This window comes from Pararhizobium capsulatum DSM 1112, from assembly GCF_030814475.1.
Lineage (GTDB): Bacteria > Pseudomonadota > Alphaproteobacteria > Rhizobiales > Rhizobiaceae > Pararhizobium > Pararhizobium capsulatum.
In genome coordinates, this window is sequence record NZ_JAUSVF010000001.1 from 1,020,388 (window position 1) to 1,075,875 (window position 55,488).

Annotated in this window: 56 protein-coding genes, 2 tRNA genes, 1 pseudogene and 1 riboswitch (1 of these 60 only partly in view); of the genes and pseudogenes, 30 read left to right on the plus strand and 29 right to left on the minus strand. The window is 60.1% G+C overall.

Annotated elements, in window-relative coordinates:
• Both QO002_RS04820 and phoR read right to left on the minus strand, forming a co-directional pair.
• Window positions 1-405, minus strand: partial view of a substrate-binding domain-containing protein gene (locus QO002_RS04820; RefSeq protein WP_307227231.1) — the 5' end (the start) only. Its footprint begins 630 nt before the window's first position; only the first 405 of its 1,035 coding nucleotides appear in the window; it begins with the start codon at window positions 403-405; its stop codon lies beyond the left edge, outside the window.
• A gap of 196 nt (window positions 406-601) precedes the next feature.
• Window positions 602-1,840, minus strand: a complete 1,239-nt coding sequence (gene phoR / locus QO002_RS04825) for a phosphate regulon sensor histidine kinase PhoR (RefSeq protein WP_307233158.1) — start codon at window positions 1,838-1,840, stop codon at window positions 602-604.
• Window positions 1,841-1,988: 148 nt separating this feature from the next.
• Here phoR and ppk2 point away from each other — a divergent pair, with 148 nt between their 5' ends.
• A complete protein-coding gene (gene ppk2, locus QO002_RS04830; RefSeq protein ID WP_307227233.1) occupies window positions 1,989-2,882 on the plus strand; it encodes a polyphosphate kinase 2 in 894 nt (297 codons plus the stop codon).
• A gap of 8 nt (window positions 2,883-2,890) precedes the next feature.
• Here ppk2 and QO002_RS04835 read toward each other — a convergent pair whose 3' ends face one another.
• On the minus strand, window positions 2,891-4,090 hold the full coding sequence (locus QO002_RS04835) for a biotin transporter BioY (RefSeq protein ID WP_307227235.1): 1,200 nt from the start codon (window positions 4,088-4,090) through the stop codon (window positions 2,891-2,893).
• A gap of 318 nt (window positions 4,091-4,408) precedes the next feature.
• Between QO002_RS04835 and QO002_RS04840 the strand changes: the two genes are divergently transcribed.
• The 5 genes from QO002_RS04840 (at window position 4,409) to QO002_RS04860 (ending at window position 7,536) form a co-directional block, all read left to right on the plus strand.
• A complete protein-coding gene (locus QO002_RS04840) occupies window positions 4,409-5,368 on the plus strand; it encodes an NAD(P)H-dependent flavin oxidoreductase (RefSeq protein WP_307227237.1) in 960 nt (319 codons plus the stop codon).
• A 122-nt stretch (window positions 5,369-5,490) separates the two neighbouring features.
• Window positions 5,491-5,566: transfer RNA gene (locus QO002_RS04845), tRNA-Thr, on the plus strand.
• A 394-nt stretch (window positions 5,567-5,960) separates the two neighbouring features.
• Window positions 5,961-6,479 carry a hypothetical protein gene (locus QO002_RS04850; RefSeq protein WP_307227239.1) on the plus strand — a complete coding sequence of 173 codons (519 nt, stop codon included), beginning with the start codon at window positions 5,961-5,963 and terminating at the stop codon, window positions 6,477-6,479.
• 379 nt (window positions 6,480-6,858) lie between these two features.
• Window positions 6,859-7,290: a GFA family protein gene (locus QO002_RS04855; RefSeq protein WP_307227241.1), complete on the plus strand. Its 432-nt coding sequence runs from the start codon at window positions 6,859-6,861 to the stop codon at window positions 7,288-7,290.
• A gap of 120 nt (window positions 7,291-7,410) precedes the next feature.
• A complete protein-coding gene (locus QO002_RS04860) occupies window positions 7,411-7,536 on the plus strand; it encodes a hypothetical protein (protein ID WP_307227243.1) in 126 nt (41 codons plus the stop codon).
• 210 nt (window positions 7,537-7,746) lie between these two features.
• Here QO002_RS04860 and QO002_RS04865 read toward each other — a convergent pair whose 3' ends face one another.
• Both QO002_RS04865 and QO002_RS04870 read right to left on the minus strand, forming a co-directional pair.
• A complete protein-coding gene (locus QO002_RS04865) occupies window positions 7,747-8,106 on the minus strand; it encodes a hypothetical protein (RefSeq protein WP_307227245.1) in 360 nt (119 codons plus the stop codon).
• A gap of 152 nt (window positions 8,107-8,258) precedes the next feature.
• Window positions 8,259-9,443 (minus strand): O-succinylhomoserine sulfhydrylase, encoded by a 1,185-nt coding sequence (locus QO002_RS04870; RefSeq protein WP_307233160.1) that lies wholly within the window; start codon window positions 9,441-9,443, stop codon window positions 8,259-8,261.
• A gap of 43 nt (window positions 9,444-9,486) precedes the next feature.
• Window positions 9,487-9,565, minus strand: a riboswitch (SAM riboswitch).
• A gap of 75 nt (window positions 9,566-9,640) precedes the next feature.
• Between QO002_RS04870 and QO002_RS04875 the strand changes: the two genes are divergently transcribed.
• From QO002_RS04875 to QO002_RS04890, 4 genes are all read left to right on the plus strand, one after another.
• On the plus strand, window positions 9,641-10,738 hold the full coding sequence (locus tag QO002_RS04875) for a 2'-deoxycytidine 5'-triphosphate deaminase (protein WP_307227247.1): 1,098 nt from the start codon (window positions 9,641-9,643) through the stop codon (window positions 10,736-10,738).
• Window positions 10,739-10,813: 75 nt separating this feature from the next.
• Window positions 10,814-10,884 (plus strand) — tRNA-Gly (locus QO002_RS04880).
• A 131-nt stretch (window positions 10,885-11,015) separates the two neighbouring features.
• Window positions 11,016-11,342 carry a hypothetical protein gene (locus QO002_RS04885; protein ID WP_307227249.1) on the plus strand — a complete coding sequence of 109 codons (327 nt, stop codon included), beginning with the start codon at window positions 11,016-11,018 and terminating at the stop codon, window positions 11,340-11,342.
• A 131-nt stretch (window positions 11,343-11,473) separates the two neighbouring features.
• Window positions 11,474-11,740, plus strand: coding sequence for a DUF1488 family protein (locus QO002_RS04890; RefSeq protein WP_307227251.1), 267 nt, complete (start codon window positions 11,474-11,476; stop codon window positions 11,738-11,740).
• Window positions 11,741-11,780: 40 nt separating this feature from the next.
• On the opposite strand, the gene QO002_RS04895 is transcribed toward QO002_RS04890, so the two are convergent.
• From QO002_RS04895 to QO002_RS04915, 5 genes are all read right to left on the minus strand, one after another.
• Complete coding sequence (locus tag QO002_RS04895) at window positions 11,781-11,957, minus strand: hypothetical protein (protein WP_307227253.1); 177 nt, start codon at window positions 11,955-11,957, stop codon at window positions 11,781-11,783.
• 3 nt (window positions 11,958-11,960) lie between these two features.
• Entirely contained in the window at window positions 11,961-12,251 is a 291-nt protein-coding gene (locus tag QO002_RS04900; RefSeq protein WP_307227255.1) for a hypothetical protein, read from the minus strand.
• Window positions 12,252-12,390: 139 nt separating this feature from the next.
• Window positions 12,391-12,672, minus strand: coding sequence for a hypothetical protein (locus QO002_RS04905; RefSeq protein ID WP_307227257.1), 282 nt, complete (start codon window positions 12,670-12,672; stop codon window positions 12,391-12,393).
• A 262-nt stretch (window positions 12,673-12,934) separates the two neighbouring features.
• A complete protein-coding gene (locus QO002_RS04910) occupies window positions 12,935-14,443 on the minus strand; it encodes a glycosyltransferase family 2 protein (RefSeq protein WP_307227259.1) in 1,509 nt (502 codons plus the stop codon).
• The gene (locus QO002_RS04915; RefSeq protein WP_307227261.1) at window positions 14,440-14,871 is read right to left on the minus strand and encodes a hypothetical protein; all 432 of its coding nucleotides are present in this window, start codon (window positions 14,869-14,871) and stop codon (window positions 14,440-14,442) included. The genes QO002_RS04910 and QO002_RS04915 overlap by 4 nt, the downstream gene beginning before the upstream one ends.
• 66 nt (window positions 14,872-14,937) lie before the next feature.
• Here QO002_RS04915 and QO002_RS04920 point away from each other — a divergent pair, with 66 nt between their 5' ends.
• Entirely contained in the window at window positions 14,938-15,843 is a 906-nt protein-coding gene (locus QO002_RS04920; RefSeq protein WP_307227263.1) for a transporter substrate-binding domain-containing protein, read from the plus strand.
• A gap of 21 nt (window positions 15,844-15,864) precedes the next feature.
• On the opposite strand, the gene QO002_RS04925 is transcribed toward QO002_RS04920, so the two are convergent.
• The 3 genes from QO002_RS04925 to QO002_RS04935 all read right to left on the minus strand — a co-directional run bounded on the left by QO002_RS04925 (window position 15,865) and on the right by QO002_RS04935 (window position 17,850).
• The gene (locus QO002_RS04925) at window positions 15,865-16,275 is read right to left on the minus strand and encodes a tellurite resistance TerB family protein (protein WP_307227265.1); all 411 of its coding nucleotides are present in this window, start codon (window positions 16,273-16,275) and stop codon (window positions 15,865-15,867) included.
• Window positions 16,276-16,378: 103 nt separating this feature from the next.
• Window positions 16,379-17,158: a thermonuclease family protein gene (locus QO002_RS04930; protein ID WP_307227267.1), complete on the minus strand. Its 780-nt coding sequence runs from the start codon at window positions 17,156-17,158 to the stop codon at window positions 16,379-16,381.
• A gap of 14 nt (window positions 17,159-17,172) precedes the next feature.
• Window positions 17,173-17,850 carry a S24 family peptidase gene (locus QO002_RS04935; protein ID WP_307227270.1) on the minus strand — a complete coding sequence of 226 codons (678 nt, stop codon included), beginning with the start codon at window positions 17,848-17,850 and terminating at the stop codon, window positions 17,173-17,175.
• A gap of 199 nt (window positions 17,851-18,049) precedes the next feature.
• Here QO002_RS04935 and QO002_RS04940 point away from each other — a divergent pair, with 199 nt between their 5' ends.
• Both QO002_RS04940 and QO002_RS04945 read left to right on the plus strand, forming a co-directional pair.
• Entirely contained in the window at window positions 18,050-19,141 is a 1,092-nt protein-coding gene (locus QO002_RS04940; RefSeq protein WP_307227272.1) for a calcium:cation antiporter, read from the plus strand.
• A gap of 99 nt (window positions 19,142-19,240) precedes the next feature.
• Entirely contained in the window at window positions 19,241-20,119 is an 879-nt protein-coding gene (locus QO002_RS04945; RefSeq protein ID WP_307227274.1) for a DMT family transporter, read from the plus strand.
• A gap of 12 nt (window positions 20,120-20,131) precedes the next feature.
• On the opposite strand, the gene mntR is transcribed toward QO002_RS04945, so the two are convergent.
• Entirely contained in the window at window positions 20,132-20,575 is a 444-nt protein-coding gene (gene mntR, locus QO002_RS04950; RefSeq protein WP_307227277.1) for a manganese-binding transcriptional regulator MntR, read from the minus strand.
• A gap of 203 nt (window positions 20,576-20,778) precedes the next feature.
• Between mntR and QO002_RS04955 the strand changes: the two genes are divergently transcribed.
• Window positions 20,779-22,137, plus strand: a complete 1,359-nt coding sequence (locus QO002_RS04955) for an Nramp family divalent metal transporter (protein ID WP_307227280.1) — start codon at window positions 20,779-20,781, stop codon at window positions 22,135-22,137.
• 7 nt (window positions 22,138-22,144) lie between these two features.
• On the opposite strand, the gene QO002_RS04960 is transcribed toward QO002_RS04955, so the two are convergent.
• Window positions 22,145-24,694, minus strand: coding sequence for an HWE histidine kinase domain-containing protein (locus QO002_RS04960; protein ID WP_370878452.1), 2,550 nt, complete (start codon window positions 24,692-24,694; stop codon window positions 22,145-22,147).
• The gene (locus tag QO002_RS04965; protein WP_307227285.1) at window positions 24,691-25,209 is read right to left on the minus strand and encodes a biliverdin-producing heme oxygenase; all 519 of its coding nucleotides are present in this window, start codon (window positions 25,207-25,209) and stop codon (window positions 24,691-24,693) included. The genes QO002_RS04960 and QO002_RS04965 overlap by 4 nt, the downstream gene beginning before the upstream one ends.
• Window positions 25,210-25,386: 177 nt before the next feature.
• Here QO002_RS04965 and QO002_RS04970 point away from each other — a divergent pair.
• Together QO002_RS04970 and QO002_RS04975 are read left to right on the plus strand one after the other, a co-directional pair.
• Window positions 25,387-25,659 (plus strand): annotated as a pseudogene (locus tag QO002_RS04970) (class I SAM-dependent methyltransferase); the annotation flags it as partial.
• 256 nt (window positions 25,660-25,915) lie between these two features.
• A complete protein-coding gene (locus tag QO002_RS04975; RefSeq protein ID WP_307233162.1) occupies window positions 25,916-26,971 on the plus strand; it encodes a Tim44 domain-containing protein in 1,056 nt (351 codons plus the stop codon).
• A 295-nt stretch (window positions 26,972-27,266) separates the two neighbouring features.
• On the opposite strand, the gene QO002_RS04980 is transcribed toward QO002_RS04975, so the two are convergent.
• The 6 genes from QO002_RS04980 to QO002_RS05005 all read right to left on the minus strand — a co-directional run bounded on the left by QO002_RS04980 (window position 27,267) and on the right by QO002_RS05005 (window position 34,450).
• Window positions 27,267-28,328, minus strand: coding sequence for a glycoside hydrolase family 25 protein (locus tag QO002_RS04980; RefSeq protein ID WP_307227287.1), 1,062 nt, complete (start codon window positions 28,326-28,328; stop codon window positions 27,267-27,269).
• A gap of 201 nt (window positions 28,329-28,529) precedes the next feature.
• Window positions 28,530-30,740, minus strand: coding sequence for a 3-hydroxyacyl-CoA dehydrogenase NAD-binding domain-containing protein (locus tag QO002_RS04985; RefSeq protein ID WP_307227289.1), 2,211 nt, complete (start codon window positions 30,738-30,740; stop codon window positions 28,530-28,532).
• Between the two features lie 17 nt (window positions 30,741-30,757).
• Window positions 30,758-31,966, minus strand: coding sequence for an acetyl-CoA C-acetyltransferase (locus tag QO002_RS04990; RefSeq protein ID WP_307227291.1), 1,209 nt, complete (start codon window positions 31,964-31,966; stop codon window positions 30,758-30,760).
• 42 nt (window positions 31,967-32,008) lie between these two features.
• The gene (locus tag QO002_RS04995) at window positions 32,009-32,338 is read right to left on the minus strand and encodes a type II toxin-antitoxin system PemK/MazF family toxin (RefSeq protein WP_307227293.1); all 330 of its coding nucleotides are present in this window, start codon (window positions 32,336-32,338) and stop codon (window positions 32,009-32,011) included.
• Window positions 32,338-32,595, minus strand: a complete 258-nt coding sequence (locus QO002_RS05000; RefSeq protein ID WP_307227295.1) for an AbrB/MazE/SpoVT family DNA-binding domain-containing protein — start codon at window positions 32,593-32,595, stop codon at window positions 32,338-32,340. Before QO002_RS05000 ends, QO002_RS04995 begins: the two co-directional genes overlap by 1 nt.
• A gap of 58 nt (window positions 32,596-32,653) precedes the next feature.
• On the minus strand, window positions 32,654-34,450 hold the full coding sequence (locus QO002_RS05005; RefSeq protein ID WP_307227297.1) for an acyl-CoA dehydrogenase C-terminal domain-containing protein: 1,797 nt from the start codon (window positions 34,448-34,450) through the stop codon (window positions 32,654-32,656).
• Between the two features lie 379 nt (window positions 34,451-34,829).
• On the opposite strand from QO002_RS05005, the gene QO002_RS05010 reads away from it, so the two are divergent.
• The 6 genes from QO002_RS05010 to QO002_RS05035 all read left to right on the plus strand — a co-directional run bounded on the left by QO002_RS05010 (window position 34,830) and on the right by QO002_RS05035 (window position 41,944).
• Complete coding sequence (locus QO002_RS05010) at window positions 34,830-38,720, plus strand: peptidoglycan-binding protein (RefSeq protein WP_307227299.1); 3,891 nt, start codon at window positions 34,830-34,832, stop codon at window positions 38,718-38,720.
• Between the two features lie 415 nt (window positions 38,721-39,135).
• A complete protein-coding gene (locus QO002_RS05015) occupies window positions 39,136-40,062 on the plus strand; it encodes a sulfite exporter TauE/SafE family protein (protein WP_307233165.1) in 927 nt (308 codons plus the stop codon).
• Window positions 40,062-40,844 carry a TIGR02186 family protein gene (locus QO002_RS05020; RefSeq protein ID WP_307227301.1) on the plus strand — a complete coding sequence of 261 codons (783 nt, stop codon included), beginning with the start codon at window positions 40,062-40,064 and terminating at the stop codon, window positions 40,842-40,844. Before QO002_RS05015 ends, QO002_RS05020 begins: the two co-directional genes overlap by 1 nt.
• Window positions 40,845-40,904: 60 nt before the next feature.
• Window positions 40,905-41,141 (plus strand): Lrp/AsnC ligand binding domain-containing protein, encoded by a 237-nt coding sequence (locus QO002_RS05025; protein WP_307227303.1) that lies wholly within the window; start codon window positions 40,905-40,907, stop codon window positions 41,139-41,141.
• Window positions 41,142-41,264: 123 nt separating this feature from the next.
• The gene (locus QO002_RS05030) at window positions 41,265-41,510 is read left to right on the plus strand and encodes a type II toxin-antitoxin system Phd/YefM family antitoxin (RefSeq protein WP_307227305.1); all 246 of its coding nucleotides are present in this window, start codon (window positions 41,265-41,267) and stop codon (window positions 41,508-41,510) included.
• Window positions 41,507-41,944 (plus strand): type II toxin-antitoxin system VapC family toxin, encoded by a 438-nt coding sequence (locus QO002_RS05035; protein ID WP_307227307.1) that lies wholly within the window; start codon window positions 41,507-41,509, stop codon window positions 41,942-41,944. Before QO002_RS05030 ends, QO002_RS05035 begins: the two co-directional genes overlap by 4 nt.
• A gap of 5 nt (window positions 41,945-41,949) precedes the next feature.
• Here QO002_RS05035 and pdeM read toward each other — a convergent pair whose 3' ends face one another.
• Together pdeM and QO002_RS05045 are read right to left on the minus strand one after the other, a co-directional pair.
• On the minus strand, window positions 41,950-42,675 hold the full coding sequence (pdeM, locus tag QO002_RS05040; RefSeq protein ID WP_307227312.1) for a ligase-associated DNA damage response endonuclease PdeM: 726 nt from the start codon (window positions 42,673-42,675) through the stop codon (window positions 41,950-41,952).
• A 34-nt stretch (window positions 42,676-42,709) separates the two neighbouring features.
• Window positions 42,710-45,238: a ligase-associated DNA damage response DEXH box helicase gene (locus QO002_RS05045; RefSeq protein WP_307227314.1), complete on the minus strand. Its 2,529-nt coding sequence runs from the start codon at window positions 45,236-45,238 to the stop codon at window positions 42,710-42,712.
• A 103-nt stretch (window positions 45,239-45,341) separates the two neighbouring features.
• Between QO002_RS05045 and QO002_RS05050 the strand changes: the two genes are divergently transcribed.
• Complete coding sequence (locus QO002_RS05050) at window positions 45,342-46,751, plus strand: adenylate/guanylate cyclase domain-containing protein (RefSeq protein WP_307227316.1); 1,410 nt, start codon at window positions 45,342-45,344, stop codon at window positions 46,749-46,751.
• A 2-nt stretch (window positions 46,752-46,753) separates the two neighbouring features.
• On the opposite strand, the gene QO002_RS05055 is transcribed toward QO002_RS05050, so the two are convergent.
• Entirely contained in the window at window positions 46,754-47,389 is a 636-nt protein-coding gene (locus QO002_RS05055; protein ID WP_307227317.1) for a YitT family protein, read from the minus strand.
• Between the two features lie 239 nt (window positions 47,390-47,628).
• Here QO002_RS05055 and QO002_RS05060 point away from each other — a divergent pair, with 239 nt between their 5' ends.
• Window positions 47,629-48,129, plus strand: coding sequence for an RrF2 family transcriptional regulator (locus tag QO002_RS05060; protein ID WP_307227319.1), 501 nt, complete (start codon window positions 47,629-47,631; stop codon window positions 48,127-48,129).
• A gap of 23 nt (window positions 48,130-48,152) precedes the next feature.
• Entirely contained in the window at window positions 48,153-48,614 is a 462-nt protein-coding gene (locus tag QO002_RS05065) for a carboxymuconolactone decarboxylase family protein (RefSeq protein WP_307227321.1), read from the plus strand.
• 21 nt (window positions 48,615-48,635) lie between these two features.
• Here the strand turns inward: QO002_RS05065 and QO002_RS05070 are convergent, their stop codons facing one another.
• Both QO002_RS05070 and QO002_RS05075 read right to left on the minus strand, forming a co-directional pair.
• Window positions 48,636-49,271, minus strand: coding sequence for a YitT family protein (locus QO002_RS05070; protein ID WP_307227323.1), 636 nt, complete (start codon window positions 49,269-49,271; stop codon window positions 48,636-48,638).
• Window positions 49,272-49,469: 198 nt separating this feature from the next.
• Window positions 49,470-50,450, minus strand: coding sequence for a class I SAM-dependent methyltransferase (locus tag QO002_RS05075; RefSeq protein ID WP_307227325.1), 981 nt, complete (start codon window positions 50,448-50,450; stop codon window positions 49,470-49,472).
• A 146-nt stretch (window positions 50,451-50,596) separates the two neighbouring features.
• Here QO002_RS05075 and QO002_RS05080 point away from each other — a divergent pair, with 146 nt between their 5' ends.
• The 3 genes from QO002_RS05080 to QO002_RS05090 are packed head-to-tail and all read left to right on the plus strand — an operon-like array spanning window position 50,597 to window position 52,775.
• On the plus strand, window positions 50,597-50,863 hold the full coding sequence (locus tag QO002_RS05080; protein ID WP_307227327.1) for a DUF6460 domain-containing protein: 267 nt from the start codon (window positions 50,597-50,599) through the stop codon (window positions 50,861-50,863).
• Window position 50,864: 1 nt separating this feature from the next.
• Window positions 50,865-51,365, plus strand: a complete 501-nt coding sequence (locus QO002_RS05085) for a CAP domain-containing protein (RefSeq protein ID WP_307227329.1) — start codon at window positions 50,865-50,867, stop codon at window positions 51,363-51,365.
• A gap of 48 nt (window positions 51,366-51,413) precedes the next feature.
• Window positions 51,414-52,775 carry an MATE family efflux transporter gene (locus QO002_RS05090; protein ID WP_307227331.1) on the plus strand — a complete coding sequence of 454 codons (1,362 nt, stop codon included), beginning with the start codon at window positions 51,414-51,416 and terminating at the stop codon, window positions 52,773-52,775.
• 3 nt (window positions 52,776-52,778) lie between these two features.
• On the opposite strand, the gene QO002_RS05095 is transcribed toward QO002_RS05090, so the two are convergent.
• Entirely contained in the window at window positions 52,779-53,864 is a 1,086-nt protein-coding gene (locus tag QO002_RS05095; protein WP_307227333.1) for a quinone-dependent dihydroorotate dehydrogenase, read from the minus strand.
• The gene (locus QO002_RS05100; RefSeq protein ID WP_307227334.1) at window positions 53,864-54,208 is read right to left on the minus strand and encodes a DUF952 domain-containing protein; all 345 of its coding nucleotides are present in this window, start codon (window positions 54,206-54,208) and stop codon (window positions 53,864-53,866) included. Before QO002_RS05100 ends, QO002_RS05095 begins: the two co-directional genes overlap by 1 nt.
• A 106-nt stretch (window positions 54,209-54,314) precedes the next feature.
• On the opposite strand from QO002_RS05100, the gene QO002_RS05105 reads away from it, so the two are divergent.
• Window positions 54,315-54,761: a hypothetical protein gene (locus QO002_RS05105; protein ID WP_370878453.1), complete on the plus strand. Its 447-nt coding sequence runs from the start codon at window positions 54,315-54,317 to the stop codon at window positions 54,759-54,761.
• Window positions 54,762-54,834: 73 nt separating this feature from the next.
• Window positions 54,835-55,479 (plus strand): response regulator transcription factor, encoded by a 645-nt coding sequence (locus QO002_RS05110; RefSeq protein WP_307233168.1) that lies wholly within the window; start codon window positions 54,835-54,837, stop codon window positions 55,477-55,479.
• Window positions 55,480-55,488 lie beyond the last annotated feature (9 nt).

Sequence of the window (55,488 nt, forward strand, 5' to 3'; positions counted from 1 at the left end):
CGCAAGGTACAGGTCCTTCGGAACCAGCTTCAGGTCGGCATTGCTGGCGTCGGTTGCGAAAACGATGCCGTCATAGCCGAACTTGATTTCCTGAACTTCGGTTACGCCGTTCGACTTGCAGGTTTCCAGCTCGCTGTCCTTGATCTTGCGCGAAGCATTGGCAACGTCGATGGTGTCCGGGCCGACGCCCTTGCAGAATTCCTTCAGACCCGCGCCGGTGCCGCCGGATTCAACGACCGGGGTCTTGAAGTCCGGGAAGGTTTCGCCGAAAGTTTCGGCAACGATCTTGGCATAAGGAAGAACGGTGGAGGAGCCGGCGACCTGGATCTGGTCACGGGCAGCAGCGGCGCCGGCAAAGGCAACCGATGCAACCAGGGCTGCAGCAGTAAGTTTCAGAACGTTCATCGAAATTCTCCCGGAATTGGGCTTGTGTTGGTGCGCATTTTTGCGAGCGCTCGCTTGGCCGTCTTGATCGGCTGCCTTTAACTAGCTCCCGATGCCACTATCTTTTATGTCAGTTCGATGAAACATTTGTGACAGATTATCTATATGAAAAATAATGATTATTTTCCAAAGCGCTGTCGACATCCGAAGCTTTGTGTCAAAACCGCACGGTGAAGACCGTACCCTTGCCGACTTCTGATTGAACAATCATCCGGGCGCGATGGCGCGTGAGGATGTGCTTGACGATTGCAAGCCCGAGGCCGGTGCCTTTTTTCGTGCGGCTCGCCTCGACATTGACGCGGTAGAAACGCTCTGTGATGCGGGGCACATGCTCAGCCGGGATTCCAGGTCCATAATCGCGGACCGATACCTCCACGGAATTTTCGCCCTCGCCACCGGACAGCTTCACATCGACCTTCTTGCCCTCTTGCCCGTATTTGCAGGCGTTTTCGATGAGATTCTCGAAGACTTCGGTCAGCTCATCGCGGTCACCCCGGACCGTCGCCTTATGCTCGGGAAGATCCAGTGTGATTTCGACGCCGAGATCCCGCGCCAGAGGTGCCAGGCTATCGCGCACATGGCCGAGCAGCGGCGCCAGATCGATCGTCTCGTCGGGAGCGATATGCGATTTCAGCTCCAGCCGGGAGAGCGACAGCAAATCATCGACAAGCCGGCTCATTCGCGTCGCCTGCTCGTGCATGATCATCAGGAACTTTTCGTGTGCCTTGGCGTCGCCACGGGCAGGACCTTGCAGCGTCTCGATGAAGCCGCGCAGCGAGGCAAGCGGCGTTCGCAGTTCATGGCTGGCATTGGCGACGAAGTCGGAGCGCATGCGGTCGATCCGGCGTGCCTGAGAAATGTCGCGGAAGGACAGGATGAACAGTCGGTCGCCTTCGGCCGCGGTCGTATCAGCGGGGGCTATGCGCACAATATAGACCGCGTCCGAAGGAAGTCGCTCGGAATGCTCGATCTGGTTCGGTTTTCCGGTGGCGATCGTTTCACGCACCATATCGAGGATGCCGGGTGAACGGATGCGAGCCGAAAGGTCCGTATCGACCGGGATCGCACCGAAGGCTTTCTCGGCAGCGTGATTCTGCAGCCGGACGATTTCTTCTGACGAAATGACCAGGATCGGCATATCGAGCGCGTTGAATGCAGCGAGCAGCACACCAAGGTCGGAGGTGGCCGAAGCCGTTGCAAAGACAACCGGCGGTCCGGGCGGCGCCGTTTCGACCTGCTGGTTGAGAAGTGCGATCATCAGCACCAGCCAGAACAAGACGACGGCCACAACATGAACGCCGGCAAATATCAGGCCAGCGCCGACGACAAGCGACAGAAGGGCCGCCCAACGTCTGTCCCTCAGCGTCTTCCTGACTCTGATCGCAATCGTCTTCATGGTGTTCAAGGGCGTATCTTCCGATTCCATATCGACCGCTGATATCCCGGTTTCATGACATGGATTTCACGACGTGCTTGAATTCGCAATGCGTTTATGGCCTGCTCCCCGAAAATCGCAGGCATGGCGTAGCGTGGTGGAGGCAGGCATGGGTGATATCAGCATTGCGGTGGCGAAGAACGCGCCGGTCGAACTTGAGATCGATGGCAAACGCCGCGTGTTCGACGTCGATGACCCGAAATTGCCTGACTGGATCGAAGATGAGGCGCTGGCGTCCGGTGGCTTTCCCTATGACAAGAAGCTGAAAGGCGAGGAGTTCGACAGGGATCTGGAGAAGCTGCAGATCGAACTCGTCAAGGTCCAGTTCTGGCTGCAGGCCAAGGGAAAACGGGTGCTTGCGCTTTTCGAGGGCAGGGACGCCGCCGGCAAGGGGGGCACGATCTATGCCACCCATTCCTACATGAACCCGCGCAGTTCAAGGGTTGTGGCGCTCACCAAGCCGACGGAAACGGAAAGCGGCCAATGGTACTATCAGCGCTACATCACCCACTTCCCGACGAAGGGCGAGTTCGTCATGTTCGACCGCTCCTGGTATAACCGGGCGGGCGTCGAGCCCGTCATGGGCTTTTGCACGCCGGAGCAATACGAGACCTTCTTCCGCCAGACGCCCCGCTTCGAGGAACTGATCGTCGATGATGGCATCTTCTTCTTCAAGTTCTGGCTCGATATCGGCCGCAAGATGCAGCTGAAGCGCTTTCATGACCGGCGCCATGATCTCCTGAAGGTCTGGAAGCTCTCGCCGATGGACATCGCGGCGCTCGACAAGTGGGACGACTATTCGAAGAAGCGCGACCGGATGCTGAAGGAAACCCACAGCAAGGACGCGCCCTGGACTGTGGTTCTTGCCAACGACAAGCGCCGCGCCCGTTTGAACGTCATCCGCCATATCCTGAACGCGCTGGATTATGACGGCAAGGACAAGGAAGCGATCGGCAAGATCGATGACAGGATCCTCGGTTCTGGCCGCGATTTTCTGAAGTAATCCGCGGCTTATTGGCCCGGCAGGATGCGAACGGCAAAAAGATTGAGGCTTGCGCCCGAGCCGGTGACATCGCTGCTGATGACGATGCTGCCAGGCTCCTTCGGTGCAAGACTGCGATCGAACGTTACCTTGAACAGCATATCGATCTTTTCGTCGTTCAGCGTGAAGCGGTGGCGGCCACATTCGCCCAGCGTGCTGAAATCACATTCCACGGAAAACTGGGTGGTTTTGCCCATATCGGCCTGTACCGTGAGCGCCAGCGTCGAGGTCTTGCCGGAAAGCTGTTCGAGGATGGTCGCAGGAATCTGAATGTGCACATCGCCGCCCGCATCGACATTGCTGGAGATGATCCGCAGGTGTTGGCCGGCTTCATCGCTGACGAGATCGGCGGATGCCTGCGGCCCTGTGGTCGGAGCTTCCCCGTCACCCGGTTTGTAAACATCGATCCAGTCGCTGGTGAAACCGGATTGTGTTCCAAGTGTCGGCAGGCCGGGCGCGCCGCTGAAATCCTCGGAACTCACCCTTGCCGGCGGGTTGGCAACGCTGGTGTCGCGTTCCGCGGCGGTTTGCAGCAATCCGCTCGACACGACCCACCAGCCTGCGGTCCCGAAGGCTGCGACCAGGACCGTCAATACCATCAGGAAAGAAAGCAGCCTGCTACGCCGGCGCCGCTTCCTGGGTGGTTCCTGTACCCCGGCTGCCTGTCCGCGTTTCTCTTTATGAAGTGCTGGGTCGGCCTGCGGTGACCGGGCAACGATTTCGTCGGCTCCCAGCTGCGGTTCCGCGCTCACCGGTGCATCGGTGCTGCGAGCCGTCGAGCGGCGGTCGGCACGCAAGTCGCCAAAGCTTGCTTCGTTGCGGTTGGCGGCCACCATCCCGTCATGACGACCGGGGGCAATATCCAGGCTGTCATCGATCGGTGGGGCGGAATCTTCTGCCGGTGATGTTTTGGCTGCCGGTGCCTCGACCGTCACTTCGGTCGACACCTGCATTTTCAAATTGGCGCGTTCTTCGTTTTCGATGGCATGGATCAGGACTTCCAGCCGATGGCGCTGCTGAGCGATCACCTCGGCGTCGTGGACATCCTGTTTGCGAAGGCCGGCTTCCAGGGCGTTGCGCGCGGACTGGTAGATGCGCGCGCGCATTTCCGGGCTTGTCCGGTCGGAGCGCTCCAGCGCTTGCCGTATGGCCGTTTCCAGTCCGCTCACTTTCGTCCTTTCACCGCCGGCCCATGCCGAAGTCTTCAAAATAGCCCCGCCTGCACTCCCGTTGGGTCTGCGGCAGCTATCCGTAAACGCCTGCCAGCCGCAAATGTGCCCGCCAGCAGCTACCTGATATTAACGATTGGGTAACGGTTGCCGACCCAATCCGCAAGTCTCGACGGCGCCAACCCTCGTGGAGGGTTTCGATAATCCCCGGCATTTGACGATCCATTTGCCCTTGGGCATCTAGGCAAAAGCCTGTCGCGCTGCTACAAAATCTTACGTTTACGCAAACGTCAAAATTGATGAAGGAGGAAAAATTCGATGTCCCTGCCAGCCATTCTCAGCGGAACGACACGCCTGCCGGTCGTTGCTGCCCCTCTCTTCATCATCTCGCATCCTGCCCTGACGCTCGCACAATGCAAGGCCGGCGTCGTGGGTTCCTTTCCCGCTCTGAATGCTCGTCCACACTCTCAGCTGGATGAGTGGCTGGCGGAGATTACGGAAGATCTTGGCGCCTACAACACGAAGAACCCCACCCGCCCTGCGGCACCGTTTGCCGTCAACCAGATCGTGCACAAGTCGAATGCGCGGCTGGAACAGGATCTGATGCTGTGCGTCAAATACAAGGTGCCGATCGTGATCTCGTCGCTGGGTGCTGTTCCGGAGGTCAATGCCGCGATCCATTCCTATGGTGGGATCGTGCTGCATGACGTGATCAACAATCGCCACGCCAACTCCGCCATTCGCAAGGGGGCTGACGGCCTTATCGCCGTTGCCGCCGGCGCAGGCGGTCATGCCGGCACGCTTTCTCCGTTTGCCCTCATCCAGGAAATCCGCAGCTGGTTCGACGGGCCGCTTCTGCTTTCGGGCGCAATCGCAACCGGGGGCGCGGTCCTTGCGGCGCAAGCGATGGGCGCCGACATGGCCTATATAGGCTCGCCCTTCATTGCCACCAACGAAGCCCGCGCCAGTGATGCCTACAAGCAGATGATTGTGGATAGCAGTGCTGCCGATATCGTCTATTCCAACTTCTTTACCGGAATTCACGGCAACTATCTGAAGGGCTCCATCGAGGCCGCTGGAATGGACCCCGTAGCGTTGCCGGAAGCAGATCCGTCGAAAATGGATTTTGAAACCGCCACTAGCGGTGCAAAGGCCTGGAAGGATATCTGGGGCAGCGGCCAGGGCATCGGCGCCGTCAAGGCCATAACGCCTGTCGCCACGCTCGTCGAACGGCTGGAAAGCGAATACACGGCCGCCCGCAGGCGCCTTGCCCTTTAAGGCTTGCGGTTCTTTTTCCACGCTACAGAGGGCACTGATCAAAATCCGGGCTTGAATTCCGGAAAGTTTGCTTGTATCAGCGCCTCACATTCGTTCGCAGGACGTGTCCGCGAACGCTTTGAGCCGCTTTAGCTCAGGTGGTAGAGCACATCATTCGTAATGATGGGGTCGCAGGTTCGAGTCCTGCAAGCGGCACCATAATTTTTCAACAAAATGAACACGTTACGGCGGGTGTCTTTTTCAGCACCACGACGCTGCTAGCTGGCGATCGGGGCGGGCGGGGTAGTTTCGGGATTGTGGATACCCTTGGATTGGGTGTATTTTCTTTTTTGAAATCGCCATCAATTCCGTTTTTCTTATTTAGAAAGTGTATATATGATCCCGTTCGATATCGATCGGGGTGATTGGGATGGAGGTTCCAGGCACCCAATCCGGTATCGGGGTACGCCAATCCAACAGAGCAGTGCCCATAGGCTTTCACGACCACCTCGCATTTGGATATTTTTCTGACGCTGATTTTTCGGGCTATCGCGGTGGATCGCGCCACCATGGCCACGGAGCAATTCAGCCAGCACACCAAAAGGGGATATCAATGAAAAACTTCGTGACACTCATCGCTGCGACGTCGGTAGTGCTTCTGTCTGCGACGGCAGCCTACGCAGAAAATCCGGTCCCCAAGGCGAGTGATGTGCTTGTCAAATATGGGGAGGTCGAAGGCTGGACCGTCTATGCAAATCAAACCCGCGGGGATTGCTTGATCGTGAGGGACTTCGGCCTGGGGTCGGTGCAAATGGGCGTTACCGCCAACCAGGAGGTGGGATATCTTGGTGTGTTCACAAAAGTGGATATCGGCTTTCAGGATAATGCCAAGTCGGAAATCTTCGTCTCCATGGGCGGCCACCTCTATGCTGGTGTTGCCACCAGCACTCACGGCGAACTCAAGGGCGGATATTCTGGCGGTTACATCTTGACGGATGACCCGAATTTCAAGCGCGACGTGGCGAAGAAATACGAGATGATCGTGTTTCCAGAAACCAAGGGAACCTTTGTCGTCGACCTGAAGGGGACTTACAAGGCAATGGCAATGGGCACCAAGTGCCTCAAGAAATGACTGGCCGCTGATATCGCCGTCGAGCGACGTTCGTTCACCGTCTGTGGATCTCATGATCCCGCAGAACTGGCGACTGAGTAACACGTTCGCCGGCGTCACCCATTGCGGCTGCTCAATCTGAAAGATCTGCGACGTCACGGACATTCAGATGGTTCGGGGCCTCCAAGCGATACCGCTATCTGCTGCAAAGAATTGGCATGCCGATCGCACCTCAACGGTCGTTTCGTCCGTAAGCGGCGCCATTCGCGTCACTTCTGCGCGGAGTTATTCGTCGCCCGCCAGCGAATTCCCCTCGGCTACAAATCTATGAGCCCTTGAGCCTTGTCGTTGTGGTCTCTATGGAAACAGAACATCGCCATGAACAATCGGATGGTCTGCCATGAATCTCGACGTCCAGGAACTCAACGGAGCCTGCCACTGCGGCACCGTTATGTTCAATGTAAAACTGAAGGATGGTCTGCGTACGGCTCGGCGCTGCACCTGCTCCTATTGTCAGCTGAAAGGCGCCGTGGCGGTCTCCGCGGCAAAGGACGGAATTACCGTGCTCGCAGGTGGCGAGACGCTCACCAGGTACCAGTTCAACACCAGGGCCGCAGAGCATTATTTTTGCTCGACATGCGGCATCTACACGTTCCACAAACCGCGCTCCAACCCGGATTTCTATGGGGTCAATGCTGCGTGTCTTGAGGGAGTGAGCCCTTTCGACTTCGGAGAGCTACCCGTCAATGACGGTATCAATCATCCAATGGATACCCAGGGCTCGGCAGGTCCCCGACGCGCGGGAACCCTGCGCTACATTCCTGCGAAATGAGGAAACGCGACGCGAACCCGGCAGTGGCAAAACGTGCCGTACCGGGTTTTGTCTCGAACGCGATGGGGGAACCTTAGGGTAGGGCCAACCGTTGTCACCTTGATTAACAAGGTTTTAAACATGCGCCCGATTTTCATCGTCCTGCTTGGATCGATCCTCAGTATTCTCGTCGTAAAATATGCCAACAATTCGCTGGCAAACGACGTTCCGCTGGCCACGCCTGAAAATGCCGCAACGACGCTCTGATGCGGCTCCGCTGAGCAATACCTCACATCCCGGATCTGTAAGCCCGGCTTCCTTAAGATTGCAAAAAGGCCCTCGCCGAGATCGGCAAGGGCCTTAAAATTACTCGGAGCGTTCGAATTCCACGAGCATATGCAGCATGCCTGCTTTCTGCTCGGGATCAACGGACTTACCGTAAAATCAGCTCATTTCCGCATGCCAATGGTGGTTCGGTCAGTGTGTCCGGTCCGTCGGAATTGTCGAGGCCGTTATCGAGACAGGATCGCTGGCTGGAAAAGTGCCTTCGAGCCCCTCGTCGAGTTGCTCCTCCATGGTGCCGGTATCGCCTGCAGCGCGTGCGCTGCGACGAGCTTTCATGGCTTCTTCTGCGCCACCTTCCTTGTCGCCGCCGGAATTGGCGGTGTCCATCAGGACGGATTTGGCCTTTTCGATCGCATTCAGCCGATTGAGACTATCATCAGCGCCGGTGGGCATGGTGACGGATACGACCTCGCCATGATCGCCGACGAATTCAACCGTAAATCCCATCTTGCCACCCTGTTCGGGAATGACCTGTGTGCCGACAACGTGCATGTGAGCCTCCTGTTTGAAATATCTCCTCTCATCAAACGAGAAGCTGGTCTCAATGGTTCCGCGGCAAAGCAGAACGTCGGTAAGACGCACATGAAAACGCCCGCAAGAATGCGGGCGTTTCACGAATCCCTCGAAGGAGCAGCTGTATCTGCTTACGCCTTGACTGACCGCAAGGCCTGCGCGAAGTCTTCAAGCAGATCGGCGCTATCTTCGATGCCAGCGGAGAAGCGGACTGTGCCTGGGGAAATTCCAAGCTCGGTGCGCGCCTCGTCAGAAAGGTTCTTGTGCGTCGTGGTTGCCGGATGGGTGATCAGGCTCTTGGAGTCGCCAAGGTTGTTGGAAATCACGGTGATATCGAGCGCGTTTTGAAGCGCGAAGGCTGCTTCCTTGCCACCCTTCATCTCGAAGCAGACGAGCGTTGAGCCGCCGGTCATCTGGCGCGCGATGATATCAGCCTGCGGATGGTCCTTGCGGCCCGGATAGATCACCTTCGCTATCTGCGGCTGCTCGGCAAGGAAATCGGCGATGCGGGCTGCATTCTCCGTCTGCTGGCGAACGCGCAGCGGCAGCGTCTCGATGCCCTTCAGGAGCGTCCAGGCGTTGAACGGCGAGAGTGCCGGGCCGGTGTGGCGGAAGTAGTCGTGCAGGTTCTCGTTGATCCAGTCTTTGCTCGACAACACGACCCCGCCGAGGCAGCGGCCCTGGCCATCGATATGCTTGGTGGCCGAATAGACGACGACATGGGCGCCGAGTTCCAGTGGTTTCTGAAAAAGCGGTGTCGCAAACACGTTGTCGACGACGACCGTCGCGCCGATCGCATTGGCGATCTTGGCAACACCTTCGATATCGACGACTTCGAGCGTCGGGTTGGTCGGGCTTTCCAGGAATAAGACCTTGGTATTCGGGCGAACGGCAGCTTCCCAGTTGGCGAGATCGCGGCCATCGACCAGCGTGCATTCAACGCCATATCTGGGCGCCAGCGTCTCAACGACATAGCGGCAGGAGCCGAAGAGGGCGCGAGCCGCGACGATATGATCACCGGCCTTGACCTGGCAGAGGATTGCGGCAGAGACAGCGGCCATGCCGGACGCCGTGGCGCGGGCGTCCTCGGCGCCTTCCAGCATGCACATGCGCTTTTCGAACATGTCGTTGGTCGGGCTGCCGTAGCGGGCGTAGATGAACCCGTCGGTCTCGCCCTTGAAGCGTGCCTCAGCCGCTTCCGAGCTGTCGTACACGAAGCCTTGGGTCAGGAAGATGGCTTCAGAGGTTTCGCCGTGGTTCGACCGGGTGGTTCCACCATGAACGAGCTGCGTTGCCGGGCGCCAGTTTTTGCTCATCATTCGTCTCTTTCAAAACAAAAAAACCGGCCGCAAAAGCAAGCCGGTCCGAGACCCGGCCTTTTTAGCTACTTATTTAACGTGGCTGCAAGCCGACCGGCCAAATCACCACGGGATAAAGCTGCAATACTGCCGTTCCCGGCTTGCGTCAATTCCCCAGGTTTGGTTTCTCTGAAGGGAAACCTAATGGAATGTTCATGGCGCGCGAAACAGGAATATTGGCGGACCGGGCGATCGCCGCTCTCTTCGACGAGGGGCGGCTTGCAAGCGAGGCCGCGCTCGATACGGATCAGATCCAGCCCGCCAGTCTCGACCTGCGTCTCGGCTCGAAAGCCTTTCGCGTGCGCGCCAGCTTCATGCCAGGCCCTGGCCATCTCGTCGCCGACAAGCTCGACCGGCTGAAACTTCATGTGATCGATCTTTCGGAAGGCGCGGTGCTGGAGACGGGCTGTGTCTATATCGTTCCCCTAATAGAAAGCCTCGATCTGCCGGCCGTGATGTCTGCCTCGGCCAATCCGAAGAGCTCGACCGGTCGTCTGGATATTTTTACCCGCGTCATCACCGATCGCGCCCAGGAATTCGACAAGATTCCCGCCGGCTACAAGGGGCCGCTTTACCTCGAAATCAGCCCGCGGACCTTTCCGGTCATTGTGCGCCGTGGCTCGCGTCTGTCGCAGATCCGCTTCCGTATCGGCCATGCGCTGTTGACGGAGACCGAGGTGATGGCGCTGCATGAGAGCGATATTCTTGTCGCCAGCGAAACGCCGAATGTCTCGGGTGCCGGCATCGCGCTTTCGATCGATCTGAAGGGTACGGGCGTCGATGGTCTGATCGGCTATCGCGGCAAACACCACACCGCCGTCGTCGATGTCGACAAGAAGGCGGAGCATGGGATCTTCGATTTCTGGGAGCCGCTCTACAGCCGCGGTCGTGACGAGTTGATCCTCGATCCTGACGAGTTCTACATCCTCGTATCGCGCGAAGCAGTCCACGTGCCGCCGCTTTACGCTGCGGAGATGACGCCGTTCGATCCGCTCGTCGGCGAGTTCCGCGTCCATTACGCCGGCTTCTTCGACCCCGGTTTCGGTCATGCCTCTGCTGGTGGGACGGGAAGCCGCGCCGTGCTGGAGGTGCGCAGCCACGAGGTTCCCTTCATTCTCGAGCACGGCCAGATCGTCGGCCGTCTGGTCTATGAGCATATGATGGAGCGCCCGGAGGGTCTTTATGGCCTGCTCGGCACGTCCAACTATCAGGCGCAGGGTCTGAAACTCTCCAAGCATTTTCGCTCGGAATAGGTGTCGGGTCAGACGGTTCCTGAGTGCCCATCACTCTTGACAGCCAGCCGCTGTTGGTGGAAACCTCAAGGTGTTGCGGGTATGATGTAATGGTAGCTTGTCAGCTTCCCAAGCTGATCGCGCGGGTTCGATTCCCGCTACCCGCTCTAGTGAACGCCGTCCCACATACCGCTTGCTAAAGGTTGAACCGAAGCGCATTGTCGCGCCTTCGGCAGCAAATTATACAGGCGCTGCCGCTTGAGGGTCAGATGCCCTCGCCTCAACAAAGGAGGACGATATGTCTTCCAGCCATCACCAAAACTTTCTGAAAACCATGCAGCTCAGATCAATCAGCCGCTCCGCGCCGGCGTTGACCGATGCTGCGGCAGAATTGCATGGCGCGCCCTTGCCTTTTCTTTCGGGTCGGTTTCAGCTCGGTGCCGAAAATGAGCCGATTGTTGTCGGTCTGTCGGTAGGCTCTCAAAACGCGCCTTTGCCTGCCGCTCGCGTGACGTCTTACCCGCCGGCCGGGATAGCAGTTTATAACTGGGCTGATGGGCCTGGGGCCTGGTGGCGGTTTCTTCAACCTTCGCCACCGATGTCACCCACGGAAGAGGGTGTATGAGATGCACAAGGGAACTGCACTTTCCGGGACATTGATGCTCATCATGATCAAGTCATCGCTGGTTTTGTCTCTTATCTTCGTCGCCTATTTCGCATTGAAGTAGGCGCTGCCGCCCAATATCTGGAGCCCCGATGTCACTTTCATTTCCCAATACTGCCCGCAGCTATGATGAAACCCACATGCGCGTTCGCTTTACAGGCTACGACGGCATGTTCGAGGTTAAATGCTTCGTCTCCGTAGACGTGTTTGCCGGAGAACTGGCGCCGCGCACCACGACCGAAAACGCTTATCTGGCGGCATTCGATGGAATGCGTGCGAGGATCATGGAAATTGCAAAATCCGTCTACAGGTCCAAGCGACAGGCGACTATTCTGCTGGACAGGTCGCATTTCCGCTGAAACGCGTGAAACTGTACGGCTGTCACCAAAGGCTCGTCTTTCAAGCGTTCCTGTCGCGTGTTTCGCGCAGTTCCCTCAGGCGGGTTGTTTTTGCCACTTCAGCGGCCTTCTGCGTGCTGATCACGCGGAATGCAACGGCTTTCACCTGATCAAAGTCGCCGATCGCCGACGGACCTTTCGGTCTGCGGGTTTTGTCGAGGATCGCTTTCTGTTCCATGTCTCAATCCTGTCTCTTGATCTGCTTCTTATCCCTGAGGAGCGCGAATTCAATTTCGGACGACGTTACCTGCAACATCTGACGTGTCGCGGAGCGGGTTTCCAGCGACGGAATTTCGAGTTGGGCTCTCACCGTCTTGTAAGCGACAAACGACAAGCCGGAAATCTGCTCTTCATCAATGGTAAAGCGATAGGATCCCGCCGCCAGCGGGGCAGCCTGCGCCTCGACAAGGAAGGTATGATGGAAAGTTATCTTTGTCTCGGTGGTGCGCTCAGGATTTAATTGCGCGATCATAACGGATCTCTTTCGTTGCTTATGGGGACTTAGAGTTTGTTAGGGAAAAGTGGAAACCGGTTTTCCCGAAAAGACAAACGAAAACAAAAGAATACAGAGGATGTCTGGTTCAATCTGAACCAGACATCCTCTGGAGAACTCATCGAGGCGGTTTTGCTGCGCCGCCTTCGTTTTCCCAGTTTGCCAGGGCGGCCTTTGCCTCGCGTCTTAGTCGTGCCTTCGCGGCGAAACGGTCTGCCGACGGAATCGTGCCAGCTATGATCCGTCGGATGACAGTATCCTGCTCATCCCTATCCACGCCGATATCGGCTTTCAGGTGGGAGGTAGCGTAGTCCGCACGTTTGAGTATCGACAGCAGGCGAACGCGATGACGCTCCAGACGCTTCAATCCTTCTACGGCGAGGTCTTTTACCAAAGCCATCGCTCCAGAATGAGAAAGAGGACGAAGGCAAAACTTACGCCGACGACGGCCAGAGAGGCCGCGTCCTGATAACCGTATATCTGCTTGAGGTTGGAAGACATGACGTCCTCCTTTATTGGGGCGAAGGCATCTCGGCCTCTAAGCGACAGCGCCCGCACAAATTGCTGTCGAGGTGATGACAGTGCGCTTTAGGCAGTCCATTAGCAACTCAAATTTGGAAACGATGACAGCTGAGTATTTGGCTTCAGTTCTGCCTTCCTCCCTATTTCCTGGCCGTCGGCACATGCGGCGTCTTGTTCCAGACGAAGGGCTTGAAGCGCAGCTCGAACACGGCCCGCCATGCAGCGAGCGACAGCGCCAGCCAGTAGACAGGCGTGAGCATCCAGCGCCATCCAACCGAGCGGCGTTCTTCCCTGCTCATTCGCACGCGGCCAAGGGCTATGAAGATGACATAGCTGCCGAAGATGTTGACGATATCGGCGACAAACAGCCAGAAGGAGAGAGCACCCTCCGTGTGGCTACTCTGCTCCATCATCAGCCAGCCGAGATAGACAATGAAGGCGAGCACGACGGGGTGGCACAGCGATGAAAACAGCATGCCGCCGATCAGCACGTGAAAGGCGAGGAAGCCCGTCCAGCCCATTTCCTGTCTGAGCTGCCGGGGCTTGCGCATCTGCACCAGCCAGGTCTGCAGCCACCCCTTGAACCATCGGGTACGTTGCTTCAGCCAGATGTCGATGTCGGTCGGGGCATCCTCGAAGGTCGGCAGCGAGATGACTCTCGACCGGTAGCCCATCCGGTAGAGCCGCATGCCGAGATCGGCGTCTTCCGTGACATTGTAAGGATCCCAGCCGCCGAGCTGCTTCAGCGGGGCAGTTCGGAAATGGTTGGACGTGCCGCCGAGCGGTAGCGGCAGCCTTGCAGATGAGAGCATGGGCAAAAGGCTACGGAAAAGCGCGGAATATTCGAGCGCGAACAAGCCGCTCAGCCAGGATTGCTCCGCATTGGTGATCACGAGCGGCGCCTGGATGCAGATCGTTCGGCGGCTCATCCGGCAGAATGCAGCATGTGCCTCCTTCAGTTGTCCCGGCGCAGGGCGATCCTCGGCGTCATAAACCGCAAGCAGGCTGCCGCGGACGCCATTGAGCGCGTAAGTCAATGCTTTCGGTTTGGTCCGCGGGTTGCGAACCGGAACCCGGATGATTTCATATTCCGGCGGTAGGTTCATTGCCTCAAGAAGCGTGATCGTACCGGCATCGAATTCTTCGCAGACGAGTTTGATGTCGAGCCGCGAGCGCGGCCAGTCCAGGCGGTTCAATGCTTCGATAAGCTGGGGGACAACCGCTTCCTCACGATAGAGAGCCACGAGCACGGAATAGATCGGCAGAGAATGCTCTTTGGGAAGGCTTCGTAGCCGCCGGGTGCGATGCCGGCGTTCGCGCGCCTGCGCGGAAAAGAGTGCAACGACACGCAGAAGGAAGTTGGACAGGAACAGCAGGCTGAAGAGGATGTGAGCAATCAACATCGACGCGGAGGGTGCCGTGAGAATGCCGGAAATGATTCCGGCTGCAGCAATGCCCGAATAGAAGCCCTGCCTTCCCCAGAAGATGATGCGGGCGCTGTGCAGCGGCATCGTTTCGGACAATCGCCGCGCAGCCTCTCCGACCCGGCGCGTTCGACCGGCATGCCAGGCAGCGCGGCGGATTTCCGAGCGGGTCGAGATCGCCAGCCGGGATCGAAGCTCCGGACTGCGTTGCAGCCGCTGTTTCAACTCTTCAACCTGTGAAAGCCGTGGTGCCATGACCTGAAGCGGCCGGGCGAGGGGCGGCTGGAGCAGCAGGGTTTCCGGTTGGCTGAGTTGCGTGTCCAGCCCAGGCGCCCATCATTCACCGTTGTAAGGTCTACGTTCTTCAGGAAGGTAAGGCCCAGCTGCTCGGACAGGGCTTCGAAATAACTCGCCTCATCCAGCGCCCCGCTGGCCAGCAGTTCATCCTCGATCGTTGTGCCGTGGGAGATCGCGAGCTGCAAGGCGCGTGCGATTGTCGGCTTGCCGATCCCCATTTTCAGCAGAAGCCGGCCTTCCTCCTTCAGCGCCGGGGATGCCTCACGGCCGATCATGCTTTCGGTCGCAATAGTGGGAGTACCGCTGTCCTTTGCGGTAGCCATTCCCGAATTGTGCGGATATTCTGCGAAGCGCATGAAACTCCGTGGCCGAACCCGGCGCGTTTCTTGTCTCTGAAAGATTGTGACCCCGGAAAGAAATTAATGCGGCGCGCCCGTTACGCATCCTTAAAATTTTATGGGTTTTTCGCCTGTTGCGTGCTTTTGGTTGCATCTTTTGCACAGGCGCAATCCCTTTCGGTTGCGAAATCCGCCCGGGCGTCAGGCGCCGAAAATTCGACGGCCGATCTGCCGCTGCTGTTTGATAGTCGTGAACGCATCGCTAAGCCGGATTTGAGCGCTCTGGCGCGGCTGCGCTTTCTGACGACGGTCGATTTTCCGCCCTTCAATTTCATCGATCAGTCCGGGCGTCTCTCGGGTTTCCATGTCGATCTCGTGCGTGAAATCTGCCGCGATCTCGAGATTGAAGACAAATGCCAGATCCAGGCTGTGGCCTATGGCGATCTTCTGTCCGCCCTTGAAGGTGATCAGGGGGAAGCGGTCATTGCAGGCCTTGGCATTACGCCGGAGTTGCGCCAACGCTTCTCGTTCTCCCGTGTCTATATGCCTTTGCCGGCGCGCTTTGCCGGCAACCGCCGCCTGGTCGGGGCGGATACCACGCTTACGACCCTCGCCAGCAAGGCGGTCGGCGTCGTTGCAGGCACCAGCCATGACGCCATGGCCCATTCATTCTTTCCTGAGATGGCAATCAAACCGTTCGAAACCCGCCAGGCCATGCTCGATGCCCTTAAGAAGGGCGAGGTCGCAGGCGTCTTCTCCGACGGAATGCAACTGTCCTTCTGGACGACAGGGACTGAGGCTGCCGGCTGCTGCGTCCTGATGGAGGGCGCTTATTTCTCGCAGCGGTTTCTTGGCGAGGGGCTGGCGATCCTGAACCGCAAGGCCGATCCCGCCTTGACCCAGGCGCTCAATCACGCACTGCTCAATCTGTCCCGCAGCGGCCGGCTGAACGAGATTTACACACGCTATTTTCCAACCGGCATCTACTGACAGCCTTGCCGCTGTAGGCAGCTATTTGCGGAACCGGGCAATCGCTGCGCGCTCGATTGCAGCACAGGTCAGCTTGTCGAGGTGGAGCCGGTCCCGCAGCAACTGCAGGAGCCTGATCTCCTCCTGCCGCAGGGCAAGATCGGCCGCCGCGATTTCGACGGCAAGGGCGTAGGCCGTATCGTAAAGGCGAGCGGGCAGAGCCTCACGCACCAGTTCGAGTGCAATATCCAATCCCTCGGGCCCGCCAAGCATTTGTGCACAGTCGCGGGCGATCTCAACCAGTCGCCCGTCATCGAAGCCTTCGAAAACCGGCAGAAAACGGGAAAGCCGGCCGATACGCTCAAGCTCGCCATCCGTCATGGTCCGGTCGACGGCGGACATCATGACCATGACATGGACGAGGGCTTCGTGTTGCGTAAGCGTAGCGTTCATTATTCTTTCCCGGCTCATGGCTTTCCGATATGCCACGCCACGTAGGTATATCCGCGGTCGATTGCAATCCCGAGACATGTCGGCCTGCGAGAAGTCGCAGATTCTATTGCGCCGGCTCGGTCAGGGCGTCGGCAGGTTCCGCCGTATCATCCATCAAAAACGGCTCGACGATTTCGTCGCGCGGATCGTCGCCATAAAAGCCGCGCTTCTCCGTCTGGGCAGTCCTGATGCTGTCGGCAAAGGCCGAGTTTGCTGCAGGTTCAGCCCATCCATTTTCGGCGAGCCATTGCGCCGGATCGATATCACCGATGCTGCAGCGCGCCGTCACCGTTCCCTCCCAGCTGGCGTCCGGAACGGCGCATGTCATCGCGCGGGCTCGAAGGAAGTTGCGGAATGCCGTGCGCGCGACAGTACCGCATGGCCAAGCCGAAGTTCCTTCGCCGCATTGCCGTTCAGCCGATTGCGGCCCCAGCCCCTCAAGCTGCAGCGTGCCGTTGCCGAAGCGAATGGTACCGGCCGATAACGCCACGGGATGGCGCAGAACCTGCGGTCCGGGTTCTGGTTTGGTCATTGTTTCCGACAGGGGCTTGCGGGGTTCAATACGCTCAAGCGGTTTGCTGGTCACGTCATCCGGCGTGCCCAAGGTCAGGGGTTCGCTTTCGACCGATGTGTCGGGGGTAGGTGCTGTTGCATCGGGCAGCGCGGGCACGTCGTCCTGTTCCTCGGCTGTTCCCATGTCCTCCATCGTCGGCGTATCGAGCGTGAATTCGGGCGTTGCCGCGCTCTCCGTGCCCTGGATCGTGGCATTGCCCGCAAGGAGGATCAGCGCCGTAAGGCCGATGGCGCCCAGGCCACCCGCCAGTGTCAGGAGTTGCCGCTTCATGGAGGAAAACTGTCCTATTGGCTGGCCCAGATGATCCGGGCAATCCATTCGATTTCGTTCATCTCGAAAGTGCGGTTCGGATGTTCCGGGTTGAGTGACAGAAGTTCGATGCTGCGCGCCGTCTGGCGCATCAGGACCTTGGCCATGACTTCCCCTTCGCTGGTCTTGACCACCACCCGGTCGCCGCGGCGGGTCTGGGCGCCCGGTTCGACGATCAGCACGTCGCCGTCCCGGTAAAGCGGCAGCATGCTGTCTCCCTGGATCTCGAGTGCATAGACACCGGCCTGGGCATCGGGGGATGCCGGAAACTCCACGACATCCCAGCCCTGGCCTGCTGGAAAACCGCCATCGTCGAAGAAACCGCCGGCGCCCGCCTGGGCAAAGCCAAGCAGCGGGATCGAGCTGATCTGCGGCGGAAACACACCGTCTGGAATATTGCTCGCTACCTGTCCGGCCACTTGTCCGGGCCGCAGGAAATCCATGAACTGGTTGATCGTCGAGCCCGTCGCATCCAGCACCTTTGCGATCGATTCGGTCGAGGGCCAGCGTTCGCGCCCATCCGCCGAATGGCGCTTGGACTTATTGAAGGACGTCGGGTCGAGGCCGGCGCGGCGGGCAAGGCCTGACGGCGACAGCTGATGTCGCTCGGCCAGCGCATCGATCGCGCTCCAGATTCGGGCATGTGAAAACATCGGTGTGCCTCCCGCAATCGCCAAGCCGGACGCTCTCCTTGGGAAGGTCACAGTTTAGCGAAACCAGCGAAGGGAGTAAAGGTGAACAGGAAAATAATCCTTTCTTTCGCTGTATGCCGGCTGTCGATTGAAATGAGCCGCGAGCCCCCTATACTCGCTGTCAGCCTTCGTCTTGGTCCTACCGTCGGAAGTCTTTCTTTTGCTCATTCCAGTCAGATCGGAACTGCTGCTAATCCTTGGTGCTCTGGCTGCCATGGCCGGGCTGATGTTCGAACATGATCTGCTTGCGGCCGGCCGGATGGTTTCGCTTGTGGGCGCGGCTGTGTTGGTCGTCGCGATCGTGCTCGTCTCGATGCGGGTTGCTCATCATGCAGAGGTTTTGGCAGCCAAGGTCGGCGATCCCTACGGCACGATGATCCTCACGCTTTCAGCCGTCGTCGTCGAGGTGATCATCCTCGCCATCATGATGAGCAAGGAAACCTCGCCGACACTGGTGCGCGACACAATCTATTCCGCCGTCATGCTGGATGTGAACGGCATTCTCGGTCTTGCGGCGCTGCTCGGTGGCCTGAAGCACGGGGAACAGCCCTATAATGACGATTCCAGCCGCACCTATAGTGTGATGATCCTGACGGCGATGGGCATATCGATGGTGGTGCCGGAATTCGTGCCGCAAGTGAAATGGCATTACTATTCCGCCTTCACGATCGCGGCGATGATGATGCTCTATACGTTGTTCCTGCGCATGCAGGTGGGTCCTCATAGCTACTTCTTTAGCTACAGCTATCCCAAGCGTGGCATTCCCCGTGAAAATCCGGATCTTCCGCCGGAAAACGAACCTGTTAGCGCGTCGATTGTCATGCTTGTGCTGGGCGTGATCGTCATCGGTGTGCTGGCGGAGGTCATGTCGGGCCTGCTGACGGAGGGCTTGAAGGGCAGCGGCGCCCCACCGGCGATGGCCGCCATCGTGGTTGCCGCCATTTCCGCCTCGCCCGAAATCATGACGGCGATGCGCGCGGCGCTGGCAAACCGCATGCAGGCTGTCGTCAATATCGCGCTCGGGGCGTCGCTCTCGACTGTTATCCTCACTGTACCGGTGATGGAGGCGATTGCGCTCTATACCGGTCAACCCTTCATCATGGCGATGAGCCCGGTCCAGATCGTCATGATCGCCATCACGCTTATTGTTGCGGCCATCAATCTCAACGATGGTGAAACCAACGCGATCGAGGGCATGACCCATTTCGTGCTTTTTGCAACGTTCATCATGCTGTCCGTGCTTGGGCTGTGATCCGCTGATATCGTGATTTTTCGCCACAGACGGCCCCTTTCACTGCGGCGTGCGGCAGGCTATCAGCAAGGGTGGCGCGGTTCCGCGCGGGGGTCTTCCATGAACAAGTCCGTGCTGTCCGGCATCCTGCTGACGATGTTTTCCTACTTCCTGTTCTCGATGCAGGATGCCTCCGTCAAATGGCTGGTCGTGGCGTTGCCTGTCTGGCAGATCCTTTTCGTGCGAAGCGTGACGATCCTCGGGCTTTGCCTGGCGATCGGCAGGAGCCAGGTCGTTGCCGATGCCTGGCGTTCGCCGGTGCTGAAGCCGATGTTTATCCGCAACCTGCTGTTGCTCGCCGCCTGGCTTTCCTATTACAACGCGGCGCGTGATCTCGGGCTCGCGGAACTGACGACGCTCTATTATGCCTCGCCCATCCTCATCACCATCCTGGCAGTGCCGATCCTGAAGGAAGACGTTCCACTTCTGCGCTGGATTGCCGTGTTCGTCGGCTTCGTCGGCGTGCTGATCGCCTGCGATCCCATGGGAACGGGAATGAAGCTCAGTCTTCCGGTGCTGCTCGCTCTGCAGGCGGCGGTCTTCTGGGCGATCTCGACCGTGCTTTTGCGCAAGACCGCGCTGCAGGAGCGGACCCTGGTACAGATGACCATCTCCAGCAGCTTCTTCATCGTGTTCACCGGCATGGCGATGACAGTCTACTGGGTGCCGCCGTCTCTTGCCGACCTCGGTCTCATGGCGGCAACGGGGCTGATCGCCGGTCTCGGCCAGTATGCGATGTTCGAGGGCATGCGGCGGGCGCCGGTTTCCGTGCTTGCGCCTTTCGAATATTCCTCGCTCGTCTGGGCCTTTATCTTCGGCTTCCTGATCTGGGGCGATGTTCCCAACAGCGGCGTTATTCTTGGGGCAGCGTTGATCTTCTCGGCTGGCATGATCGTGCTGGCGGGCGAGCGTTTCGGCCGCCGCGTACGTTTGGGATAGGAACCCGGATATTCAGCCCTTGCGGGCAATGAAACCGCGGAAGGCCTGGAGTGTCTCTTCACTGACATGGTGTTCGATGCCTTCGGCATCGATCCGCGCCGTCTCCGGGCTCACGCCAAGGCAGCGCAGGAAGGCTTCGACCGTCTGGTGCCGGGCCCGGCTTTCCTCGGCAACCTTCTGCCCGGCCTCCGTCAGGAAAACGCCGCGATAGGGTTTGCGCGAGACGAGCCCTTCGGCGGCAAGGCGTGCCAGCATCTTGGCGACTGTCGGCTGCGCCACGCCCAGGCGGGCGGCGATGTCCACCTGCCGTGCCTCGTTGCCATCCTCGATCAGGTCGGCGATCAGCTCGACATAGTCCTCCACCAATGCGCCACGCCGGGCTTCGCGGGTCTGCCGGAAACCTTCGGAATGGATGTCCGCATCGGGAAGCGGGCGGGGAACGGAACGGCGAGGCAAGTCTTATCCTTTGGCATGGTCGTCTGAGGTTGATGTCTCATAGCATGGGCTGTGAGTTTTCATAATCCTTTGTCCCTTTGTCCACGACTGCCCCGCGGGCGGGAGAAAAAGCCTCGTCGATACAATATAGCATATTGCATAATGTTGAGCCCTGTCATAGTTTTCAGATACCCGCCCGATTCCGCCCTCCGGAGATTTGAAGCATGTCGAATTCTGAAGCAGCCCTCCCACCGCAACGGGACTGGAGCTTCGCACCTCCGGAGGAGGATGCGCGGCCAAGTCTGCCGGAGGTGAATGCCTCCGTTGCCGTGCCGCAGGGTGGCCTCTGGATCCGGCGCATGCTGGCATTCATGGGCCCGGGCTATATGGTGTCCGTGGGTTACATGGACCCGGGCAACTGGGCGACGGATATCGCCGGTGGTTCAAAGTTCGGCTATACGCTCCTCTCTGTCATCCTGCTGTCGAACCTGATGGCCATCGTGCTTCAGGCCCTTGCGGCACGGCTCGGTATTGCGACAGGGATGGACCTGGCGCAGGCCTGTCGCGCCAGCTATCCCCGGCCGGTCAACTTCGTGCTGTGGCTTGCCTGCGAGGCGGCCATCATCGCCTGCGATCTTGCTGAAGTCATCGGTACGGCCATCGCCCTCAACCTGCTCTTCGGCATCCCGCTGATTGGCGGCGCGCTGATCACCGCGCTTGACGCCTTTCTTGTCCTCTTTCTGATGCAAAGAGGGTTCCGTTTTCTCGAAGCTTTCATCATCGCGCTGCTGATCGTCATCGCAGCCTGCTTCATCATCCAGATCGCAGCCGCTGCCCCGCCGCTGGCCGGCGTGCTCGGCGGCTTCGTCCCGTCTACCGAAGTCGTGACCAATCCGGCCATGCTCTACATCGCCATCGGCATCATCGGCGCGACCGTCATGCCGCACAATCTTTATCTGCATTCGTCGATCGTCCAGACACGCGCCTATGAGCGCACGACGGAAGGCAAGCGGGATGCGATCAAGTGGGCGACGGCCGACAGCACCATCGCCCTGATGCTGGCTTTGTTCATCAATGCAGCCATCCTCATTCTCGCCGCTTCGGTCTTCCACGCCAATGGCCGCACGGATGTCGCGGAGATCGAGCAGGCCTATGAGCTCCTGTCGCCGCTGCTTGGCTTGGGTATCGCCTCGACCCTCTTTGCCATTGCGCTGCTCGCCTCCGGCCTCAACTCGACGGTAACGGCAACACTGGCCGGTCAGATCGTCATGGAGGGCTTCCTGCGGTTGCGCCTGCCGAACTGGGCACGGCGGCTCATCACCCGCGGCATCGCCATCATCCCCGTCGTCGTCGTCACCTGGCTTTACGGGGAAAAGGGCACGGCCGAACTTCTGGTCCTCAGCCAGGTCGTTCTGTCGATGCAGCTGCCCTTTGCCGTCATCCCGCTTGTTCAGTTCGTATCCGACAAGAAGAAGATGGGCGCCTTTGCCATTCCCAGATACGTGGCTGCAATTGCTTGGCTGATTGCTGCGATCATCGTCGTTCTCAACCTGAAGCTTCTCTTTGAGACGTTTTTCGGCTGATACGGTTCTAACCCTGCTTGCCGGCAATCGCCGTGGAAAGGGCGTCGAGCACGGTTTCGATCTCATAGGGCTTTCGGACCACGGGCGCGGAGTTCAGGCTTTCCGGTATGATCGAGCTTTCGCCATAGCCGGTTGCAAACACGAACGGTATACCGCGCCGCGTCAATTCTTCGGCGACGGGAATGGACGTGTCCTTGCCCAGATTGATGTCGAGGATTGCCGCATCCGGTGTCTGGCTGCGCATGATCAGCAGCGCCTCATTCATCGAGTTCGTTACAATCACGTTGGCAAAACCCCGGTCGCTCAGCATGCTCTCCACATCCATGGCGATCAGCATCTGGTCCTCCAGAAGCAGGATCAGGCTTTCGTTGGGAAGCAAGGCCGCGTGCCGGTTCTGGGTTTCCGCCGTCAGGCCGACCCTTGACGCAAGCGCATCAGGCGTCACCCGAACATGCTTTGCCGGCAGCAGGAAGCGGGCGCGCAGGCCTTCCCGCGCATAGTCCACGTCGCTCTCGCCGCCGAGATCGTAAGGGATGCTGCGGTCGAGCAGCGCGGTACCGAAGCCGGTTCGCTCCGGCGGATTGACGATCGGGCCGCCGCTTTCGTGCCAGTTGATGATGCAGTCGCCGCTGGAAGAGATCTGCCAGCTTATCGAGAGCTCGGCACCCGCGGTGGACAAGGAGCCATATTTGGCGGCGTTCGTCGCAAGTTCATGCAACACCAGGGCCATGACGGAAAAGGCGCGTGTATCCAGCGAGATGCCCGGCCCGTCAAACGCGATGGTAGCACCGTTGCCGCGATAGGGGGTAAGTTCTGCATTCAGGAGATCGACGAGCGCACCGCCGCCATCCCCCCGGATTACCTGATCATGGGCAAAGGAAAGGGCCTGGATACGCCCCTTGAGGCTTCCGACATAATCCTTCAGGCTACGACCCTCGTGGATCGGCTGGCCGACCAGCGACTTGATGACGGCAAGAATGTTTTTGACCCGGTGATTGAGCTCTTCGTTGAGCATGCGCTGGCGCACATCCGCCTTGGCGCGCTCTTCGGCCATGATTTCGTTGTGGCGCAGCACGACTTCCACCAGCGAAGCACGGCTCGCTTCGGCGACCTCCCGTTCCTCGTCGGTCCAGGGTTGCGCCTGTCGGTGAACCGATTCCTTCCAGATCGCGAAGCTCTTGCGGGGGGTCAGCCGGTCTCCCAGCGGGCCGCTCTCATAGGATTTGCTTGGGTTGCCGGCCCAGTTCAGGGTCTGCACAAGTTCCTTGCGGAAGAAGAAGAGGTAGTCGCGGGGCAGTTGCGAGAGGGGGATGGCGAGCAGGCCGGCGGCCAGCTGGTAATAGTTTTCCGCTTCCGGGAAATGGCGAGACAGCGAATGGGTAGCCCAGATCCGGCCCTCAGAGATCGAGGTGACGAATCGGGCAAGTGGCGGAATTTCCGCGGGCGACGGCGTTGCGCCATGGGCATGCCAGCGACCGTCGATATAGAGCCCGAAACCGTCGTTCGGGAGCAGTTGGCCGAGGTCCAGCATGTTGTCGCGCAGGAATTCGCCGACATCGCCGGTGCTGCCGAGGCGCAGCATGCCATCGAGATAGCTGCGCGCCCGCGCGGCCGTATCGAGCTTGCGCTTCTGCCGCAGTGCATGAAGATGCAGCGAAAAGAATTCGCCAAACATCTCCGCGGCGACGCGCAGCGCCATGGGCATGGTGCGCGGCGAATAGTGATGGCAGGCGATCAGCCCCCAGAGCTCGCCATCAATGATGATGGAAATCGACATCGAGGCGGAAACACCCATGTTGCGAAGATATTCGCAATGAATAGGCGACACGCTGCGCAGATGGCTGAAGCTCAGGTCCAGCGGCTCGCCCGACAGATCGACAACCGGCTCAAGCGGCACGCTTTTATAGCTTGAATCGGCAATCACGCGGATCGTGTTGCGCAGGTAGAGCGTTCGCGCCTGCTGCGGAATGTCGGTCGCGGGGAAATACTGGCCGAGGAAACTTTCGAGATCGGCGCGCTTCATCTCGCTGATGACCTTGCCGGAGCCATCCCGCTCGAACTGGTAGATCATCACGCGGTCGTAGCCCAGCATGCCGCGGATAAGCCGGGCGGCCTGCTGGAAAAGCGTGTCGGTGTTTTCGATGCTGCTGATGCGTCCGATCAGCGAGCGCGTGAGCCGTAGCGGTGACTCGATTTCACTGCGGGCGGGTTCGAATTCGACGATGACGTTTGACCGGTGGCGATGAACCGAAATATCGAATGCCTTGCCTGACGTCAGCGTCTCGTTGAAGATGAGAACGGGCCGGCGCGCGTCCGTCATCGTGGCGACGGCGTTGCGCAGCGTATGGACGAGCGCTCCTCCCAGCAGGACGTCCGATGCCATCTCGTTGGCAACCGACACACCCAGCATATCAGCTGCATTGCTGGAATGCCGCAGCAGAACCGACAGATTGGTGTCAAAGGCGAGCAAAACACCATGAGGCTGGATGCTGCCCGGAATGTGGATGGGTTCGCGATCGCAGTTCGTGAGATCGACTGTGTAAGGCTGGGTCATCAAACGGCTTTCAGGAAGGCGTCATGGGCGGTGGCGAAGGCCTTGTTGCTGGCTGCAACAGCGCTGCCAAGATCAAAAGGCTCGACCGTTTCCAGAACGGAAAGAAAGCCACGCCAGCCTTCGATATCGCCGCTTTGCAAGGCAAGGTGCCGTGCGCCAAAACTTTCGTTCAAGCCCAGTGCCTCGGCGCGCTTGTAGAGCACGCGCGCGCCGAGCGAAGATCCTTCCAGGACATAGAGCGTTCCGAACAGAGCGTCGCCATCAAGAGGGAAGGGGAACCGGGTTGCGGCCGGGACAGCTATGCCAAGATCGGTCATGTCGCCGGCAATCGCATCGGCGATCATGCGCGGGCGCCAGGGACCGAGCTCCGCGGGCAAGGTTGTTTCCGCAAGGCGATCCTCGATCGGTTTTCTGAAAGCGTAAAGGGAAGCAAGATAGGATCGATAGCTTTCCATCGTGTCGAGAGCGCCAATGGCCTCGTCTACATCCGCATGCGCCTGTGCCGTCCGCTCGCGCATCTGCCAGCGCCTTAAATCTTGTCGCATACGAGGCCCCACTCAGTACCAAGGTTTAACAACGCCCTGCTCAGCCGTTGGTTCCGTCGAGCGTCCATTATTTCGATAAAAAATAATACGACACCGATGACCGATATCATCTTGTGGTAAAGGCGGTTTTCGTCAGCAGCGAGATACCCGATGAAACAGAACATCTATGATGACCCGACCTTCTTTGCGAATTACAGCGCAATGCCCCGTTCCACGGGCGGACTGGAAGCGGCGGGCGAATGGCCCGTCCTGCGGGATATGCTGCCGGATCTGACGGGCAAGCGGGTTCTCGATCTCAGTTGCGGTTTCGGATGGCACTGCCGGTATGCCCGCAGCGCCGGCGCATCTCATGTTGTCGGCGTCGATCTTTCGGAAAGCATGCTCGCGCGCGCCCGCGCCATGACCGATGATGCCGGGATCGAAAGAATTGCCGAACCCGGCGTCACGCCGGAGGCAATCCGCGATCGGCCCGATCTTGCACATGAAAACAGGCGGCCGATCTTCCTGCTGATGTCAGCCAGCGCAAACTGAACCTGCTCTTCACGAGCAGGTGGTCGGAAAGCCCCGCTTTACCGTGAAAAGCAGCGTCTGAACCTTATTTTCGCAACGTGCGATCTCTATATCCGAGCGCAGGATGCGGTGTGCCGCATGGGAAAAGGATAAAGAGAGACGGATGGCAATGCGAAGTTTCGGACGAATTCTTGCGATTGTGGCAATCGCGATGATGACCATTCTGACGGTGGTCGATCTGGCGGAAGCCCGTCGATCCGGCGGTGGCTTCGGCAGCCGTGGCACGCGCACGTTTTCTGCGCCGCCCGTTACCCGCACGGCGCCCAACAATGCCAATTCCATTGACCGCACGATGACGCCGCGACCGGACGGGCAGAGTGCAACCCAGCCCGGTACGAACCTGCCGGGCACGACACAGACCCGACCCGGCGCCCAGCGTCCCGGCGGCTTCTTCGGTGGCTTTGGCGGCTCGATGATCGGTGGCCTGATGATGGGCGGGCTGATCGGCATGATGCTGGGCAACGGCCTGGGCGGCGGCATCGGTTTCCTCGGCATGCTGCTGCAGGTTGCCCTGATTTTCGGCGCGATCACACTCGCCATGCGCTTCTTCAGACGTCGCCAGCAGCCGGCCTATTCGGCAGGCGGAGCTTCGCGTTCTATGCCCAACACTAGGCCCAACACGGGCCCAAGCGCTGGTCCGCTCTACCGCGAACCGGCGGCGGGCGGCGTGAACCCGGGCAAGCCATCGTTCAAGATTCCGCAGATTGGCGGCGGTTCTGCGGTGCCCAAGCGGGCCGCTGTGGGAGCCGATACCGATGAAATCGGCATCGGCGGAGAAGACCTTGATCACTTCGAGACAATGCTGAAGGATGTTCAGGCTGCCTATGGCGCCGAGGACTATGCGGCTCTGCGCCAGCTGACGACCCCCGAAGCAATGTCCTATCTTGCGGAGGAGTTGAGCGACAACGCCACCAGCGGCCTGCGCAACGAGGTGCGCGACGTGCATCTGGTCCAGGGCGATGTCGCAGAGGCCTGGCGCGAAGACGATCGCGACTATGCAACGGTTGCCATGCGTTATGAGAGCATCGACGTCATGCGCGACCGCACGACGGGAAAGGTCGTCGAGGGTGATCCGGATAATCTGACCGAAGCGGTCGAACTGTGGACATTCGTTCGCCGGGGCGGGGGCGATTGGCAGGTCTCGGCAATCCAGGCCGCTGCCTGAATGATCCTGCAAAAGTTTTAGAGTTTGTCAGGGAAAAGTGGGAACCGGTTTTCCCGAAAAGACAAACGGAAACAAAAGAATCTGGAGGATGTCTGGTTCAATCTGAACCAGACATCCTCCAAGAACGGAACAGCCGGTGGGTTATTGCCCATCGGCTTTTCTTTTACCTGCTGGAAGATTTTGTCTTGAACGCCGAAATGCTCAGTAGGGGCGGACCTTTGCCGAACCCGCCGGTGGTCGCGGATGAAGGGTTGGCCAAGCTCTCCGGGGTCAACAGGACTGAAAGCTCTCAGCTTCAGCTTGCCTTGGCATCCACCCAGGCGTGCCAGTCTTCCTCGCTGCCACGGAAGACGTTGAGGTCGATACGACCTTCGACGCCGTGGGAAAGGCCCGAGCCCGAATACTGCCAGAAAACCCATTTGCGGTTCGGGTAACGCTTGGAAGGATGGGCGGCGACCGAGCGCAGCCAGAACGGGTGGTTCGGGAATTCGCCGCTCAGATTGTCCTCGTAGAAATCCGGTGCCGTGTAGATGATCGGGCGTTGGCCGTAATGGGCCTCCAGCTTGTCCATGAAGACGCGCATCTTCTCCAGCACTGTGGCGCGGGACAGTCGGCGCTTGCAGCTGGATTCGCCGTTGTATTCCACGTCGATCACCGGGGGCAGGGCGCCCGCCTCGCGCGGCACGTTGCGGATGAACCAGTCGGCCTGTTCGCCGGCCGTGCGGCACCAGTAGAAGAAGTGATAGGCGCCGCGCTTGATGCCGGCGTCCTTGGCCTTGCGCCAGTTTTTCATGAACATCGGATCGAGATGATCGCCGCCATCGGTCGCCTTGATAAAGGCGAAGTTGGCGCCCTGCGTGCGCAGTTTCACCCAATCGATATCACCCTGCCAGCGGGAAACATCGACGCCATGGACGGCGTGCCTGCGTGGCGAGGCCTTGCCGAAATTGATGGGATGGGCGTCGCGGAACCTTTGGCTATAGACCTGCAAACGGCCACCACGGCGCGGCTTGATGATCGCGGGCTCGGCCTCGATCTGGGGCACGTTCGGCGTCAACATGGCGACGGGGCGGTCTGCCGGAAGCGGCATGCCGGCGGTGCGATTGACGTCGGTGAATGCCTGCGGTTCCGGCATCTGGCCGGCCCAGGCCAGCACTTCCGGTTCGGGCTGCTGTTGCTGCGCCTGTGCAATGGCTTCGCCGACGGAGGCTGTCGGGATGACCGCCGGTACGATTGAATTCGTCGTTTCCTTGGATGTCGTCAGCCCGGCCGAAAGGCTTTCAGGGCCGGAGCTTGAGGTGCAAGCCGACAGAGCGACGCAGCCGAAAAAGAGTGCTGTGGCAGCCGAAAAACGCATGACAAACCCGTACGCAAAACAAGAACCGAGATCCAACCCTCGCCGCCGAATGCCCCTTTGGCGCGAATTGCTAACGGAGTTTTACCAAAAAAGGCTGAATGCAATCTTTACAGCGTGGCGCGATCGCCACGCTCTTGTGGAATCTTCAAAAAAAAGCGGGCCGGGAAGACCCGCTTTTCCATTTGGTAATATATATGGCGTTTAGGCGGCAGCCTGTGTCGCGTAAGGATCGAACCGGCCGTAGAAGGTCTGGCCTTTTGCTGCCATGTCCTTGAGCAGTGCCGTTGGCTGGAAGTGCTCGCCATAGGCGGCCGCCAGCTTCTCGCAGAGGTCAAAGAAGGTCTTCACACCCATGCCATCGATGTAAGACAGCGTGCCACCCGTGTAGGGCGCGAAGCCGAAGCCGAGGATCGAGCCGACATCGGCCTCGCGCGGATCGGTGACGATGCCTTCCTCGACTGTACGGGCCGCCTCCAGCGCGATGGTGACGAGGAAGCGCTGCTTCAGCGTCTCGACGTCAAAGTTTTCCGCCGGCTTCTGCGGGAAGAGGTCCTTCAGGCCCGGCCACAGGAACTTCTTGGCGGGCTTTGCCGGATACTCGTAGAAGCCCTTGCCGTTCTTGCGGCCGCGGCGATCAAGATCGTCCACCAATTTGTTGATCAACGCCATGTGCTCAGGGTTGACGGAGGCCTCTCCGAGATCGGCGATCGAAGCCTTGAGGATTTTCTGGGAGAGGTCGATCGCCACTTCGTCGTTGAGCGACAGCGGGCCGACCGGCATGCCGGCCATCTTGGCGGCATTCTCGATCATCGCCGCCGGCACGCCTTCGATCAGCATGTCGTAGGCTTCGTGGATGTAGCGGAAGACGCAGCGGTTGACGTAGAAACCTCTGGTATCGTTGACGACGATCGGCGTCTTCTTGATCGCCGCGACGAAATCGAGCGCTGCCGCCAGTGCCTTGTCGCCGCTTTCCTTGCCGAGGATCACTTCCGTCAGCATCATCTTCTCGACCGGCGAGAAGAAGTGGATGCCGATGAACTGGTTCGGACGCTTCGAGTTCTTCGCAAGACCGGTGATCGGCAGCGTCGAGGTGTTGGAGGCGAAGATCGCATCCTCGCCGATGACGGCCTCGACCTTCTCGATCACATCCTTCTTGACCTGACGGTCTTCAAACACGGCCTCGACGACGAGCTTCACGTCCTTCAGGTCGTTGTAGTCGGCGGACGGCGTGATCAGGGCGAGCAGGGCTTCGCCCTGTTCCTGCGTCATCCGTCCTTTACCGATCGAATCCTTGACCAGGCCTTCCGAATGGGTCTTGCCCTTGGTGGCCGCCTCGATATCGCGGTCGATCAAGGTGACCGGGATGCCTGCCGCTGCCGTCACATAGGCGATCGAAGCGCCCATGAAGCCGGCGCCGACGACGCCAACGGTCTTCAGCTCCGTCTTCGGCACGCCGGCCGGGCGGCGCGCGCCCTTGCCGAGTTCCTGCATCGAGATGAACAGCGAGCGGATCATCGAGAAGGCTTCGGTCGTCTGCAGCACTTGGGTGAAATAGCGCTGCTCGACCTTGAGTCCGAGATCGATCGGCAGCTGCAGGCCTTCATAGACGCATTTCACGATGGCGAGCGCGCCGGGGAAGTTGCCGTTGGTTTCGCGGCGCAGGATGGCGGAGGCGGCCGGCCAGAGCTGGGCCGCAGCCGGCGTCCAGATGCCGCCGCCCGGCGCCTTGAAGCCCTTTTCATCCCAGGGCTGGACCGGCTTCAGGCCGTTCTTCAGCATCGCCTTGGCGGCATCGATCAGCTTGTCGGGATCGGCAAGCTCATGCACGAGACCCAGCGCCTTGGCGCGCTGCGGCGTCAGCGACGAGCCGGTGGTCATCATCTGCAGGGCATCCTGCGCATTGGTGAGGCGCGGAACGCGCTGCGTGCCGCCGGCGCCGGGGAAGATGCCGACCTTGACTTCCGGCAGCGCAATCTTGACCGACTTGGAATTCGAGGCAACGCGGCCGTGGCAGGCAAGCGAGAGTTCAAAAGCACCGCCCATGCAGGTGCCGTTGATTGCCGAGACCCAGGGCTTGCCGGAGGTTTCCAGCTTGCGGAAGAGACCGGTCATCTGGCCGCAGAGGTCGAACAGTTTTTGCGCGGCGCCCTCCGGATCGCGGGCCTTCTCTTCGTTGTAGAAGGTAAACATGCCCTTGATCATCGAAAGATCGGCACCGCCGGAGAAGGTGGACTTGCCGGATGTGACGACCACGCCCTTGATCGCGGCATCGGCAACCGTCTGGTCGACGATGGCATCGAGTTCCTTCAGGACATCGGCCGTGAACACGTTCATCGACTTGTCCGGCATGTTCCAGGTGACGAGCGCAATGCCGTCGGCGTCGGTTTCGACGGTGAAATTTGTGTAGCTCATGTCTCTCTCCCGAAATCTTAGACGCGTTCGATAATCGTCGCGGTGCCCATGCCGGCGCCTATGCAGAGCGTGACCAGCGCGGTCTTGAGGTCGCGCCGCTCCAGTTCGTCCAGCACCGTGCCGAGGATCATCGCACCGGTCGCGCCGAGCGGATGGCCCATGGCGATCGCGCCGCCATTGACGTTGATCTTGTCATGCGGAATGTCGAAAGCCTGCATGTAGCGCAGGACGACAGCGGCAAAGGCTTCGTTGAGTTCGAACAGATCGATGTCGGCAAGCGACATGCCGGAGCGCTTCAGGAGCTTTTCGGTGACATCGACCGGGCCGGTCAGCATGAGGGCCGGATCGGAGCCGATATTGGCGAAGGCCTTGATGCGGGCGCGGGGCTTCAGCCCCATGCTCTCGCCACCCGCCCTGGAGCCGAGCAGCACGCCGGCCGCACCATCGACGATGCCGGAGGAATTGCCGGCATGGTGGACGTAGTTGATCCGCTCGATTTCCGGATGCGCCTGGATGCCAACGGCCTCGAAGCCGCCCATCTCGCCGGGCATCTGGAAGGAGGCGTTGAGCGAAGCAAGGTTCTGCATCGTCGTGGTCGGACGCATATGCTCGTCCTTGGCGAGGATGACGATGCCGTTCTGGTCCTTTACCGGAACGACGGACCTGTCGAAATAGCCATTGTCCCAGGAATGGCCGGCGCGCTTCTGGCTTTCCACGGCATAGGCATCGACGTCATCGCGAGAGAAGCCGTACTTCGTGGCGATCAGGTCGGCCGAAACACCTTGCGGCATGAAGTAGCCGGGGAAGTTGACGGAGGGGTCCATGTACCAGGCACCGCCGGACATGCCCATGCCGACACGCGACATGCTTTCCACGCCACCAGCGATGACGATATCATCCGCCCCTTGCGCGATCTTGCCGGCTGCGAAATTGACGGCATCGAGACCCGAGGCGCAGAAGCGCGAAATCTGCATGCCCGGTGCCTTGTTGGAATAGCCGGCCTCGAAGGCTGCAGCCTTCGGAATGACCGCGCCGGCTTCGAACACCGGATCGACGCAACCCATGATGATGTCGTCAACGGTCGAGGTGTCGAGCCCGTTGCGATCACGTAGTGCTTCCAGCACCTTGGCGGCAAGGCGAGGGGTTGGCACTTCATGCAGCGCTCCGTCCTTCCTGCCCCGCCCGCGCGGCGTGCGCACGTGGTCGTAAATGAAGACTTCGGTCATTGTGTCATCTCCCTTGCCGGCATTGCGCCGGTATGTCTAATTTTATTCGAAGAATGTGCTGACGCGGGCCAGCACATCATCGATTATGAAGTCGGGTACTTTCTCGATATAGCGGGCGCCACGCGCCTTCAGATCGATTGCCCGTAACTGGTTGCAGAGCACTACACCGGCGCTTTGCGTTCCCGCGCCGCTCAACGAGACGGTCACACCCTGAAACCGGGCGAACTGGCCACCCGACGTAATCGGCACGATGACGGGGGTTCCCAGCGCGTTGAAGCGCTTTTCGGTGATAATGAGGACATAGCGGGCTTTCGCCTGTTCCCGACCGCGTGTCGGTTCGAGATCAACATGCCAGATTTCTCCTCGGTCCATTAGATGATCTCGCGGCCCACGGGAGGATCATTAAGCCAGAGGATGTCTTCCTCCGTCATCGGCGCCTCAAGGTCACATTGCGCCAGAAGTTCATCGAGTGTGTACTTCGGGCGCGTCCTTGGCACGGCCACAAGACGTCCATCCTCGATTGTCACCTCGAGCTTGGAATTCGCCGCAAGTCCCAGAGTATCCAGAAGCGGCTTCGGAATGGCCATCATCACCGAACCACCCACATTGCGTAATGTCGATACAGCCATTTCGATCTCCTTCGGAAAGTTATATCAATATATAACTTTCCTTGGGGTTTGTCCAAACTCAGAACGCGGCAGCGTCCAATGCCATCACCGTATCCGCACCAGCCTCGATGCGAGCCTTGCGCAGCGTCGTTTCCGGCAGGATGCGTTCCATGAAGAATTTTGCCGTCACCAGCTTGTTCTTTAGGTAATCGGCACGCCCCGTATCGCCGCCGGCAAGCGCATCTTCCGCGGCCTTGGCAATCTTCGCCCACATGTAGCCGAGCACGACGAGGCCCGAGAGGTGCATATAGTCCGTGGAACCGGCGCCGGCGTTGTCGGGTTTGGCCATCGCGTTCGACATAAACCACATGGTCGCTGCCTGCAGGTCGTTCAAGCCCTTCTTCAGCGCCTTGGTATAAACCGCCAGCTTTTCGTCGGCGCGGTTTTCCTCGCAGAAATCGCCGACTTCCTTGAACAGCGCCATGACGGCGCGGCCGCCGTTGAGGCCGAGCTTGCGGCCGACGAGGTCGAGCGCCTGGATACCGTTGGCACCTTCATAGATCATGGCAATGCGCGCATCACGTACATACTGGCTCATGCCGTGTTCTTCGATGTAGCCATGACCGCCGAAGACCTGCTGGGCCATCACGGCATGGTCGAAGCCCTTGTCGGTCATGACGCCCTTGAGAATCGGCGTCATCAGGCCGAGGATATCGTCGGCTGCCTGCCGGTCCTTCTCGTTGTCACCGCGATGGGCGATGTCGGATTTCAGCGCCGTCCAGAGGGTGAAGGCGCGGCCGGCTTCGTTGAACGCCTTGATCGTCATCAGCGTCCGGCGGATGTCGGGATGCACGATGATCGGATCGGCTTGTCTGTCCGGTTCCTTGGCACCGGACAGCGAGCGACCCTGAATGCGCTCGCGGGCATAATTCGCGGCATTCTGATAGGCGACTTCGGCAACCGAAAGACCTTGAAGGCCGACGCCGAGGCGGGCTTCGTTCATCATCACGAACATGGCGTTAAGGCCCTTGTTCTCCGTGCCGATGAGATAGCCGGTGGCATCATCATAGTTCATGACGCAAGTCGAGTTGCCGTGGATGCCCATCTTGTGCTCGATTGCACCGCAGGTGACGGTGTTGCGGCTCCCAAGCGAACCGTCTTCCTCGACCATGAACTTCGGCACGATGAACAGGGAAATACCCTTCACCCCTTCCGGCGCGCCTTCGATGCGCGCGAGAACCAGATGCACGATGTTATCGGACATGTCGTGTTCGCCGGCGGAGATGAAGATCTTCTGGCCGGAAATCCTGTAGGAGCCATCGCCCTGCGGAACGGCCTTTGATCGCAGCAGGCCGAGGTCGGTGCCGCAATGGGGCTCCGTCAGGTTCATGGTGCCGGTCCAGGTGCCATCGACCATCTTCGGCAGATAGGTGGCCTTCTGCACGTCGGAACCGTGAACGAGGATCGCGGCGATCGCGCCCTGCGTCAGGCCCGGATACATGGTCAGCGCCATGTTGGCCGACGACATATATTCGCCGACGGCGGTATGCAGCGTGTAGGGCAGGCCCTGGCCGCCGAATTCTTCCGGAATGGAAAGACCGAGCCAGCCGCCTTCGCGGTAGAGATCGAAGGCCTGCTTGTAGCCCTTCGGCGTCGTGACCGTCGCGTCGTCGTTGCGCTTGCAGCCTTCCTGGTCGCCGGAAAGGTTGACGGGGAACATCACTTCTTCCGCAAGCTTGGCAGCCTCGCCGACGATCGCTTCGATCATGTCGGGGGTTGCATCGGCAAAGCCGGGAAGATTGTTGTAGCGCTCGATGCCGAGCACGTCGTTCAGGATGAAGAGGGTATCTTCGACCGGGGCCTTGTAGATGGGCATGTCTGTTCGTTCCTCGCCTGCAAATCCGAATGGGGTTTCCTCATAACCGTGGCCAGCATGTTACAAAACTTTGACGTTTGCGTAAACGTCAAAAAAAGCGGGTCATGAAGTTTGCGCCGATTGCGCGCGTGAAACGACGCTGACGGCAGCCTCCTGGCCTCCGACGATAGAATGCGACCAAATCGTTAAAATTTTTCCGCGGCGGTTAACGGGTTATTTACCACGTTTCGCGAAAGTGCGTGGTGAAACGGTCAATGCTGCTCAAGTCCTGTCTTCGCGTCGTCGCAGTCTTGTCCGGATCGGCAGCCGACCGGCATGGCGCAGATCGCCAGTCCAAAAAGGTGACCGATCATGGCCGATGGAAGAGGCGAAGATTAAGATGAACGGATCGCGACCGCACAATTCCCGCTCTGGTTCCCCGTCCTACGGTGGCGGCGCCTATGGCGAGCGCTCGTCTCTGGATGCGCTGAACCGAACGATCGAAGGTCTCGAATCGCGCATCGAGGGTCTGATGGGTTCTGCAGCACGCGATCCCCGGCAGCGGCCGGTGGAGCGCGAGATGCCGCAACGACCCGATCCCGTTTCGGAAATCCTGCAGCGCCAGCGCACCCTTGCGGCCAGCCGCGACGTCGCACCGGATCGCCCTGCACCGCGGAGCATTCCTCCGGTTTCCCGCGCTCAGCCGTTTGCCGAAGAACGGCGCACATCGCCTCTGCGCGAGGCTCTCGCGCAGAGGGAAGCTCTTGCCAAGCGCGAGAGCCTGCCCACCCGCGAACCGCTGGTTGTCCGCCCGCAGCCGCCGCTGCGCGAACCTGTGATGCCGCGCGAAACCTATGCCTCGCGTCCCGCGGAGCCACGACCGGATCCGGCCATTGCCGAGATCGCACAGTCGCTGCTCGGGCTGCGCCAGGAATTGAAGGCCGATATCGCCGAAGGCCTTTCTCGCGAGATGGCTGCGCTTCGCAACGAAATCCGTGGCATCACCGCCGAGGCTGCCCAGGGTCAGGTCGGGCTGGGAGATATCCGCAGCGATCTGCAGTGGCTGTCCGAAAGCATTACCCAGCTTGGCCGTCAGGCACCGCCCGCGCAGGCGGACGCGCTGAAGAGCGAGTTCGACGAACTGCGCGCGATGATTGAGGGCCTTTCCCGCGAAGATGGCATGCGTCGCATGGAAGACCGCTGGACCGCAGTCGAAAACCGCCTACAGCATTTCGATAGCAATCGTGATGACGAACTTGTGGCGCTTGCCTACCGGCTGGATGAGATCAAATCACAGATCGGTTCCGCCAACAGCTCGCCGGCCATTCATGCGCTGGAAGACAAGCTTGTCTCCATGGCGCAGGCCGTTGAAATGCTCGGCCGCCACATGCAGCCGGATGACAGCCACCTGTCGTCGCAATTCGCCGATCTCGACATCCGGCTGGACGAGATCAGCCGCGCCATCGTTACCAGCGGCCGTACCGCTTCGAGCATGGATGCCGCAGCCATCGACCGCGTCGAAAACCGCCTTGTCGACCTCGCCCATCAGATCGACATATTGTCGCGCCCGGTCGATACGGGCCTCGGCAATCGTATCGAAGCGCTGGCCGCCCGTGTGGATCAGCTTGCCAATGAAGAGGCGGCGGTTCGTCTCGAAGAGCGGCTTGACCAGCTTTCACTGATGTTCGAGCGCTCCCAGAAGAATGTGCAGCCGGACCTGACCGGTTATCTCTCCGATATATCGCGCAAGATCGATGCGCTCGATCAGGGTGACGTGAACGAGGCCCTGGCCGAGCGTCTTGACGATCTGGCCCGCCGTATCGACGCGCTGGACGCCCCGAGCGACCCCTATCCGATGGGCGAGCGCTTCGCCCGCCTGGAAGGCCAGCTTGCCGATATCGCCATCCGGCTGGAAGAAACGCATGCGGCGCCCTATGACGACAGCGTGGCCCTTCGTGGCCTTCAGGACCAGATTGCCAATCTCTCCGCGCTCGTCAACGAACCGCGCCCGGTTGCCGCCGCAAGCCTGCCGGTCGAATTCGAAGGCCGCATGACGGCATTGGAAGACTATCTCACGACAAGCGATGAATACATCATCGAAGCCGCCCGCCAGGCCGCGGAAGCCGTGATGGAAGCCTACAACCGCAACGGCACGACCCCTTCGACCGGCGGCACCGACATGGCTGCGATTTCAGCGCTGGCCGGTGACCTCAAGACGCTCGAAGAGCTCAGCCGGTCGAGTGAAGAGCGCACCGCACGCACGTTCGAAGCGCTGCACGAAACCCTCGTCCATATTGCCGAAAAGCTGGAGCGACTTGAAGAGGGCAACCATTATCAGGAAGAGCCGCGGGCATTCGGTACGCGGGAATCGAGCTTTGCGCCGCCACAGATGCCGAAGGTCGCCGAGCCGGATTTGGAAGATCCGTTTGGCCCCGTAGAGCAGTATGAGCGTCTGAAGCGCGACATGCAGCAGCAGGCAAGCTCTGTTTCTCCCTCCCCGCTGATGCAGGCGGCGGCCGAAGAAGAGGTCGCCACGGCGCTTCTCGAAGTTGGCGAAGTCGGCGATCATGTTGCCCCCCAGGAACCGCGTCCCGCCGTAAGGAAGAGCCTGCTCTCCGGCCTGACGAGACGTTTCTCCGGCAAGCGGGCGATCCCGGCCCGCACCGAAAATCGCCAGACCGTTGAGCCGACGCCGTCCATCGATGCTGCCGACACGATCGCGCCTGACGTTGCCAACGAGCTGCTTGAACCCGGTTCAGGCATGCCGGACGTCAAGAAAATCCTCGAGCGCGTCCGTGCCGGTCAGGCAAATCGGGGAATGCAGGGCATTGCCGCAGGTGAAGCCGACAAGGCTGATTTCATTGCCGCCGCGCGTCGTGCCGCTCAGCTCGCCGTTGAAGAATCCGACACGATCAGTCAGCGCGGCCGTGCAGCGGCGCCTGCTTCGTCGGTCAGCGGCGCTTTTGCCCGCCATCGCCGTCCCATTCTCATGGCCGTCGGCGCGGTGCTGCTGGCCATCATGTCCTATCCGCTGGTTAACACGCTGATCCGTGGCGAGCGCACACCGGCGCCCGTTGCCGTGATCGAACAGCAGGTCGAGGCACCGACGCAGGTTGAAGTGGCTTCCGCAGCAACGACACCGGCCGACGACGACATCGCACCGCTTTCGTCGCTTCAGCCGCAGGATGGCGATCTGGCGCCAACGGTTCCCGAAGCTTCCGCCGAGGTGCCGCAGGTGGACCCCGCTCAGGATGCAGCGGCTGCCTCTTCGCCCGTGACGCCGGCAATGGATGTCGAAACGCAGGCACCTGGGCAGGGCGGCGCCGATCTTTTGGCCACCACCACGGAACAGGCCTCCGGACAGGGAAGCTTCGCAGCCACGCCGCCGGAAACCAAGGCGGATGGTTTCGTCGCACTGCCCAAGCCGGTCCAGTCGATTGACGTTCCCGCCGAGATCACCCAGCCGGCGCTCGTTTCCGCTATCCGTGGCGGTGATCCGCTGGCCTTCTTTGAAGTCGGTGCCATCTACACAGAGGGTCGCGGCGTAAAGGTCGATCTCGTGGAAGCCGTCAAGTGGTATCAGCGCGCTGCCGATCAGGGACTGGTTCCTGCGGAATACCGCCTGGCAACGCTCTATGAAAAAGGCAGCGGCGTCACGCGTGATGCTGCCAAGGCGAAGGCGCTCTATCTGAGCGCCGCCGAAAAAGGCAATGCCAGCGCCATGCACAACCTTGCCGTCATCCTCGCCAATGGCGGCGATACACCTCCGGATTTTGCCGAGGCTGGCAAGTGGTTCGGCAAGGCGGCAGAACTCGGCCTGCGCGACAGCCAGTTCAACCTCGCAATCCTCTATGCGCGCGGTAACGGCCTGAAGCAGGATCTGGCAGAGTCCTACAAGTGGTTTGCGGTTGCAGCCAAGGGCGGCGATACCGACGCGGCCCAGAAGCGCGAAGACGTCGCCAAGGCGATGAAGCCGGAACAGCTGAAGGATGCGAAAGCCCGTTTCGAGAGCTGGAAGCCGGCGACGGTGGACGACAAGGCCAACAATGTGATCGTGCCCGATGCCTGGCTCGGCAAAAGCCCGTCGACGGCCACCGTCGATATGACCAGGGCTATTCGCAACATCCAGGCGATCCTCAACAACAATGGTTTCGATGCCGGCGTGCCAGATGGCAAGATCGGCGCGAAGACAGCATTGGCCATCACGGCCTTCCAGAAATCGATCGGTCAGGAGCCGACCGGCCAGATCAACGACGCTCTTGTCCGCGAGCTTCTGAAGCGAAACGGCTAGAGCATGTCGCGCAAAAGTTTGCAGCGGTTTCGCGGTAACGACATGCGCAAAAACAAAGAGCTAAAGCATGGGAGCGAATCTGAAAGATCGCAACGCGCTTTAAGCGACACCTGCGGCCCCAATAATGCCGCAGACCGGCCGGAAAAGATCAGTTGGGCAGGCTAGGATTCGCTGGATTGGCCGCATCACGTATTCCCATCTCGCTGGGAAGGAAGGAGTGGGCGGCAAAGGTAGCGAAACAGGTCTGACCGGCGATTTCAACGGGGCGTATCCCCATCTTGCTTTTCCAATCATGGGCGGACGTTGAGAGCCGCCGCTATTGCGCCCTTTCCGGGCAAAAAATGAATTTGGATGCGGTCTCGCAGGCGCGTGATGGTGACGGGCGGCGTTGTATCGGCTTATCGAGGTCTGCGTTGTGACGATCTACCTGCCCATAGCGGAACTGTCGGTCAATATATTGATCATCCTTGGCATGGGCGCGGCCGTCGGCTTTCTCTCGGGCATGTTCGGTGTCGGCGGCGGGTTCCTCATCACGCCGCTTCTGATCTTCTATAATATTCCTCCCGTCGTCGCGGTCGCGACCGGCGCCAACCAGGTCGTCGCATCCTCCATTTCCGGCGCGATCACTCATTTTCGACGCGGCACGATCGATATAAAGCTCGGAACCGTTCTCCTCTGTGGCGGTCTGGCGGGGGCAACCGTCGGCATATGGCTGTTTGCGCTGCTACGCCGGATCGGCCAGCTCGATCTCGTCATTTCGCTCGCCTACGTGCTGCTGCTTGGCACGGTCGGCTCCCTCATGCTGTGGGAGAGCATCAATGCGTTGCGTCGTGCCGCTCGCAATGAGCAGGTGACATTGAAACGCCCCGGCCATCACAACTGGGTGCATCGCCTGCCGCTCAAGATGCGGTTCAAGAAGTCGAAGATCTATCTCAGTATCATTCCCGTCGCGGGTCTGGGTTTCTGCATCGGCATCCTGACCTCGGTCATGGGTGTCGGCGGTGGCTTCATCATGGTGCCGGCCATGATCTATCTTCTTCGCATTCCGACGAACGTGGTTGTCGGCACCTCGCTGTTCCAGATCATCTTCGTCTCCGCCTATACGGTCATCGTCCAGGCCACGGCGAACTATACGGTTGATATCGTGCTGGCCTTCGTGCTGATGGTTGCGGGCGTGATTGGTGCACAATACGGCGTTCGGGTGGGCCAACGGCTGCGCGGCGAGCAGCTCAGGGCGCTGCTGGCGCTTCTCGTGCTTGCGGTCGGCATTCGCCTGGCGGTCGAACTCGTCATCCCGCCGAAGGAAATCTATTCGGTCGTCTCGGCGGGGCTCGGTTACTGATGCGCGCCCTGATCCTTGCCGTTTTGACGGTGCTGTTTCTGGCTCCCGTGGCGCAGGCGGAGCCTCCGGACTTTACCGAAAAGCTCGACATCGGCATCTCCACCGATGAAATTGCCATCACCTCGGATTTCCGCGGTGCCGACATCACCATCTTTGGCGCGATCGATGGCTTCGATGCCGGGCTGCTGGCACAGGGCAAATACAATATCGTCGTTGCGCTGGAGGGACCGAAAGAGAGCTCGACCGTCCGCAAGAAGCAGCGGGTCTTCGGCATCTGGATCAACACGAGTTCGATGACTTTTGAACTCGTGCCGGAATCGTATTCGCTGTCGAGCACCCGCGACATCGAAACGATCGCGCCGGCCGCGGACATGAACAACATGGGCATCGGCGTCAACCATATGCCGCTCACGCCCGTCGGCTACATCGGTGATGGCTCCGCTGTGGGCGAGTTCCGGGAAGCCTTCCGGCGTTTGCGCGAAACCAGCGGTGTCTATCAGCGTGATCCCGGCGGCGTGCAATTCATTTCCTCAAGCCTCTTCAAGGCCTCCGTCCGGCTGCCGGCCGACGTGCCGAATGGCGTCCATGTGGTGCGTGCCTATCTCTTCCGCGAAGGGATATTCGTCGCGGCAAAGGCTCTGCCGCTGCGCGTCGTCAAGACGGGCCTCGAGCAGGCGATCACGCGGGCTGCCCACGAAAGGCCGTTTCTCTACGGCATCGTGGCCGTGCTGCTTGCCGTGATTACCGGCTGGCTGGCCAGCATCGTCTTCCGTCGCGATTGACCGGCTTTGCGCTTGCGCGAAAAAAGGTTATTGCGGACGCAGATACCAGGAGATTGATCGATGAAGCCGATTTTTGTTCAGCTGCAATGCGCACCGGGCAAGACCTATGAGGTCGCAGACGAGATCTACCGCAAGGAAATCGTCTCGGAAATGTATTCGACCAGCGGCGACTACGACCTGATGATCAAGATCTACGTCGATGAGAGCCAGGATATCGGCAAGTTCATCAACGACAATATCGCCACGGTTCCGGGCATCAACAGGTCGTTGACGACGCTGACGTTCAACGCTTTCTGACAGGCTTCAGAGAGCACCGCATCGGTCTGTCCTCTCGAAGATTGTCACGCTGCCGCTTTCTTGATTTTTTCTGGTTTGATCTTATTGTAGTCACGCGTGATCACAAAAGATGGATCGAGGTCGATGGTAAGCGTCAGGGATGCGAAAGCCGGGTTCTCCAATCTGGTGGACGAAGCCGTAAAGGGTGAATTCATCACCATCACGCGGCATGGAAAACCCGTTGCGGCCATCGTCAGCATCGAGGCGGCGGAGGCCGCTAAAAAGGTGCTGAAAAAGTCCCGGCCCAACTTCGGCGACTATCTCATGGATTTCCCCGGCGGGATCGAGTTCGAGCGCAATCCTTCGAAAATGCGTGATCTCGATCTATGAGCGGTGGTTATCTGCTGGATACCAGCGTTCTGTCCCGCTTTGCACCGGGCCGCCCGGATGCGTCCTCCGAGCTACGGGAATGGATGCGGGATCACGGAGCTGCCGAGGCCCTTTTCATTTCTTCGATGACGATTGCGGAAATCGAAAAGGGCGTCTGCAAACTGGAACGCCAGGGTGCGGCTGCAAAGTCGAAACAGGTGCGCGCGTGGCTCGAAGGGATTGTCGCCACTTTCGAGGATCGAATATTGCCGATGGACACGGCAACGGCTGTTCTTGCGGGCGCGATAGAAGATGCAGCCGTTGGCAGGGGACGCAATCCCGGTCTCGCCGACGTCATTATCGCCGCCACGGCACAGCGCTCGGGCCTGACGGTCGTGACCGACAACGTCCGCCACTTCGAGGAACTCGCTGTGCCGTTCGAACGACCGGTTTGATGCGTTCACCCCACCAGATTGCCAAACGGCACCGAATAAATCCGGTCGCGGCCGAGCAGGTGGGCGATGAGGCGAGGGCGGTCGAAGAGGCCGGTCAGCGCCTTGTGTCGAAGGTCAAGGCCGCCGGTGGTGACGCCGAACGCGGGCATGATCAGCCGGATGCCATCGGTCGCAAAGCAGGCGCGGCGAACGCGCTTTTCGCGGCGGACAACCGTCGCGGCGGGATGCAGGTGCCCGGCGATTTCCCCAGGGGCATTCTCGGTGGCAGGTTCATGGCGGAAGACGAGATTGGAGAGGCGCAGTATGTCCATCGATACGCCCGGCAGGGTCATCGCGCCGTCAGGGTCATGATTGCCGTTGATCCAGATCCATTCGCGCCCGCGCGCCACGTCCTCGATCATGCCACGGAATTGCGGTGGCATCAGGCTCGAGCCCACCCGATCGTGAAAATTGTCACCGAGGCTGATCACGATCTTCGGGTCGTGTCGGGCGATGATGGCCTCCAGGATGCGAAGGGTGGCAAGCGTGTCGTAGGGTGGCAGCATCATGCCGCGCCGCGCAAAGGCCGAGCCTTTTTCCAGATGCAGGTCGGAGACCACAAGCGCACCGAGATCGGGCAAAAGCAACCCACCCAGCGGGTCGCAGAAGCCGGCGATCCCGTTGATCTCGATGCGGTCCGAAAGCGCCGGATAGGCGGATGCGGTCTTGGTGGCATAGGCGAGGCGGTGCATGTCTTCCTGTTGTTTCTATCGTGGCGCAGCCGGGTTAGGGGCCGGCCATGATCTCGTTCATCAATTCGTCGGCCGCTTCCGCCAGCAGCACGTCCTGGGCTTCGCCGGCGACGATTTCGCGGCCGATTTCCAGCATGATAGGCACCGCCAGCGGTGAAACACGATCCAGCTGCTGGTGGCGGATATGGCTTTTGATTCGCTCCAGCATATCGCCAAGCCGGCCGATATCCAAAAGTCCCGTCGCCGCATCGTTGCGGGTAGCTTCCAGCAGGATGTGATCGGGCTCATGGCTGCGCAATACGTCGTAAATGAGATCGGCGGAAACAGTAACCTGCCGGCCGGATTTTTCCTTGCCCGGATGGCGCTGGTCGATCAGCCCGGCGATGACGGCACAGTTGCGGAAGGTGCGTTTCAGGAGATAGCTCTCGTTCAGCCATGCTTCGAGATCGTCGCCGAGCATGTCCTCATCGAAAAGTGCACCAAGCGATGGTTTTCCCTTTTTGAAAGCGGCACCCATGTCCTCCAAACCCCAGATCGCCAGCGAATAATCCGTGGCAACGAAGCCGAGTGGCCTAAGGCCCGCCCGATCAAGACGGCGGGTGAGCAGCATGCTGAGCGTCTGGTGCGCCAGCCGGCCTTCGAAGGCATAGGCGACCATGAAATGGCGCTGTCCGTGCGGAAAGGTCTCGATCAGAAGCTCGTCTTCCTTCGGCAGGGTGGAAAAGTCCTTCTGCAAGGACAGCCAGTCGCGCACCTGTTCTGGAAGTGTGGCATGACGGCTCGGGTCCGCCAGCATCTTGCGGACCTGGGCGGCGAGATAGGTAGAGAGCGGAAACTTGCCGCCGGCATAGGAGGGCACCTTCGGATCGAGCGTATAGCCCTGGCTCACCAGACATTCGTTTTCGCGGATGCCCTCGAAGCGCAGCACCTTGCCGGAAAACAGGAAGGTATCCCCCGGCGACAGCATCTCCAGGAAATATTCCTCGACCTTGCCCAGCGAAAAACCGCCACGCCCAAGGCTGCCACGCGCATTGCGCTTTACGAGGCGCACGTTGAGCATCGGTGCTTCGATGATTGTGCCGACGTTCAGGCGATATTGCTGGGCGATCTGCGGGTTGGAGACCCGCCAAAGCCCTTCCTTCGTCTTGCGGATCTTGGCGTAGCGCTCGTAGGTGCGAAGCGCATAGCCGCCGGTCGCGACAAAATCGATAATCCGCTCGAAGGTCTCCCAGGAGAGATCGGCGTAAGGTGATGCGCTGGTGATCTCGGCGTAAAGTTCCAGCGGATCGAAGGGCGCGGCGCAGGCCATGCCGAGCACATGCTGGGCGAGCACATCAAGCGCCCCACGCCCGACCGGCGGCGTATCCTGCGCGCCCAGATAGTTGGCATCGAGTGCCGCCTGGCATTCCATCACCTCGAAGCGGTTGGCAGGCACCAGAATGGCGCGGCTCGGCTCGTCCATGCGGTGATTGGCGCGGCCGATGCGCTGGGCAAGCCGGCTTGCCCCCTTCGGCGCCCCGACATGGATGACCATGTCGACATCGCCCCAGTCGATGCCGAGATCGAGGGTGGACGTGGCAACGACAGCGCGCAATCTGTTTTCGGACATGGCGGCCTCCACCCGCCGCCGCTGGGCGACATCGAGCGAGCCGTGATGCAGCGCTATCGGCAAATTGTCGTCGTTGATCGTCCAGAGTTCCTGGAAGAGCCGCTCTGCCTGGCTGCGGGTATTGACGAAAAGCAGTGTCGTCTTGGTGTCCCGGATAGCCTCGTAGACCGCCGGCATTGCATAGGCCGCCTGATGGCCCGACCACGGAACGCGCTCCTCGGTCTTCAGGATGCTGATCTCGGGCTTGGCGCCGCCGGTGACGGTGATCAGGCCGGCATGTCGGTTCTCCTCAGGTGACTGCGCTACCAGCCAGCGCTGCAGGTCCATGGGATCGGCGACGGTCGCGGAAAGCCCGATTGCCTGGAGGGATGGCGCAAGCCTTCTCAGCCGTGACAGGCCAAGCGAAAGCAGATGCCCGCGTTTCGAGGTGACAAGCGAATGCAGCTCGTCGAAGACCACATATTTCAGGTCCTTGAAGAAGCGCTCCGCCTCGCCGTTGGCCAGAAGAAGCGCAAGCTGCTCCGGTGTTGTCAGCAGGATATCCGGCGGATTGAGTTTTTGGCGCTGGCGCTTGGCCTGCGGTGTGTCTCCCGTGCGGTTTTCAATGCGCACCGGCAGGCCCATTTCCGTCACGGGCTTCATCAGATTGCGTTCGATATCGACAGCCAGCGCCTTCAGCGGCGAGATATAGAGCGTGTGGAGGCCGGTGAAGGCAGAGCCGGGCGGGATTTTGCCGCGCTCCGTCAGTGAAACGAGCGACGGCAGAAAACCCGCAAGTGTCTTGCCAGCTCCGGTCGGCGCGATCAGCAGCATGCTCTCGCCACCCTGAGCCTGGGAGAGAAGATCGAGCTGATGGGCGCGCGGGCTCCAGCCCTTTTCCGCGAACCAGCGCAGGAAGGGAGCGGGAAGGGCGATGGGCGCCTGCGCAGCCCGTGCGGAATCGATCTGGTTCACGCGAACAAATGTAGATCAAACCGAGCGGAATTGAAGGGCTGAATGCTCGGTCGCATCACGAGATTGTCGGTGCCATGTCGCCCGGTTGGGTGTAGGATACGGCATGAGCGAAGCCCAGCCCCTGTTTGCGGTGCTGCGCCAGATCGTGCAGCCTGCTGTCGTTGATGCCATGGAGCGGTTCGTCAGGGATACCCCGGACCGCAAGCTTTGCCGCGTCAATGTTCTCGCTTTTGCCGCGCAGGAGGGGCTGGACGAGGAGCAGACGATCAATGCTTTCCTGCATGCCTCGCATCTCGGCCTCTTCGAACTTTCGTGGAATGTCCTTTGTCCGGGCTGCGGCGGCGTGCTTGACGCCAATACCTCGCTACGAACCGTGCAGAGCGACAGCTACACCTGCGCGCTCTGTGCTGCGGGCTATGAGCCGACCCTCGACGAGATGGTCGAGGTGACCTTCACCGTCAGCCCCCGTGTGCGACACATCGCGGCCCACAATCCTGAACAGCTGTCGCCGGTCGAGTATTTCCGGCAGATCTATTGGGGCTCGGGCATCGATCTTCCTGACGACGGGTTTGAGGCCAAGGTTGATGAATTCATGCTGGAAGCGCTGGAGCTGCCGCCGGGTGAGAAGGCCGTGATCTCGCTGCAGCTGCCGGCGGAATTCGTTATTATCTTCGAGCCCGTTACCCATGCGGCCCAGTTTATCGATGTCAAAGGGGAGCCCACGCGTGAACGGCAAAACCTGACGATGGTGTTCGACAGAGGATTTCGCCATAGCGAAATTCTTGAACTACGGCCCGGATCATTCCGGATTTCAGTCGAAAATCACACGCAGGTTCGGACTTTGCCGTCGGTCTGCATCGCCAATGAGGCGCTGCATGAGCTGCTCGGCCGCCGCCGCCCATTCCTCACGGCGAAACGCCTGCTGTCCAACCAGACTTTTCGCGATATCTTCCGGACTGACACGATCGAAGTGGATCAGCGGTTGAAGATCACCAGCCTGACGTTCCTCTTTACAGACCTGCGTGGCTCGACGGAGCTCTATGAGCGGGTGGGCGATCTCGCGGCCTTCGATCTTGTGAAGACGCATTTCTCCATCCTGCGCGAGATTGTCGGTGCCCAGGCGGGCGCGGTGGTGAAGACAATCGGCGATGCGGTCATGGCCACCTTTCCCGCCCCCAGCAGCGCACTTGTCGCAGCGATGCGCATGCGCGACGCTATGCTTCATCTCAACAGCGAGCGCGGCAGCGAGGATCTCGTGCTGAAGATAGGCATTCACGAAGGCCCCTGCATTGCGGTCAGCCTCAACGAACGGCAGGATTATTTCGGGCAGACGGTGAACATAGCCTCGCGCGTGCAACATCTGGCCACCTCCCGCGAAATCTTCGCAACGGGCGCGGTGCTCGATGATCCCGGCGTTGCGAAGTTTCTCGCGGGAAGGGGCTTGAACCCGATGTCGCAGAGCGTTGCGCTGCGCGGCATTGCCGACGAGGTCAGGGTTTTCGCGATCCCGTAGCATTACATCGCGATATAGCGATCCTTGCGGTGGTTGATGGCAAGCGTCAGGTTCAGCACGATCGCGCCGATGATCGAGCAGGCGATGATATAGGGGCTTGCCAGGAAGAAAGAGCAGGCGAGGATCATGCCATCGAAGCAGAGCTGGACGAGACCGGCGCGCCAGCCGAACCGATCCTGGATATAGAGCGCAAGAATGCCAACGCCGCCGAGGCTGGCGCGGTGGCGGAAGAGGGCCAGAAGTCCGGCGCCGATGACCAGCCCGCCGAAAAGCGCGCCCACCAGTGGATCTACATCGTTGAGGCCGAGATAACGCGGCAGCTGCTCGGAAAGCATCGAAGTGATCGCCACCGCAGCGAATGTCCTCAGCGTGAAGGCAGGCCCCATGCGCCGGAACGCGAGATAATAGAACGGCAGATTGACGATGAAGAAGCAGATGCCGAAGCTCAGGTCCGTCGCATAGTGTAGCAGAAAGGCGATGCCGGGCGTGCCGCCGGTCAGCAAGCCCGCATTCGATAGAAGCGAAATCCCGAGAACAGCCAACATGCTGCCGGCAACGACGCCCTGCGCGTCGTCGACCATAGAGTGACGATCGGCGCTTGAGGCCCATATGCGTGCAAGCGTACCGCGGTCTGCCATGTATGTCTCCCGGCTTAAATTCCCCGCCCTTCTATCCGCTGCAGAGGGAAGCGCAAGTCATCCTCCCGCGAAAATCTAGAGTTTGTCAGGGAAAAGTGGGAACCGGTTTTCCTAAAAAGACAAACGGAAACAAAAGAATCTAGGGATGTCTGGTTCAATCTGAACCAGACATCCCTAGCGCCCGCTTGACTTTCGAAATAATCACGGATAAAAAATATCCACGATACAAGGAGACGGACATGAAGCTCGGAGACGGGGTAGAGCAGGCCATTCACAGCGTCGCGATGCTTGCGGGCCTGAGCGATGACGGCGTGCTTTCAGCTGCCGCCCTTGCCGCGTTTCATGGCGTTTCGACGAGCTACCTGCTGAAGCATCTGCAGGCCTTGTCCGGAGCGGGCATCCTTGCCACGGTGCCGGGTCCGAAGGGTGGATACCGGCTCGCGAAAGCCACCCACCGGATCACGCTGCTCGACATAGTGCTTGCAGTCGAAGGGCCGGCCCCGGCCTTCCGCTGCAACGAGATCCGCCAGCGCGGACCGAGCCCGGTTGGCGCACATATGTTCGCCAAGCCCTGCAATATTTCAGCAGCCATGCTGAAGGCCGAGCGCGTCTATAGGGCGGAACTCGCCAAGACCACCATTGCCGATATCGGCGTGCAACTGACGGCCCTGGACGACGGATCGATCGCCGCCAGAAGCTGCGCCTTTCTTGAAATCCATGAACGTAGAACGGCTCGTTGAGCCAGAAAGAGGAGTGAAGTCCCATGCATCCACGTCTCAACTTCGCAAAAGCATCGCCTGCCGCTCTCAAGGCCATTATGGCGCTCGAAGATCATGTCCAGAACAGCGGCCTCGATCGCCGTTTCATCCATCTGATCAAGCTCAGGGCATCGCAGATCAACGGCTGCGCCTATTGTGTCGACATGCACGTCAAGGAAGCCAGGCATGATGGCCTGAGCGAGCAGTGGATCAACCTGATGTGCGTCTGGCGTGAATCGCCCGTCTACGATGCGCGCGAAAGAGCCCTGCTGGGCTGGGTCGATGCCGTGACGGATATTGCCCGCACGGGGGCACCGGATGAGGCCTATGCAGCCTTGAAAGAACAATTTTCCGATGAGGAGATGACCGAAATCACCGTCGCGATCGGCACGATCAACGTCTGGAACCGGCTCGCCGTTTCCTTCCGCTCGCAGCATCCGATCGACAAGACGGCAAAAGCCGCCTGATCCCCCCGCAAGCCGCGGGAATTACAGGGCGATATAACGATCAGCACGGTGGTTGATGGTCAGGAAAAGGTTCAGCACCACCGCGCCGAGCACGGAGTACATGACGACCGGCGGGGTCGTCACGAAAAAGGCGGCCGCCAGAACGCAAAGGTCGATGGCAAGCTGCACCAGGCCGGCGCGAATGCCGAAGCGCTCCTGCAAGTAGATGCCGAGAATGCCGACGCCGCCAAGGCTGGCGCGGTGGCGATACAGCGCCAGAAGTCCAAAACCGAGCAGAAGCCCGCCGAGCAGCGCCGCCCAGGCCGGGTGGATGCTGGCGATCTGGAAGACGTCGGCCTGCAGGTTCGTCAGAAGCGATGTAATCGCGATCGCGATGAAGGTTTTCACCGTGAAGGCCATGCCGAGCCGCTTCCAGGACAGATAGAAGAACGGCACGTTCAGAAGAAAGAAAGCGAGGCCGAAATTGATACCCATCGCATAGTGCAGGAGGAAAGCCACGCCGGCCGTGCTGCCGGTGAGCAGGCCGGCACTTGCCAGCACGTAGAGGCCCAGAGCCGCGACGAGGCTGCCGGAGAAAATACCCTGCACGTCTTCGACCGGCGTATGGCGAGTCGCGCTGGTATTCCAGAAACCAAGGGCATTGATAAGCTGGGTCATCGCGCGATCTCCTGATGCGACAAACGAAAGAACCTATCCGGTCCATGAAGGCCGGCGGCGAAATGTCAGTGATATTTACTGGGCTCCCGGAAATTCCGGCGATGCGCCTCTTTGCGAATGGCCAGATTTTCAGGCTTTTCGCCGCTGCAATCAAGCAAAATATGTAAGCAATGCTGACCTATTTTGAAATAGCAACAATCATGCCTCTCGGCCGCTCTTCACCGCAAGAAACAGAATGCCGAAGACCGGCTTTCCGCCATCATCGCGAATGGCTGCGCGGCTGATATCGGCGATTGCGAAGCCCTTGAGGTCGGCGAGCCGGCGGATATAGGCTTCGCTATGGGCATAGCGCAATGACGGACGCAACGCGAACTCCGCTTCCTGCGCTGCCGCACCAGTCGTTTCCGCCTCCAGGTCCTCGACCGAAAAGGCAAAGAGACCGCGCTCTGACAGCAACCGGCCGGCGATGTCGAACACGCCTTCGAGATTACCGAGATACATCAGCACATCGGCGGCGCTGACGAGATCGGCCCGGCCTTCAGCGCGTTCCGCCGTGAGAAGCCCGCATTCCTCGGGCGCCAGCGAAAGATCGGCTTGGGCCAACCGGTTGTAGAGCTTCTTCGCCTCGGCCTTGGCCAGCATGTTGGTGGAAAGGTCGAAGCCTTCCATATATCGTGTCGTGTTCCTGATCTCGGCGCCGAAAAGGCCGGTGCCACAGCCAAGATCCACCGTATGTAAAAAGCCTTGATGATCCGGCCCGGCGTGGTCGGCAATCAGCGACGCAAGCTTTTGCGGCACCGTGTAGTTCAGGCGGTCCACCAGCGCCGCATCGAAGCGGTCGGCATAGTCGTCGAAAAGCCGCTCGACATAGAGGCTTGGCGGTTGCTCGGGTGCATTTGCGCCGCCCAGCAGCGCAAGTTTCAGTCCGGCGCCGAAGATATCTGCGGGGTTCAGTTCCAGCACACGCTTCAGAGCCGTTGCCGCCGCCTCTTTCCGGCCGGATTTTTCCTCATAGTCGGCGAGCCGGAACCAGCCGGCCGCCCAGTCGGGAACGAGTTCCAGCGCCTGCCGCATCAGGTCGGCAGCGTCAGTATGGTCGCTGGTCTCGGCGAGCATGTAGGCATATTCGGCGCGGCGGTCGGCGATCAGGTCGCCGGAGGAAAGCTGGTGAAGGTTCATGGGCGTTACCTTTGGCTTCAAACGCTTCTGAGGCCGGAAGGTTGAAATGGCAAGCGGGATTTTTTCGGGCGAGCTCCTCGCGAATGCTGGCATCTTGCCCCCGGCGGCGCGTCGGCTTATGGGGATAACAAACAGGAGACATCCAGATGGCCGATGGCCTCAACAGAATTCTGGGCGATTCGCCCGGCCGGGTGATCGTCAAGCTGCTCGTCGTTTCGATCGTGGTCGGCTTCATCATGTCGGTCCTTGGCTTCACGCCCTATGACCTGATCTATGGCGTCAGGGATTTCGTGGTCGATCTCTGGCGCTCGGGCTTTGCCGCTCTTGGTCGTGTCGGCGACTATCTCCTGATCGGCGCCGCGGTGGTCATCCCCGCCTTCATAATTATCCGCCTCTTCAGCTACAGACGTTGACATGCAGCACCTTTCGACCCGCCGCCACTTCCTGAAGGCTGGTGCCTTCCTTTTGCTTGCGGCCCTTGCCGGCTGCGTCAGCACCAAGCCCGAGAAGCCCTCCGGCAATGGCAGCGACCAGACGGAGGCGACCCTCGGCTACGTCAACGCACTGCGCAAGGGAAAGGGGCTTGCCCCGCTTGCCAATGATCCGGTCGCCGCAACCGCAGCGCTCGCTCAGGCGAACCGCATGGCCAGGAACGGCAAGATGAGCCACCTGATCGGCGTTGGCGACAGCTTCCTCAACCGCATGAAGGGACAGGGCGTTGCCCTGCCGGCCGCGGAAAACATCGCGGCTGGACAGGACGATGCCGAAAGCGCCTATCAGGCCTGGTATCGTTCGCCGAAGCACCTGGAAAACATGCTCGGCAGCGGGTATCGCGGCCTCGGTGTTGCCGTCGTCCGGAATCCCGCTTCCGGAAACCGGCCCTATTGGGCCATGGTGCTTTCTTCTTCCGGCTGATTCCCCCATGCGGCGCTCCGGATGGCATGACAAAACGGACCCGCAGAGATGACTGCCGCCGAAACCATCGACATTGACGAAAATGCCCGCGGCGCCGGGCCTTTTCTGGTTACAAACAAGCTGATCCTCTCGATCGCCATCCCGATGACGCTCGGCTTTCTGACGACGCCGCTTCTCGGTCTGGTAGACACCGCCGTCGTCGGCCGGCTCGGGCAGGCGACGCTGCTCGCCGGCCTCGCCATCGGCGCGATCCTCTTCGACCTGATCTTCACCACCTTCAATTTCCTGCGGGCATCGACGACCGGCCTCGTCGCCCAGGCCTTCGGCCGCGGTGACAGGGCAGAGGAGCAGGCCGTCTTCTGGCGGTCGCTGGTAATAGCGCTGGTCTGCGGCACTGTAGCCCTGCTGGTCTCTCCGATGCTGCTTTCCGTCGGGCTGTGGCTGCTGGCGCCCGGGCCTGATGTGGCGGAGGTGACGCGCACCTATTTCCTCTGGCGCATCCTTTCCAGCCCGTTTGCGCTCGCCAATTATGCCATCCTCGGTTTCGTGCTCGGCCGCGGGCAGGGTACCACAGGCCTCCTGCTCCAGACGTTGATCAACGGTATCAACATCGTGCTGTCGATCTATCTCGGCCTGTATCTGGGCTGGGGCGTGATGGGGGTGGCGCTTGCCACGGTAACGGGCGAGACCATCGGCGCGCTCGCCGGATTTGCCATCGTCTATGCCCGCTTCGATCGCTCGCTATCAATGCCGTGGCGAGAAGTCTTTTCAATGGCGCGGCTGAAGCCGCTGTTCGGGCTCAACCGCGACATCATGATCCGCTCCTTCGTGCTTCTGGCAGCCTTCACGCTGATGACACGGATCGGCACCAGCTTCGGCCCGGTGACACTTGCTGCCAATGCCGTGCTGATGGCGATCTTCCTGGTTGCCGGCTATTATCTCGATGGTCTCGCCAATGCCGCCGAACAGCTCACTGGCCGCGCAATCGGCGCCCGTTTCCGGCCGGCTTTCGATCGGGCGCTGAGGATGACAGGCATCTGGTCGCTGGTGCTGGCGGCAGTGACGACGGTTGCCTTCCTCCTCTTCGGAAACCGATTGATCGATACACTGACGACGGCGGCGGATGTCCGGGCAGTGGCCTATGCATACATGCCCTGGGCGGCGATAACAGCCGTGACCGGTGCGCTCGCCTTCCTGATGGATGGCGTCTTCATCGGCGCCACCTGGTCGCGGGATATGCGCAACATGATGCTTCTCGCCTTCGCCGGCTACGTCGCAACGCTTGCGGTGCTCGTGCCGCTGTTCGGCAATCACGGCCTCTGGGCGGGGCTCAATCTCTTCCTGCTGTTCCGCGGCCTGTTCCTGTTGGTATTGGTGCCGCGGCGGGCGCGGACAAGCTTCGCCTCCTGAGCGTCAGAAGCGCTTCGCCCATTCATCCGTCTTGCTGCCGCGGATATCGGCGATCGAGGTCAGTTTTTCCCGATCGCAGATGTCGGAAAGTCCGCGAACGATGCGGCCGGGCAGCAGCGGTCCCTCATAGACCATGCAGGAATAGAGCTGCACCAGATCAGCGCCGGCGCGGATCTTCTCCGCAGCCGTTTCCGCGGATGAAACGCCGCCGACGCCGATGATCGGCAGGTCGGGCCCGACGCGCTTGCGCATCTTGGCGAGAACGGCCGTGGAGCGCGCAAACAGCGGCTTGCCGGAAAGCCCGCCCGCTTCCTTTGCCTGCATCTGATCCTTGAGGCCATCGCGCGAAAGCGTCGTGTTGGAAACGATCAGCCCGTCAAGCTTGTGGGCAAGCACCTCGGCAGCGATATCGTCCATGCCTTCTTCTGTGAGGTCGGGCGCGATCTTAAGGAACACCGGAACCTGCCGGCCGCTCTTCTTCGCCTTATCGTCGCGGGCGGCAAGCACTGCGGAAAGCAGGGCGGCAAGGCTCTCGCGTCCCTGCAGATCGCGCAGGCCCGGCGTGTTGGGCGAGGAAATGTTGGCGGTGAAATAGCGGGCGAGCGAGTAGAAGCGACGGATGCCGGTGACATAATCGGCAATGCGGTCGCTGCTGTCTTTGTTGGCGCCGATATTGACGCCGATCAGGCCGTTGCCGCGGAGCTTTGAAAGCCGCTCATAGGCAGCCTCGTGGCCGGCATTGTTGAAGCCCAGCCGGTTGATGACGCCTTCGTCGGCGACAAGCCGGAAAATGCGCGGCTTGTCATTGCCCGCCTGTGGTTTCGGTGTGACGGTTCCGATCTCGGTAAAGCCGAACCCGAGGCGCAGCATTTCCTCCGGCACCTCGGCATTCTTGTCGTAGCCGGCTGCAAGGCCAAGCGGGTTTGCAAAGGTCAGGCCGGCGATCGTTTGCTTCAGCCGTGGATCAGCGGGCGCGTTACAGACTGGCACGAGCCCCGTCTTCAGAGCCCTGATCGAAAGACCATGCGCGGCCTCCGGATCGAACAGGAACAGCCCGCGGCGGCCGAGCGACTGGAAGAGATCGAGCATCAGGCAAGCTCCGGAAAGACATGAACACCATCGCTGCCGAGCGGCAGAGGCTTTTCCCAGAGCACGAGGGACAGCGGCAGCGTGCCATAGAGATGGGGAAAGAGATCGCCCCCACGGGAGGGTTCATAAACCAACGCATCGCCGAGCGTTTCGCCATCGATGGCAACCAGCAGAAGGTCGTCCTGGCCGGCAAAATGGCGGGCCGCGGTCTCGATCGCTTGGGCCGCGGTCGAGAAATGGATGAAACCATCCGACAGATCGACTGGAGCGCCTTTGAATTCGCCGCTTTTCAACGCATCGTGCCACAGAGTTGTCGGAACGATTTTGTAGATGATGCTGGACATGCCGCCATCTCCTCACCGGGGATATTCAAGCCGGATTGCCGCAATTGCGGCTGAATGTCCACCGTCGCGGAGGCTTTGGGCGAAGATTTTGGGCAGGAGAGAGGTTATGAACAGATTGCTTTGGCCGTTGCCGGCCGTCATGGGTCTCGTCGGTGGGGTGGCCCTCGTTCCGGTGGAGGCGCAGGAACCTGCGCCCGGACGCTACAGCATGCAGCGAGCCGAAAGCGGTATCGCACGGCTCGATACCCAGACCGGCGAGGTCTCGCTTTGCCAGGATAAAGATGGCCAGATGGTGTGCCGCCTGGCGGCCGATGAGCGCACCGCCTTCGAGCTGGAACTCGATCTCTTGACGAAGCGGGTGGAAACTTTAGAAAATGCTCTTCAAGATGGTCAATTTGGCACAAAACCACGTCTGCCGACCGATGAGGAGATTGACCAGACAATGGGCATCATGGAAAGAATGTTGCGGGGCTTCATGGGCATAGTGAAAGATCTGGAAGGTGATGAGCACAAGGCACCCGGTGCACTTGGCGAAGAACCTCGGAAGACCTGACCGGCTTTCGGCTTCATGTTGCTTGATTTGACCTAGCGGAGGTCGTGCAATGCTCTTGGGAGGGGGTGCCATGATGACAGGATTGACCATTATCATCGCGGATGATCATCCGCTTTTTAGAGGCGCAATGCGTCACGCGCTTGCAAGCGTGGGCGCTGACACCACAATTATTGAAGCCGGTGATTTCACCGCGGCTCGGCAGGCTGCAATCGACTATCCGAATGCCGACCTGATGCTGCTCGATCTTACCATGCCTGGCGTCAGCGGCCTTTCGGGTCTCGTTGCATTTCGTGCCGAATTTCAGAGTTTGCCGATCATGATCGTATCGGGGCATGATGACCACACGACAGTTCGGCGTGCGCTGGAGCTTGGAGCAAGCGGCTTTCTTTCGAAATCGGCCGGGCTCGATGAAATCCGGGAGGGTATTGATACCGTCATCGCCGGCAATATTTTCACACCGCCTGACTTTGAAGCGGGGAGCGAGAGCGAACCTGAAGTGGCTCAACTGCTTTTGCGTTTACAGACGCTCACGCCTCAGCAACTGCGTGTGCTTGGCATGCTTGGAGAGGGCCTCCTCAATAAGCAGATTGCCTATGAGCTCAGTGTATCTGAAGCCACCATCAAAGCGCACGTCTCCGCGATCCTTCTGAAGCTTAATGTTGACAGTCGCACGCAGGCGGTGATCCAGCTCGGCAAGATTTCGGCCGTCGCAGCTTGAAATCCGGCG

Coding starts and splice junctions, on each gene's coding strand:
- phoR (WP_307233158.1), bottom strand. CDS start 1,840: ATGAAGACGATTGCGATCAGAGTCAGGAAGACGCTGAGGGACAGACGT.
- ppk2 (WP_307227233.1), top strand. CDS start 1,989: ATGGGTGATATCAGCATTGCGGTGGCGAAGAACGCGCCGGTCGAACTT.
- QO002_RS04840 (WP_307227237.1), top strand. CDS start 4,409: ATGTCCCTGCCAGCCATTCTCAGCGGAACGACACGCCTGCCGGTCGTT.
- QO002_RS04850 (WP_307227239.1), top strand. CDS start 5,961: ATGAAAAACTTCGTGACACTCATCGCTGCGACGTCGGTAGTGCTTCTG.
- QO002_RS04855 (WP_307227241.1), top strand. CDS start 6,859: ATGAATCTCGACGTCCAGGAACTCAACGGAGCCTGCCACTGCGGCACC.
- QO002_RS04860 (WP_307227243.1), top strand. CDS start 7,411: ATGCGCCCGATTTTCATCGTCCTGCTTGGATCGATCCTCAGTATTCTC.
- QO002_RS04865 (WP_307227245.1), bottom strand. CDS start 8,106: ATGCACGTTGTCGGCACACAGGTCATTCCCGAACAGGGTGGCAAGATG.
- QO002_RS04870 (WP_307233160.1), bottom strand. CDS start 9,443: ATGAGCAAAAACTGGCGCCCGGCAACGCAGCTCGTTCATGGTGGAACC.
- QO002_RS04875 (WP_307227247.1), top strand. CDS start 9,641: ATGGCGCGCGAAACAGGAATATTGGCGGACCGGGCGATCGCCGCTCTC.
- QO002_RS04885 (WP_307227249.1), top strand. CDS start 11,016: ATGTCTTCCAGCCATCACCAAAACTTTCTGAAAACCATGCAGCTCAGA.
- QO002_RS04890 (WP_307227251.1), top strand. CDS start 11,474: ATGTCACTTTCATTTCCCAATACTGCCCGCAGCTATGATGAAACCCAC.
- QO002_RS04895 (WP_307227253.1), bottom strand. CDS start 11,957: ATGGAACAGAAAGCGATCCTCGACAAAACCCGCAGACCGAAAGGTCCG.
- QO002_RS04900 (WP_307227255.1), bottom strand. CDS start 12,251: ATGATCGCGCAATTAAATCCTGAGCGCACCACCGAGACAAAGATAACT.
- QO002_RS04905 (WP_307227257.1), bottom strand. CDS start 12,672: ATGGCTTTGGTAAAAGACCTCGCCGTAGAAGGATTGAAGCGTCTGGAG.
- QO002_RS04915 (WP_307227261.1), bottom strand. CDS start 14,871: ATGCGCTTCGCAGAATATCCGCACAATTCGGGAATGGCTACCGCAAAG.
- QO002_RS04920 (WP_307227263.1), top strand. CDS start 14,938: ATGCGGCGCGCCCGTTACGCATCCTTAAAATTTTATGGGTTTTTCGCC.
- QO002_RS04925 (WP_307227265.1), bottom strand. CDS start 16,275: ATGAACGCTACGCTTACGCAACACGAAGCCCTCGTCCATGTCATGGTC.
- QO002_RS04930 (WP_307227267.1), bottom strand. CDS start 17,158: ATGAAGCGGCAACTCCTGACACTGGCGGGTGGCCTGGGCGCCATCGGC.
- QO002_RS04935 (WP_307227270.1), bottom strand. CDS start 17,850: ATGTTTTCACATGCCCGAATCTGGAGCGCGATCGATGCGCTGGCCGAG.
- QO002_RS04945 (WP_307227274.1), top strand. CDS start 19,241: ATGAACAAGTCCGTGCTGTCCGGCATCCTGCTGACGATGTTTTCCTAC.
- QO002_RS04955 (WP_307227280.1), top strand. CDS start 20,779: ATGTCGAATTCTGAAGCAGCCCTCCCACCGCAACGGGACTGGAGCTTC.
- QO002_RS04965 (WP_307227285.1), bottom strand. CDS start 25,209: ATGCGCGAGCGGACGGCACAGGCGCATGCGGATGTAGACGAGGCCATT.
- QO002_RS04975 (WP_307233162.1), top strand. CDS start 25,916: ATGCGAAGTTTCGGACGAATTCTTGCGATTGTGGCAATCGCGATGATG.
- QO002_RS04980 (WP_307227287.1), bottom strand. CDS start 28,328: ATGCGTTTTTCGGCTGCCACAGCACTCTTTTTCGGCTGCGTCGCTCTG.
- QO002_RS04985 (WP_307227289.1), bottom strand. CDS start 30,740: ATGAGCTACACAAATTTCACCGTCGAAACCGACGCCGACGGCATTGCG.
- QO002_RS04990 (WP_307227291.1), bottom strand. CDS start 31,966: ATGACCGAAGTCTTCATTTACGACCACGTGCGCACGCCGCGCGGGCGG.
- QO002_RS04995 (WP_307227293.1), bottom strand. CDS start 32,338: ATGGACCGAGGAGAAATCTGGCATGTTGATCTCGAACCGACACGCGGT.
- QO002_RS05000 (WP_307227295.1), bottom strand. CDS start 32,595: ATGGCTGTATCGACATTACGCAATGTGGGTGGTTCGGTGATGATGGCC.
- QO002_RS05005 (WP_307227297.1), bottom strand. CDS start 34,450: ATGCCCATCTACAAGGCCCCGGTCGAAGATACCCTCTTCATCCTGAAC.
- QO002_RS05010 (WP_307227299.1), top strand. CDS start 34,830: ATGAACGGATCGCGACCGCACAATTCCCGCTCTGGTTCCCCGTCCTAC.
- QO002_RS05020 (WP_307227301.1), top strand. CDS start 40,062: ATGCGCGCCCTGATCCTTGCCGTTTTGACGGTGCTGTTTCTGGCTCCC.
- QO002_RS05025 (WP_307227303.1), top strand. CDS start 40,905: ATGAAGCCGATTTTTGTTCAGCTGCAATGCGCACCGGGCAAGACCTAT.
- QO002_RS05030 (WP_307227305.1), top strand. CDS start 41,265: ATGGTAAGCGTCAGGGATGCGAAAGCCGGGTTCTCCAATCTGGTGGAC.
- QO002_RS05035 (WP_307227307.1), top strand. CDS start 41,507: ATGAGCGGTGGTTATCTGCTGGATACCAGCGTTCTGTCCCGCTTTGCA.
- pdeM (WP_307227312.1), bottom strand. CDS start 42,675: ATGCACCGCCTCGCCTATGCCACCAAGACCGCATCCGCCTATCCGGCG.
- QO002_RS05050 (WP_307227316.1), top strand. CDS start 45,342: ATGAGCGAAGCCCAGCCCCTGTTTGCGGTGCTGCGCCAGATCGTGCAG.
- QO002_RS05055 (WP_307227317.1), bottom strand. CDS start 47,389: ATGGCAGACCGCGGTACGCTTGCACGCATATGGGCCTCAAGCGCCGAT.
- QO002_RS05060 (WP_307227319.1), top strand. CDS start 47,629: ATGAAGCTCGGAGACGGGGTAGAGCAGGCCATTCACAGCGTCGCGATG.
- QO002_RS05065 (WP_307227321.1), top strand. CDS start 48,153: ATGCATCCACGTCTCAACTTCGCAAAAGCATCGCCTGCCGCTCTCAAG.
- QO002_RS05070 (WP_307227323.1), bottom strand. CDS start 49,271: ATGACCCAGCTTATCAATGCCCTTGGTTTCTGGAATACCAGCGCGACT.
- QO002_RS05075 (WP_307227325.1), bottom strand. CDS start 50,450: ATGAACCTTCACCAGCTTTCCTCCGGCGACCTGATCGCCGACCGCCGC.
- QO002_RS05080 (WP_307227327.1), top strand. CDS start 50,597: ATGGCCGATGGCCTCAACAGAATTCTGGGCGATTCGCCCGGCCGGGTG.
- QO002_RS05085 (WP_307227329.1), top strand. CDS start 50,865: ATGCAGCACCTTTCGACCCGCCGCCACTTCCTGAAGGCTGGTGCCTTC.
- QO002_RS05090 (WP_307227331.1), top strand. CDS start 51,414: ATGACTGCCGCCGAAACCATCGACATTGACGAAAATGCCCGCGGCGCC.
- QO002_RS05095 (WP_307227333.1), bottom strand. CDS start 53,864: ATGCTCGATCTCTTCCAGTCGCTCGGCCGCCGCGGGCTGTTCCTGTTC.
- QO002_RS05100 (WP_307227334.1), bottom strand. CDS start 54,208: ATGTCCAGCATCATCTACAAAATCGTTCCGACAACTCTGTGGCACGAT.
- QO002_RS05105 (WP_370878453.1), top strand. CDS start 54,315: ATGAACAGATTGCTTTGGCCGTTGCCGGCCGTCATGGGTCTCGTCGGT.
- QO002_RS05110 (WP_307233168.1), top strand. CDS start 54,835: ATGACAGGATTGACCATTATCATCGCGGATGATCATCCGCTTTTTAGA.